General features: G+C 72.0%; 43 protein-coding genes, 4 pseudogenes and 2 riboswitches. Of the genes and pseudogenes, 19 read left to right on the forward strand and 28 right to left on the reverse strand.

Features of this window, described 5'->3' with window-relative positions:
* The first annotated feature begins 13 nt into the window (after positions 1–13).
* Positions 14–885: pseudogene (locus tag ABD946_RS03075) on the forward strand (3-deoxy-7-phosphoheptulonate synthase).
* Positions 886–1,026: 141 nt separating this feature from the next.
* On the forward strand, positions 1,027–1,263 hold the full coding sequence (locus tag ABD946_RS03080; protein ID WP_345279796.1) for a (2Fe-2S)-binding protein: 237 nt from the start codon (positions 1,027–1,029) through the stop codon (positions 1,261–1,263).
* Between the two features lie 4 nt (positions 1,264–1,267).
* Here the strand turns inward: ABD946_RS03080 and bfr are convergent, their stop codons facing one another.
* Complete coding sequence (bfr, locus tag ABD946_RS03085) at positions 1,268–1,747, reverse strand: bacterioferritin (protein WP_345279798.1); 480 nt, start codon at positions 1,745–1,747, stop codon at positions 1,268–1,270.
* Positions 1,748–1,932: 185 nt separating this feature from the next.
* On the opposite strand from bfr, the gene ABD946_RS03090 reads away from it, so the two are divergent.
* Positions 1,933–2,562: a sulfite oxidase-like oxidoreductase gene (locus ABD946_RS03090; RefSeq protein WP_345279799.1), complete on the forward strand. Its 630-nt coding sequence runs from the start codon at positions 1,933–1,935 to the stop codon at positions 2,560–2,562.
* A gap of 7 nt (positions 2,563–2,569) precedes the next feature.
* Here the strand turns inward: ABD946_RS03090 and pknB are convergent, their stop codons facing one another.
* The 6 genes from pknB to ABD946_RS03120 all read right to left on the reverse strand — a co-directional run bounded on the left by pknB (position 2,570) and on the right by ABD946_RS03120 (position 8,115).
* Positions 2,570–4,303: a Stk1 family PASTA domain-containing Ser/Thr kinase gene (gene pknB / locus ABD946_RS03095; protein ID WP_345279801.1), complete on the reverse strand. Its 1,734-nt coding sequence runs from the start codon at positions 4,301–4,303 to the stop codon at positions 2,570–2,572.
* 39 nt (positions 4,304–4,342) lie between these two features.
* Positions 4,343–4,768: a hypothetical protein gene (locus ABD946_RS03100; protein WP_345279803.1), complete on the reverse strand. Its 426-nt coding sequence runs from the start codon at positions 4,766–4,768 to the stop codon at positions 4,343–4,345.
* A gap of 100 nt (positions 4,769–4,868) precedes the next feature.
* Positions 4,869–5,810 carry an ROK family glucokinase gene (locus tag ABD946_RS03105; RefSeq protein WP_345279805.1) on the reverse strand — a complete coding sequence of 314 codons (942 nt, stop codon included), beginning with the start codon at positions 5,808–5,810 and terminating at the stop codon, positions 4,869–4,871.
* Between the two features lie 195 nt (positions 5,811–6,005).
* Positions 6,006–6,260 (reverse strand): DUF5304 family protein, encoded by a 255-nt coding sequence (locus ABD946_RS42395; RefSeq protein WP_380150209.1) that lies wholly within the window; start codon positions 6,258–6,260, stop codon positions 6,006–6,008.
* A gap of 34 nt (positions 6,261–6,294) precedes the next feature.
* Complete coding sequence (locus ABD946_RS03115) at positions 6,295–7,449, reverse strand: ArsA family ATPase (protein WP_345279807.1); 1,155 nt, start codon at positions 7,447–7,449, stop codon at positions 6,295–6,297.
* A gap of 234 nt (positions 7,450–7,683) precedes the next feature.
* Positions 7,684–8,115, reverse strand: a complete 432-nt coding sequence (locus ABD946_RS03120) for an SRPBCC family protein (RefSeq protein ID WP_345279809.1) — start codon at positions 8,113–8,115, stop codon at positions 7,684–7,686.
* A gap of 269 nt (positions 8,116–8,384) precedes the next feature.
* Here ABD946_RS03120 and ABD946_RS03125 point away from each other — a divergent pair, with 269 nt between their 5' ends.
* Positions 8,385–10,178, forward strand: coding sequence for an AMP-dependent synthetase/ligase (locus ABD946_RS03125; RefSeq protein ID WP_345279811.1), 1,794 nt, complete (start codon positions 8,385–8,387; stop codon positions 10,176–10,178).
* A 29-nt stretch (positions 10,179–10,207) separates the two neighbouring features.
* Here the strand turns inward: ABD946_RS03125 and ABD946_RS03130 are convergent.
* Positions 10,208–11,349, reverse strand: a pseudogene (locus tag ABD946_RS03130) (glycosyltransferase family 4 protein).
* A 365-nt stretch (positions 11,350–11,714) separates the two neighbouring features.
* On the opposite strand from ABD946_RS03130, the gene ABD946_RS03135 reads away from it, so the two are divergent.
* Positions 11,715–12,953, forward strand: coding sequence for a glycosyltransferase 87 family protein (locus ABD946_RS03135; protein WP_345279813.1), 1,239 nt, complete (start codon positions 11,715–11,717; stop codon positions 12,951–12,953).
* Between the two features lie 59 nt (positions 12,954–13,012).
* Here the strand turns inward: ABD946_RS03135 and ABD946_RS03140 are convergent, their stop codons facing one another.
* From ABD946_RS03140 to ABD946_RS03165, 6 genes and pseudogenes are all read right to left on the reverse strand, one after another.
* A complete protein-coding gene (locus ABD946_RS03140) occupies positions 13,013–14,143 on the reverse strand; it encodes a hypothetical protein (protein WP_345279815.1) in 1,131 nt (376 codons plus the stop codon).
* Positions 14,144–14,266: 123 nt separating this feature from the next.
* Entirely contained in the window at positions 14,267–15,322 is a 1,056-nt protein-coding gene (locus ABD946_RS03145; protein ID WP_345279817.1) for a C40 family peptidase, read from the reverse strand.
* Between the two features lie 217 nt (positions 15,323–15,539).
* Positions 15,540–16,583 carry a C40 family peptidase gene (locus tag ABD946_RS03150; RefSeq protein WP_345279819.1) on the reverse strand — a complete coding sequence of 348 codons (1,044 nt, stop codon included), beginning with the start codon at positions 16,581–16,583 and terminating at the stop codon, positions 15,540–15,542.
* 61 nt (positions 16,584–16,644) lie between these two features.
* A riboswitch (cyclic di-AMP (ydaO/yuaA leader) is annotated at positions 16,645–16,806 on the reverse strand.
* Positions 16,807–17,178: 372 nt separating this feature from the next.
* The gene (locus tag ABD946_RS03155) at positions 17,179–18,210 is read right to left on the reverse strand and encodes a C40 family peptidase (protein WP_345279821.1); all 1,032 of its coding nucleotides are present in this window, start codon (positions 18,208–18,210) and stop codon (positions 17,179–17,181) included.
* A gap of 195 nt (positions 18,211–18,405) precedes the next feature.
* Positions 18,406–19,744 (reverse strand): annotated as a pseudogene (locus ABD946_RS03160) (NYN domain-containing protein).
* A gap of 278 nt (positions 19,745–20,022) precedes the next feature.
* Positions 20,023–20,286 (reverse strand): hypothetical protein, encoded by a 264-nt coding sequence (locus ABD946_RS03165; RefSeq protein WP_345279823.1) that lies wholly within the window; start codon positions 20,284–20,286, stop codon positions 20,023–20,025.
* 194 nt (positions 20,287–20,480) lie between these two features.
* Between ABD946_RS03165 and ABD946_RS03170 the strand changes: the two genes are divergently transcribed.
* Together ABD946_RS03170 and ABD946_RS03175 are read left to right on the forward strand one after the other, a co-directional pair.
* Positions 20,481–21,278, forward strand: a complete 798-nt coding sequence (locus tag ABD946_RS03170; protein WP_345279825.1) for a rhomboid family intramembrane serine protease — start codon at positions 20,481–20,483, stop codon at positions 21,276–21,278.
* Positions 21,275–21,553: an Lrp/AsnC family transcriptional regulator gene (locus tag ABD946_RS03175; RefSeq protein WP_345279827.1), complete on the forward strand. Its 279-nt coding sequence runs from the start codon at positions 21,275–21,277 to the stop codon at positions 21,551–21,553. Before ABD946_RS03170 ends, ABD946_RS03175 begins: the two co-directional genes overlap by 4 nt.
* 152 nt (positions 21,554–21,705) lie before the next feature.
* Here the strand turns inward: ABD946_RS03175 and ABD946_RS03180 are convergent, their stop codons facing one another.
* The 3 genes from ABD946_RS03180 to ABD946_RS03190 form a co-directional block, all read right to left on the reverse strand.
* On the reverse strand, positions 21,706–23,067 hold the full coding sequence (locus tag ABD946_RS03180) for an aminotransferase class V-fold PLP-dependent enzyme (RefSeq protein ID WP_345279829.1): 1,362 nt from the start codon (positions 23,065–23,067) through the stop codon (positions 21,706–21,708).
* 53 nt (positions 23,068–23,120) lie between these two features.
* Positions 23,121–23,238: riboswitch (SAM riboswitch) on the reverse strand.
* A 112-nt stretch (positions 23,239–23,350) separates the two neighbouring features.
* Positions 23,351–24,382, reverse strand: a complete 1,032-nt coding sequence (trpD, locus tag ABD946_RS03185) for an anthranilate phosphoribosyltransferase (protein ID WP_345279831.1) — start codon at positions 24,380–24,382, stop codon at positions 23,351–23,353.
* Between the two features lie 183 nt (positions 24,383–24,565).
* Positions 24,566–24,985 carry a response regulator gene (locus ABD946_RS03190; RefSeq protein WP_345279832.1) on the reverse strand — a complete coding sequence of 140 codons (420 nt, stop codon included), beginning with the start codon at positions 24,983–24,985 and terminating at the stop codon, positions 24,566–24,568.
* 438 nt (positions 24,986–25,423) lie between these two features.
* Between ABD946_RS03190 and ctaE the strand changes: the two genes are divergently transcribed.
* From ctaE to ABD946_RS03215, 5 genes are all read left to right on the forward strand, one after another.
* The gene (gene ctaE, locus ABD946_RS03195) at positions 25,424–26,044 is read left to right on the forward strand and encodes an aa3-type cytochrome oxidase subunit III (protein ID WP_345279833.1); all 621 of its coding nucleotides are present in this window, start codon (positions 25,424–25,426) and stop codon (positions 26,042–26,044) included.
* A 144-nt stretch (positions 26,045–26,188) separates the two neighbouring features.
* Positions 26,189–26,998, forward strand: a complete 810-nt coding sequence (gene qcrC, locus ABD946_RS03200) for a cytochrome bc1 complex diheme cytochrome c subunit (RefSeq protein WP_345279834.1) — start codon at positions 26,189–26,191, stop codon at positions 26,996–26,998.
* Entirely contained in the window at positions 26,995–28,062 is a 1,068-nt protein-coding gene (gene qcrA / locus ABD946_RS03205) for a cytochrome bc1 complex Rieske iron-sulfur subunit (protein WP_345279835.1), read from the forward strand. Before qcrC ends, qcrA begins: the two co-directional genes overlap by 4 nt.
* Entirely contained in the window at positions 28,059–29,711 is a 1,653-nt protein-coding gene (gene qcrB, locus ABD946_RS03210) for a cytochrome bc1 complex cytochrome b subunit (protein WP_345279836.1), read from the forward strand. Before qcrA ends, qcrB begins: the two co-directional genes overlap by 4 nt.
* A 103-nt stretch (positions 29,712–29,814) precedes the next feature.
* Positions 29,815–30,177 carry a GntR family transcriptional regulator gene (locus ABD946_RS03215; RefSeq protein WP_345279837.1) on the forward strand — a complete coding sequence of 121 codons (363 nt, stop codon included), beginning with the start codon at positions 29,815–29,817 and terminating at the stop codon, positions 30,175–30,177.
* A 162-nt stretch (positions 30,178–30,339) separates the two neighbouring features.
* On the opposite strand, the gene ABD946_RS03220 is transcribed toward ABD946_RS03215, so the two are convergent.
* From ABD946_RS03220 to ctaC, 4 genes are all read right to left on the reverse strand, one after another.
* Positions 30,340–31,581, reverse strand: a complete 1,242-nt coding sequence (locus ABD946_RS03220) for a L,D-transpeptidase (RefSeq protein ID WP_345279838.1) — start codon at positions 31,579–31,581, stop codon at positions 30,340–30,342.
* 200 nt (positions 31,582–31,781) lie between these two features.
* Positions 31,782–32,180 (reverse strand): cytochrome c oxidase subunit 4, encoded by a 399-nt coding sequence (locus ABD946_RS03225; protein ID WP_345279839.1) that lies wholly within the window; start codon positions 32,178–32,180, stop codon positions 31,782–31,784.
* Entirely contained in the window at positions 32,180–33,961 is a 1,782-nt protein-coding gene (gene ctaD, locus ABD946_RS03230) for an aa3-type cytochrome oxidase subunit I (RefSeq protein ID WP_380150205.1), read from the reverse strand. The genes ABD946_RS03225 and ctaD overlap by 1 nt, the downstream gene beginning before the upstream one ends.
* Positions 33,958–34,812, reverse strand: coding sequence for an aa3-type cytochrome oxidase subunit II (ctaC, locus tag ABD946_RS03235; protein ID WP_345279841.1), 855 nt, complete (start codon positions 34,810–34,812; stop codon positions 33,958–33,960). The genes ctaD and ctaC overlap by 4 nt, the downstream gene beginning before the upstream one ends.
* A 444-nt stretch (positions 34,813–35,256) precedes the next feature.
* Here ctaC and ABD946_RS03240 point away from each other — a divergent pair, with 444 nt between their 5' ends.
* Positions 35,257–36,642, forward strand: a complete 1,386-nt coding sequence (locus tag ABD946_RS03240) for a cysteine desulfurase/sulfurtransferase TusA family protein (RefSeq protein ID WP_345279843.1) — start codon at positions 35,257–35,259, stop codon at positions 36,640–36,642.
* A 43-nt stretch (positions 36,643–36,685) separates the two neighbouring features.
* On the opposite strand, the gene ABD946_RS03245 is transcribed toward ABD946_RS03240, so the two are convergent.
* The gene (locus tag ABD946_RS03245; RefSeq protein ID WP_345279845.1) at positions 36,686–37,663 is read right to left on the reverse strand and encodes a carbohydrate kinase family protein; all 978 of its coding nucleotides are present in this window, start codon (positions 37,661–37,663) and stop codon (positions 36,686–36,688) included.
* 253 nt (positions 37,664–37,916) lie between these two features.
* Here ABD946_RS03245 and ABD946_RS03250 point away from each other — a divergent pair, with 253 nt between their 5' ends.
* Complete coding sequence (locus ABD946_RS03250) at positions 37,917–38,138, forward strand: hypothetical protein (RefSeq protein ID WP_345279847.1); 222 nt, start codon at positions 37,917–37,919, stop codon at positions 38,136–38,138.
* Positions 38,139–38,480: 342 nt separating this feature from the next.
* Positions 38,481–38,804 carry a hypothetical protein gene (locus ABD946_RS03255; RefSeq protein ID WP_345279849.1) on the forward strand — a complete coding sequence of 108 codons (324 nt, stop codon included), beginning with the start codon at positions 38,481–38,483 and terminating at the stop codon, positions 38,802–38,804.
* Between the two features lie 63 nt (positions 38,805–38,867).
* On the opposite strand, the gene erpA is transcribed toward ABD946_RS03255, so the two are convergent.
* Positions 38,868–39,221 (reverse strand): iron-sulfur cluster insertion protein ErpA, encoded by a 354-nt coding sequence (gene erpA / locus ABD946_RS03260; protein ID WP_345279850.1) that lies wholly within the window; start codon positions 39,219–39,221, stop codon positions 38,868–38,870.
* A gap of 208 nt (positions 39,222–39,429) precedes the next feature.
* Between erpA and ABD946_RS03265 the strand changes: the two genes are divergently transcribed.
* Positions 39,430–40,305, forward strand: coding sequence for a GNAT family N-acetyltransferase (locus tag ABD946_RS03265; RefSeq protein WP_345279852.1), 876 nt, complete (start codon positions 39,430–39,432; stop codon positions 40,303–40,305).
* A 32-nt stretch (positions 40,306–40,337) separates the two neighbouring features.
* Positions 40,338–40,970 (forward strand): (2Fe-2S)-binding protein, encoded by a 633-nt coding sequence (locus ABD946_RS03270; protein ID WP_345279854.1) that lies wholly within the window; start codon positions 40,338–40,340, stop codon positions 40,968–40,970.
* An 18-nt stretch (positions 40,971–40,988) separates the two neighbouring features.
* Here ABD946_RS03270 and ABD946_RS03275 read toward each other — a convergent pair whose 3' ends face one another.
* The 3 genes from ABD946_RS03275 to ABD946_RS03285 all read right to left on the reverse strand — a co-directional run bounded on the left by ABD946_RS03275 (position 40,989) and on the right by ABD946_RS03285 (position 44,430).
* Positions 40,989–42,350 carry a pyridoxal phosphate-dependent decarboxylase family protein gene (locus tag ABD946_RS03275; protein WP_345279856.1) on the reverse strand — a complete coding sequence of 454 codons (1,362 nt, stop codon included), beginning with the start codon at positions 42,348–42,350 and terminating at the stop codon, positions 40,989–40,991.
* A gap of 178 nt (positions 42,351–42,528) precedes the next feature.
* On the reverse strand, positions 42,529–42,993 hold the full coding sequence (locus tag ABD946_RS03280) for an Lrp/AsnC family transcriptional regulator (protein WP_345279858.1): 465 nt from the start codon (positions 42,991–42,993) through the stop codon (positions 42,529–42,531).
* An 87-nt stretch (positions 42,994–43,080) separates the two neighbouring features.
* Positions 43,081–44,430: a hypothetical protein gene (locus tag ABD946_RS03285; RefSeq protein ID WP_345279860.1), complete on the reverse strand. Its 1,350-nt coding sequence runs from the start codon at positions 44,428–44,430 to the stop codon at positions 43,081–43,083.
* A 195-nt stretch (positions 44,431–44,625) separates the two neighbouring features.
* On the opposite strand from ABD946_RS03285, the gene ABD946_RS03290 reads away from it, so the two are divergent.
* A complete protein-coding gene (locus ABD946_RS03290; RefSeq protein WP_345279862.1) occupies positions 44,626–44,967 on the forward strand; it encodes a DUF5713 family protein in 342 nt (113 codons plus the stop codon).
* A 37-nt stretch (positions 44,968–45,004) separates the two neighbouring features.
* Here ABD946_RS03290 and ABD946_RS03295 read toward each other — a convergent pair whose 3' ends face one another.
* Positions 45,005–45,931 (reverse strand): NADP-dependent oxidoreductase, encoded by a 927-nt coding sequence (locus ABD946_RS03295; protein WP_345279864.1) that lies wholly within the window; start codon positions 45,929–45,931, stop codon positions 45,005–45,007.
* 175 nt (positions 45,932–46,106) lie between these two features.
* On the opposite strand from ABD946_RS03295, the pseudogene nadA reads away from it, so the two are divergent.
* Positions 46,107–47,289 (forward strand): annotated as a pseudogene (gene nadA, locus ABD946_RS03300) (quinolinate synthase NadA).
* 65 nt (positions 47,290–47,354) lie between these two features.
* Here the strand turns inward: nadA and pspAA are convergent.
* Positions 47,355–47,588, reverse strand: a complete 234-nt coding sequence (gene pspAA, locus ABD946_RS03305; protein WP_345279872.1) for a PspA-associated protein PspAA — start codon at positions 47,586–47,588, stop codon at positions 47,355–47,357.
* Positions 47,589–47,595 lie beyond the last annotated feature (7 nt).

Raw genomic sequence — 47,595 nt, forward strand, 5'->3', positions numbered from 1 at the left:
GCGGCTCAAGCGGATGTACAACGCCTCCGCGGCGACGCTGAACCTGGTCCCGGCGCCTTCACCACCGGTGGGCTACGCCGACCTGCGCCAGGTGCACGCCTGGAACCAGGACTTCGTGCGCAACTCGCCCGCCGGCCAGCGGTACGAGCAGCTGGCCCGCGAGATCGACAACGCGCTGGCCTTCATGAACGCCTGCGGGGTCGCCCCCGAGGAGTTCAAGACGGTCGAGTTCTACTCCTCGCACGAGGCGCTGATCCTCGACTACGAGACGGCCATGACCCGGACCGACTCGCGCACCGGCGACCTGTACGACGTCTCCGGCCACATGGTCTGGATCGGCGAGCGCACCCGTCAGCTGGACCACGCGCACATCGAGTTCGCCGCCAAGGTCCGCAACCCGATCGGCGTGAAGCCTCGGCCCGACCACCACGGTCGCGAGGCGCTCACCCTGATCGAGCGGCTCGACCCGGAGCGCGAGCCCCGGCCGCCTGACCTTCATCACCCGGATGGGCGCGGGCAAGGTCCGCGAGCACCTGCCCACCCTGTCGAGAAGGTCACGGCTCCGGCGCCCAGCCGGTGTGGATCTGCGACCCGATGCACGGCAAACACCTTCGAGGCCTCCAGCGGCCACAAGACCCGCCGCTTCGACGACGTGCTCGACGAGGTCAAGGGCTTCTTCGAGGTGCACCGCGCCCTGGCACCCACCCGGGCGGCATCCACGTCGAGCTCACCGGTGACGACGTCACCGAGTGCGTCGGCGGTGGCGACGAGGTGCTGGTCGACGACCTGCACCAGCGCTACGAGACGGCCTGCGACCCGCGCCTGAACCGCAGCCAGTCGCTCGACCTGGCCTTCCTGGTCGCGGAGATGTACCGCAACCAGTAGGCCCTCGGTCCGGCCGATGTGACGAAGACCCCCTCCGCTTTCCGGGTTACGGAAGCGGAGGGGTCTTTTTCGTGCCCGGAATTATGGGTAAGGTAAGCCTTAGCTCATTGATCGGCCGCCCTAGTCCCTGGAGTCACCGCGATGTACGTGTGCATGTGTCATGCGGTCACCGAGGCGCAGGTCAAGCAGCAGATCGACGAGGGCGCCCAGACGCCCCGCCAGATAGCCCAGGGCTGCAAGGCCGGCACCGACTGCGGGTCCTGCGTGCGACGGATACAGGCCCTGCTCGGCGAGCACGGCGCACGCCCCTGCCCCACCGCGCGCCTGGCGGCCAAGCTCGGCCTGGCCGAGCCGGAGACCGCGGCGCACGCGGCCTGACCCCTCAGGACTCCGGCTGCTCGATCAGCTGGGCCAGGTAGAGCGGCTCGCCGAGCCGCTCCAGGAGCTCCAGCTGGGTGTCCAGGTAGTCGATGTGGTGCTCCTCGTCCGCGAGGATGGCCTCGAAGATGTTGGCCGAGGTCACGTCGTTCTTCGCCCACATGACCACGATGCCGCGCTTGAGGCGGTCGATCGCCTCCACCTCGACCTGCCGGTCGGCCTCGAACATCTCCTTGATGGTCTGGCCGATCCGGACGTGGAAGAGCCGCTGGTAGTTGGGCAGCCCGTCCAGGAAGAGGATCCGGTCGGTCAGTACCTCGGCGTGCTTCATCTCGTCGATGGACTCGTGCCGGGTGTACTTCGCGAGCTTGGTCCAGCCGAAGTTCTCCTGCATCTTCGCGTGCAGGAAGTACTGGTTGATCGCGGTCAGCTCGGCGGTGAGCTGCTCGTTGAGGAACTCGATGACCTCGGCGTCGCCCTTCATGGCGGTGCCCTCCTGTTGCTCTGTTCAGCTGTACGACTGACCGCATCGTGACACCCTTTTGCCGTGCATTTCCAGTAAGTTCACGCTTAGTGGCAGATGTGTCGAACTATCCGATTTGATGGTTTTCGAGAGCCGTCCGGAGGGGCGGGCGCGGCGGCCGTCCGGCGGTCTGTCACCATGGAGCCATGGGTCAGTCAGAACGCGAAGCAGATCCGCCGGCTGATCCGAGACTCCCCCCGGGCCAACGGCTCCAGCGCGGCTGGCCCGTCCTGCACTACGGCCCGGTCCCCCGCTTCAAGCCGATGACCTGGGACTTCCAGGTCTTCGGGGCCACCGCCTCGGCGGAGAAGCACAGTTGGGGCTTCGAGGAGTTCCAGTCCCTCCCCCGGGTGACGGTGCGCGGCGACTTCCACTGCGTCACCCGCTTCTCGATGCTCGACAACGAGTGGTGCGGCGTGTCCGCCTCGACCGTGCTCGACCTGGTGCCTCCGGCCGACCACGTCACCCACGTGATGGTCTGGGCCGAGTACGGCTACAGCGCCAACCTGAGCCTGGCCGACTTCGCGGACCCCTCCACCGTCTTCGCCACCCACCACGACGGCGAGCCGCTCACCGTGGAGCACGGCTTCCCGGTGCGGCTGGTGGTGCCCGGGCGGTACGCCTGGAAGGGCCCCAAGTGGGTCCGCGCGGTCGAGTACATGCGGGCCGACCGGCGCGGCTTCTGGGAGGAGCGCGGGTACCACAACCTGGCCGACCCCTGGGCGGAGAAGCGTTACTCCTACCAGGAGGAGCCCGGGGACGGGCCGCTGCGCTGAGCCGGCGTCAGCCCAGCGGGAAGGTCACCGTCACCAGGCCGTCCTGCTTCAGCGGCTGGCCCGCCGCGGGCGACTGACCGCTCGCCTTCGCCGTCCCGAAGACGTTGTAGCCCTTCACCTCCACCCGGTACCCGGCGGCCTTGAGGGTGCGCTCGGCGTCGGCCTGGCCCATCCCGGTCACGTCCGGCACCAGGTGCATCCCCTTGCTGACCGTCAGGGCGACCGGCGCGCCGACCGCCAGCCGGGTGCCGGGGGCCGGATCGGCCGAGACCACCGCGCCCTGGGGCACCGTGTCGCTGTACTGCTCGGTGACGGTGCCCGCGGACAGCCGGGCGTCGGCCAGCTGACGGGCCGCCTGCTCCTGCGGCTGGCCGACCAGCGGCGGCACCGCCACCCGCTCCGGCCCGCGGGAGACGGTCACCTTCACCGGATCGCTCTTGCGCGCCCGGGCACCCACGCCGGGGTCGGTGGCCAGCACCTTCCCCTCCGGGACGCTCTCGCTGTACTGCTGCACGTAGCTGCCCTGCAGTCCGGCCGCCTCCAGCGCCTGCTCGGCCTGCTCCTGACTCTGCGTCAGGATGCCCGGCACCGTGCCGTACAGCCCCTCGGAGAGCGCGTACGTGGTGCCGCCGACCAGCAGCAGCACGGCCGCCAGCACCGAACCCCAGACCAGCGGCTTGCGCGGCAGCCGCCGGCGGCGGGCCGGGCGGACGGGGGCGGGCTCGTCGTACGGGCGGATCCGGCCGAGCGTCATGGTCGGCGGGTCGAGCTCCAGCACGCTGGTCGGCTCGACCCGGTCGAGCACCGAGGTGGCCTCGGTGGTGGGGTGGAGCGGGCTGCGGCGGGCCGAGGCCGGGGGTTCGGCGTCCAGCTGAGCGGGCGTCAGGGCGCGGCGGGCGCGCTGCAGGGTGGCCAGCAGTTCGACCGCGTCCCAGGGGCGGCCCTGCGGGTCGCGCGCGGTGGCGGCGGCCACTATCGCGTCCAGGCCGGGGCCGGCTGCCGGGGCGGTGCGCGAGGGCGGCGGCACGTCCTCGTGCAGGTGACGGTAGATCACCTGCATCGGGTTCTCGCCGGTGTGCGGCTTGCTGCCGGTGAGCATCTCGTAGAGCAGGATGCCGGCCGCGTAGACGTCCACCCGCTGGTCGGTGGGGAGCCCGGGCCGCACCTGCTCGGGCGCCAGGTAGGAGACGGTGCCCAGCACGGTGCTCGCGCTGGTGGTCTCGGTGACCCCGTCGGAGCCGGTGAGCAGCCGGACCAGGCCGAAGTCGGCGACCTTGACCAGGCCGCCGTCGGTGATCAGCACGTTCTCCGGCTTGACGTCCCGGTGCACCAGCCCGGCCCGGTGGGCGGCGCCGAGGGCGGCGAGCACCGGCTCCAGCACGTCGAGGGCGGCCCGCACGCTGAGCGCGCCGCGGTCGCGGAGCAGGTCCCGCAGGGTGCGGCCGGGGACGTACTCCATGGCCAGGAAGACCGCGGCGCCGTCGGCCCCCTGGTCGAAGACGTTCACCACGTTGGGGTGGGCGAGCCGGGCGACGGCCTTGGCCTCGCGGATGAACCGGCCGGTGAACTCGGCGTCCGCGGCCAGCGAGGGGTGCATCACCTTGACCGCCACCGTCCGGTCCAGCCGGGTGTCGGTGGCCCGGTAGACGGTGGCCATCCCGCCGACCGCGATCCGCTGCTCGATCCGGTACCGGCCGTCGAGCAGGGTGCCGGTCAACCGGTCGGGCGGGGTGGTGTCCATCCGAGGAGTCTATGGCCCGCCCGGCGGCTCACCCGTCCCTCACCTGCCCTGCCAGGACGGGAGGTCGGCGGCGGCCATCACCGCGCCGTCCTTCCGGTAGAGCACCAGCATGGCGCCGCGCTCGCTCCCGCCGGTCCAGGACAGGTACGAACGGATGATCAGTTCGGTGCGGGAGGGCTGGGAATCCTCCCAGTCGGTGGCGAGGTAGCTGTTGGTGTGCCCGTCCTGCGGCACGTCCCGGGTGGCCCGGGTGATGTGCCCGAGCACGGCACCGCGCTGCTCCGGCGTGCCGTACCGCTCGACGTGCGCGGTGAACTCCGCCGCCACGTCCCGCCCCTCGGCCGGCATCCGGGCCGGGGCCGATCCGCCGCCCGGCGTGCTCCGCGGCGGTTCGGCGGTGCAGGCGGTGCAGACGGTGAGCAGCAGCAGGCCGGCGGCCGCGACGGCGGCGGTGGTGCGGGTCATGACGGTCCTCCCCCGATGGACTACGGGAAGGAGTCTAGGCGGTACGACGAAGGCCGGGATCCCTTGCGGGGTCCCGGCCTTGACGGTGCGTCGGGGACGCTCAGGTGCGGGCCAGGTCGGCGGCGCCGACGATGCCCGCGGCGGAGCCCATGGAGGCGAGCGCCACCTCGGCGCGGGGGCGGTGGACGCCGCCCGTCAGGTACTGCTGGAAGGCCTTGGCGACCGGGTCGAGCAGCAGGTCGCCGGAGTCGGAGACGCCGCCGCCGAGCACGAAGACGGCCGGGTCGAAGAGGGCGGCCAGATCGGCCATGCCGCGGCCCAGCCAGTCGGCCAGCTCGGCGTAGCACTCCAGGGCGAGCGGGTCGCCCTCGGCCGCGGCCTCGGTGATGTGGATGCCGCGGATGGTCTCGGCGACGCCGTCGTTGAGCTCCAGCATCCGGCGGCCGGCCACCGCGTCGGCGGCGGCCTTCTCCCGGCCGTAGCGGCGCAGCGCGCGGCCGGAGCCGTACTGCTCCCAGCAGCCGTGGCCGCCGCAGCCGCAGAGCAGGCCGTCCGGGACCATGTTGAGGTGGCCGATCTCGCCGGCCACGCCGAAGCGGCCGCGGTGCAGCCGGCCGTCGAGGACGATGCCGCCGCCGATGCCGGTGCCGACGGTGATCAGCACCATGTCGGAGTGCTCGGCCGCAGCCCCGAAACGGAACTCGGCCCAGGCCGCGCAGTTGGCGTCGTTCTCCACCACGGTCTCGAGGCCGGTGAGCTCCTCGACCCGGGTCTTGAGCGGCTCGTTCTCCCAGTCGATGTTGGGCGCGAAGATCACCGTGGCGCGCTCGCGGTCGACGAAGCCGGGGGCGCCGACGCCCACGCCGGCCACGTCCGGGTACTGCTCCTTGAGCTCGCGCACCGCCTGGGCGATGGCGTCCACCGCCCACTGGGGGTCGGCCGGGGTGGGGACCCTGGTCCGGGCGAGGATCTCGCCGTTCTCGTCGACCACGCCGGCCGCGATCTTCGTGCCGCCGACATCGACGCCGATGGTCAGAGCCATGTCTCCCTCAGCTATTCACTCGTTCCCGCTGAGCGGAACGGTACCCGCAGAAGGGGGCTCCCGTACACAGTGATTCATACATTATTCGAAGACAATTCCCACTCACGTGGCGATGAGCATTCAGGAGTCGTACGTTTTGCCCCATCCGGTGACGTTACGGAGCCGCGGCTTCACCGGCCAGGATTGGTTGGTTCACTACTTGTCCGACGCTCCGTCGAGGTCGATGTGCTCGGCCTCGGCGCGTCCGGGTGCCGACCAGCGGCGCTCGTGGCCGCTCACCGCCGCCCGGTACGCGGCCAGCAGTTCACCCCCGGCGGCGGCCAGGTGGCCGTAGACCTCGGGGTTCTGCTCGCGCCAGCGGCCCACCGTCTCCTGGGCCTTCTCCCCCACGGCGGCGGCGATCTTCCGGACCTCCTCCACCAGGTCGCTGTCCTGCTGCTCCTCGGCCATCGGGCCCTCCCTCAGTGATGGTTGGCGGCCGACACTACCCGCGCGGCCAGAGATCGTGGTCCGGGGCGAAGCGGACGGAGAGCACCCCGTCGGTGAGCGCGGCACCGCTGACGGTGCAGCGGCGCAGCGCCGAGGGCAGCTCCAGGATCCGGCGGTGGTCGCCGAGGCCCAGCACCAGCTCGTCGCCCCGCCGGACCAGGTCGAGCTCCGTCCGGTCGGCGCCGGGAAGCGTCAGGTGCCAGACCAGCAGACCGTCCTCGGCCAGCCGGTCCTCCACCCACCACGGGTGCTCGGCCACGGCGGGGGCCGCACCCTCGTAGAGCCGGGCGGCCACCGACTCCAGGGTGGGCTCGGGCTGACGGCTGATCAGCAGGGGGACGTCCAACTCCTCCGCCAACGCGGCCAGTTCGTCCCGCTCACGGGCGGCCCGGTCGGCCAGCCAGGGGTCGGCGGAGCCGAGCGCGGAGGCGGGCAGCGCACGGTGGGCGACCACCGCGTCCAGCCGCAGCCGGTGCAGGGCCAGGCCGGCCCGGGCCCGGCGCAGCTCCTGCGGGCGGGGCGAGGCCGCGTCCACCACCAGGCGGACGGTGGTGGACGGGGCCTCGATCACGGCGCGGGCCCCGGCCAGGGCGGCGGCGGCCCGGCCGCGGGCCTCGAACAGCCAGTCGGCGGGCATCGGCACCCCGGCGACGGCGGCCAGCAGCGGGCGCAGCGCCCGGGCGGCCTGGCGCTGCTCCGGCAGCAGCCGGGCCAGGTGACGGTCCAGCTGCTCCGGCAGGGCGAGGGCCGCGATCAGTTCGGCGGGGCGGGGCGCGGCCACCACCAGGACGGCGGCCTCGGCGCGGCGCAGCGCCCCGAGCAGGGCGAGCTGGGCGGTGCCGGGGAGGGCGGTGAGCTCCTCCCGGTCGAGCGGGGTCGCGCCGAGCAGGTCCAGGGCCGGGCCGAGCGCGTCCTGGATCCCGTGCACCGCGTCCCGGAAGGCGGCCTGCGGATCGGTCCGGGCGACCGTCAGGGCGTCGGCGTAGCGGGCGGGTTCGGCGGTGAGGCGCACCCCGAGCAGGGCGTCCATCGCCCGGTGCGGGTCGTCCGCCGCCAGCAGGTGGGTCCGCCGCCCGCGGCCGGCGTGGTGCAGCGCGGTCGCGGCGGCCACCAGCTCGGCGCCGTCACCACTGACCAGGATCGTCCGCATCGGGGTCCTCTCACACGGGAACGGGGGCGCCGGCGAAGGTGGTCACCCCGGGGCGCCGGCGAAAGTGGTCACCCCGGGGGCGCGAGGCTCTGCTGATCTGCGGCTCCGCCGCGGGGCGCGCAGGGGAACGGCACGCGCTGCAACTGGCTCTCGTGCCCCGATCTCGCTCTGGGCCGCCTTCCGGACTCGCGCAGTTCCCCGCGCCCCTGGCCGCCCTGCGGGCGGCAGGCGGCGTCAGCCTTCGACGCGCTTCTTGAGGCCGGCGAGGGCGCGGTCGATGATGACCTTCTCGGCCTTGCGCTTGATCATGCCGAGCATCGGGATCTTGACGTCCACCGCGAGCTGGTAGGTGACGGCGGTGCCCTTCCCGGCCGGGGCCAGGGTGTAGGAGCCGTCCAGGGAGCGGAGCATCTGGCTCTTGACCAGCGTCCAGCTGACCTCGCGGTCGCCGTCCCAGGTGTAGGCGAGCACGTGCTCGTCGCGGATCGCGCCGGCGTCCAGCACCAGGCGGACCTCGGCGGCGCGGCCGTCCTCGACGGTGGAGAGCACCTCCACCTCCTTGACCTCACCGGTCCAGGCGGGGTACGCGGCGAAGTCGGCGATCACGGCCATGACCTCGGCCGGGCTCGCGTCGATGGTGATGCTCGACCTGGTGTGTTCCGCCATGGCACGGCCTCCGCTGTCCTCATTCAGGTGTGCGCCCAGGGAAGGCTATCGCGCCACCGGGAGCCCACCGGCCGCCGGGGCGTCGCCGCAGGTCAAGGGCGCAGGGGCTACCGGCGGGTATCCCTACGCTGTCGTAAGGTGCGAGTCGGGCAGAAACGGAGTACCCGGACGATGTGACGCTTCGAACACCTCGGCGAACAAGTCTGGCCATTCGTCCTACCGGGCAGTAACGTCCTGCCGTCCCGCAGCGTCGCAGACGAGGAGCAGCCTTGCTCGAGTTCAGCAATCCGGCCCGCTACCAGGTACCCAGCGGGGGCAACCTCTCCGACCTGGTCCACCAGAACGCGGAGCGGCACCCGGGCGTCGCGGTCGTCAGCCGCAAGCTGGACGGGCAGTGGACCGACCTGACCGCCACTCAGTTCCTGGCCGAGGTGCACTCCGCCGCCAAGGGCCTGATCGCCGCCGGCGTCGCGCCGGGCGACCGGGTCGGCGTGATGTCGCGCACCCGCTACGAGTGGACCGTGCTGGACTTCGCGATCTGGTGCGCGGGCGCGATCACCGTGCCGGTGTACGAGACCTCCTCCGCCGAGCAGGTGGCCTGGATCCTGGGTGACTCCGGCGCGGTCGCCGTGGTGACCGAGACCGCCGCGCACGCGGCGCTGGTGGAGGGGCTGCGCGAGCGGCTGCCGGAGCTGAAGCACACCTGGCAGATCGAGGACGGCGCGCTGGCCGCGCTGGCCGAGGCGGGCAAGGGGGTCGCCGACACCACCGTGACCGAGCGCCGCTCGACCGCCACCGCCGACTCGATCGCCACCATCGTCTACACCTCGGGCACCACCGGCCGCCCGAAGGGCTGTCAGCTCACCCACGGCAACTTCCTGGCCGAGCTCGGCAACGTGACGGCCCGGATGGAGCCGCTGTTCCGCACCGGCGAGGCCTCGGTGCTGCTCTTCCTGCCGCTGGCCCACGTGCTCGGCCGGATCGCCGAGATCGCCGCCGCGATCGCCCCGATCAAGCTCGGCCACGTCTCCGACATCAAGGACGTCACCGCCGAACTGGCCTCCTTCCGGCCGACGTTGATCCTCGGCGTGCCCCGGGTGTTCGAGAAGGTCTACAACACCGCCCGGGCCAAGGCGCAGGCCGACGGCAAGGGCAAGATCTTCGACAAGGCCGCCGACACCGCCATCGCCTACAGCCGCGCGCTGGACCACGGCGGCGCCTCGCTGGGCCTCAAGGTCAAGCACGCGGTCTTCGACCGGCTGGTCTACCGCAAGCTGCGGGCCGCGCTCGGCGGCCGGGCCACCCACGCCATCTCCGGCGGCGCCCCGCTGGGCGAGCGCCTGGGCCACTTCTACCGGGGCGTCGGCTTCACCGTCCTGGAGGGCTACGGCCTCACCGAGACCTGCGCCGCCACCTCCTTCAACCCGCACGACAGGCCGAAGATCGGCACCGTCGGCCAGCCCCTGCCCGGCTCCTCGGCCCGGATCGCCGAGGACGGCGAGGTGCTGCTGAAGGGTCCTCAGGTCTTCACCGGCTACTGGAACAACCCCGAGGCCACCGCCGAGGCGCTGCGCGACGGCTGGTTCGCCACCGGCGACCTGGGCACCCTGGACGCCGACGGCTACCTGACCATCACCGGACGGAAGAAGGAGATCCTGGTCACCGCGGGCGGCAAGAACGTCGCCCCGGCCGTGATCGAGGACCGGATCCGGGCGCACGCCCTGGTCGGCGAGGTCATGGTGGTCGGCGACCGCAAGCCGTTCATCGCCTGTCTGGTCACCATCGACGAGGACTTCTTCCCGCGCTGGAAGGAGGCCCACGGCAAGCCGGCCGGCGCCACCGTGGCCGAGCTGCGGGACGACGCCGACCTGCTGGCCACCATCCAGTCCGCCGTGGACGACGGCAACCAGGCCGTCTCCCAGGCCGAGGCGGTCAAGAAGTTCCGCATCCTCGACACCGTCTTCTCCGAGGAGACCGGCCACCTGACGCCCTCGCTGAAGCTCAAGCGGAACGTGGTCATGAAGGACTTCGCCGACGAGGTCGAGGGCCTCTACCGGCGCTGACACCCCGCCAGGGGCGCTGCACAGCAGCGCTACTGCTGCGCGAGCAGCGAGGTGAGCCGGCCGGCCAGCAGGTCCCAGCGCCAGGAGCGCTCGACCCAGCGGCGGCCGGCCTCGCCCATGGTGGCGCGCAGCTGAGGGTCCTTCAGCAGCCTGACGATCCGTTCGGCGGCCGCCGCCGGGGAGCCGCCGGGCACCACGTAGCCGCTCTCGCCCTCCAGCACCGCGTCCGGGGCCCCGCCGGAGTCCCCCGCGACCACCGGCAGGCCGGTGGCGCTGGCCTCCAGGTAGACGATGCCCAGGCCCTCCACGTCCAGCCCGCCGCGCCGGGTGCGGCAGGGCATCGCGAAGACGTCCCCGGCCCCGTAGTGCGCGGGCAGTTCGGACCACGGCACGGCGCCGGTGAAGCGGACGGAGGCCGCGACCCCCGGTGCGCTCGGCGAGCTTCTCCAGCTCGCCCCGGTACGGGCCGTCGCCGACGATCAGCAGCACCGCGTCCGGCACGTCGCGCAGGATCTGCGGCAGTGCGGCGATCAACGTGTCCTGCCCCTTGCGCGGCACCAGCCGGGACACGCAGACCACCACCGGACGGTCCGTCAGGCCGAGCGCGGCCCGGACGGCGTCGCCGCCGGAGTCCGGCCGGAAGGTCCCCTCGTCCACGCCGGGCGGCAGCTGCACCATCCGGGCGGCGGCGGCCGGGCCGACCGCCGAGGCGATCCGGGAGCGGGTGTACTCGCCGAGGTAGGTGAGCACGTCGGTGCCCTCGCCGATCCGGCGCAGCAGCTGCCGGGAGGCGGGCAGCTGGGCCCAGGCGGCCTCGTGACCGTGCGTCATGCCGAGCAGCCGTCCGGCCCCCGGCCCGACGCAGCCGGGGGGCCATCAGGCCGAGCGGGGCGGCCGCGCCGAACCAGACCGAGTCGCAGCCCTCGGCCCGCAGGATCTCGGCGGCCCGCCGGGTGACCCGGGGCGTCGGCACCATCATCCTCGTCCGGTCCCGGATCACCGGGAACGGCTGCTCGGCGTCGAACCGGGCCACCTCGGTGCCGTCCCGCCAGGTCGACGCGTAGACCACCACGCTGCCCGGGGGCTGCCGGACGGCCATGTTGTGCACGAACGCCTGGATCCCGCCCGGGCGGGGCGGGAAGTCGTTGGTGACGATCAGGGTCTTCTGCATGTCACGGCTCGCTCGGTCGGGGGGTGCTCGGTGTACCGGTCGGTGGTCCGTACGATAGGTCAACACCCCGGTGCGCCGGGAACGCGACCGGCCGCGCATCCGTTGGCCGATCGGACCTGACGGAGTCTGCGCCCGGCGAGAAGGCCGCAGGCCGGGAGGGCGGACGGGGGCCGGGGTGGACGGGCGCGGTGCGCGCACGCGTGGACGAGGGAGTGCGGTGGAGTTGGTCCCGGCCGGGAGCACCGGTCTGAGCGCGGTCGAGCGCGCCCCCCGTACCCGCGAACGGTTCGCCGAGGCCGGCCGGAGGTGCGCTGTGGGCGCTGGCCGGCGGCTGGCTGGCCACCCGGACGCTGCTCGTCCTGATCGTGACCGGAGTGCTCCGGATCGCCGCCACCGACGTCACCGCCGACGTGTCGGTGATCTACCACGGCTGGTACCAGGTGCTGCAGACCGGCACCTTCCCGCTGGACGACGTCACCTGGCAGTACCCGCCCGGCGCCGCCCTGGTGATCCTGCTGCCGGGGCTGCTGCCCTGGTCCTACCTGGTGTCCTTCTGGGTGCTCTGCGCGGTCTTCGACGCCGTCACCATGGTGCTGCTGACGCGGGCCGGGACCAGGCGCGGCCGGAGCTTCTCCGGAGCCTGGGTCTGGGTGGCCGGGGTTCCGCTGCTGGGGCCGACGGTCTACTGCCGCTACGACATCCTGGTGACCGCCCTGGCGGTGGCCGGGCTGCTGGTGCTGCTGCGCCGCCCGGGCCTGGGCGGGGCGCTGCTCGGCCTCGGCGGGCTGGTGAAGGTCTGGCCGGTGCTGGCCCTGCTCGGCACCCCGAAGGGCCGCCGCACCCGGCGCTCCTGGACGGCGGCGATCGCCTCGTTCAGCGCGCTCGGCTTCCTGCTCACGGCGGGGATGAACGGTGCCTTCGAGTTCCTCAAGTTCCAGCGCGACCGGGGCATCGAGGTGGAGTCGCTCGGCGCGCTGCCGCTGCACTACGCCCGGATCTTCGGCGGCTGGCAGGGCGAGGTGAAGATGAACTACGGCTCGGTGGAGATGCTCGGGCCGTGGGTGCCGGTGATCACCAAGCTGGCGCTGGCCGCCTCGGTCGGCGGCTTCGGCTGGCTGCTGTTCTGGCGGCTGCGGGCCCGCCGCTGGACCTCGGCCACCACCTACGACGCGGCGCTCGCGGCGCTGCTGGTCTTCACCGTGACCAGCCGGGTGATCAGCCCGCAGTACATGGTCTGGATCGTCGGCGTCGCGGCCGTCTGCCTGACCGTGCGCGGCACCAGCCAGCGGCCGGTGGCGGTGCTGGTCCTGGTCACCACGCTGCTGACCATGCTGGAGTTCCCGATCCTGTTCGGCCAGGTCGTCGCCAGCGAGCCCTGGGGCGTGGCCGTCCTGACGGCGCGGAACCTGACGCTGCTGGCCGCCGCGGTGCTCTCCTGCCGTCGCCTCTGGCTCTCCACCAAGGTCCCGGGGCAGACCAGGACCCTGGTGCTGCCGCCGCGCGCCCTGGAGCCGGCCGCCCCCGCCGGCTACCCGGTGCGGCCCGGCATCGCCTACGAGCAGGACCTGCTGGACGACGTCGACAAGCCCGCCGTCCCGCGCTGACTGGTACTCGCCCGCTCGCCTCCGGGCGCGGCTCGGGGCGCCCTTCGGCTCGGGGCGTGTCAGTGCGCGAAGCGCTGGTGCAGGTCGTCGGCCCACAGGCGGGTGAACTCGTCCAGACCGAGGCCGAGGGTGGTGCGCAGCAGGCCGTCCAGCCACTCCTCGCGGGTGGTGGCCGGGCCCGCCGCGGCGTTCGCGCGGTAGAGGGCGACCAGCCGGCGCTCGCCGAAGCGGCGGACCATCAGGTCGCAGGCGGACCAGGCCAGTTCGTAGGCCAGCGCGATCCCGGTGGCCCCGGCCGTGAAGTCGGCGTCGGCGGGCAGCTTCGGGGAGAAGCCCCGGGCCGCGGCGGCCTTCGCCAGTTCGGGGGCGATCTGCTGCGGGGTGCGGTCGGTGCCCCGGTAGCCGGTGTGGTCGGCCACGCCCTCGGAGAGCCAGAGCGGGGTCCACGGCTTGGTGTCGGCGCGGGTGGCCACGTGGGTGATCTCGTGCGCGGTGACCACCCGGCGGCCCAGGTCGCTCAGGCCCGTGTAGGCCTGCGGGTTGATCAGGATCCGGTCGGCCGGGGTGCGCACCGGGGCCCCGGCCGCGGCGGTGGTGACGGCGGCTATCCCGGCGTACTGCCCGGCGGGGGTGCCGAGCAGCCGGTCGAACTGCTCGGTGGTGGCCGGGTGGCCGATCAGCAGCTTCCCGGGCCAGCCCGCGCCCCAGACCTCACCGACCAGCGGCACCGCCTGGTCGGCGGCGGCCGCCGTCCGGGCCAGCTCGGCCGGGGCGGCCTGGCCGAACACCAGGCAGTGCCGGCCCGGCGCCACCGAGACCGGGCCGAGGTCCCAGGGGGCGGCGGGGCCCTCGGGCTGCTCCTGCGTCAGCCGCCAGCCTCCGGTGCCCCGTTCGAAGGAGAGCCGGCGCCGCAGCACCGCCGGGTACTCGTCGTACTCCGCGACCCGCCAGCCGAGCTCGGCCGTGAGGGTCACGCCGGTGCCCGCCGGCTCCGTGAACTCGGTGATGCGGTAGGAGAGTTCGGCCAGCGGAAGATCGGCCAGCCGGCGCAGCGCGGCCTGCCCGGCCTCCCCCGCGGGCAGCGCGGCCGCGTCGTGCCGCAGCAGCGCGCGGGCGCGGTCGGCCAGCAGCGCCTCCAGCTCGGGCCGGACGGCGGGCACGGTGGCCGCCGCCGTCGGTCCGGAGAACACCGGGGGCGGCCGACCGGCCGCGGGGCGGGGAGAGCTGCACCAGCCCGGCGGCCGCGAGCAGCAGCGCGGCCCGGCGGGAGAGCGGCGGGGCGGAGCCGGACGCACTCCGGCCACCGGCTGCTGTCATACCCGGACGACTCCGGTGACGGGCATCGCGTTGACGCTCTCGTAGCGCACCCGGGCGCCGGGGTAGGGCGCGTGCACCACGACACCGCCGCCGGCGTACATGCCGACGTGGTGCATATCCCTGTAGAAGATCACCAGGTCTCCCGGGCGGGCGTCGGCCAGGCTGATCCGCTGGCCCGCGTTGGCTTGCTGCTGCGAGGTCCGCGGCAGGGTCACTCCGGCCTGCCGCCAGCTCCAGTACATCAGACCCGAGCAGTCGAAGGTGCGGGGGCCGGTGGAACCGTACACGTAGGGCGAGCCGATCTTGCTGGCGGCGGCGGCCAGCGCGGCGGCGGCCCGGCCGGAGGCGGCCGGGAGGTTGCCGAGGTCCACCCGCTCCCCGCCGCGGGCCGCGCGGCGCTCGGCGTCCCGGGCGTCGTCCGCCTGGAGCCGGGCCCGCTCGGTGGCGCCCAGACCGTTCAGCAGCCGCTGCGCCTTGGCCAGGCGCTGGCGGATCTCCTGCTTGCTCTCCGCCAGGGTGCGCCGCACCGACTCCAGCTCGGCCAGCTTGGCCGAGGTCTCGGCGCGGCGCTGGTCCAGCCGGCGCTGACGGTCGATCACCTGGCGCAGGGTGTCGTTCTGCCGTTCGCTGACCTGGTCCAGGGTGCGGGCCCGGTAGAGGTAGCCGGCCGGGTCGGAGTCCAGCATCAGCTGCACGGCCGGGTCGATGCCGCCCGCCCGGTACTGGGCGGCGGCCACCGAACCGAGGTCGGAGCGCAGCCGGTTGAGCTCCTCCTGGGCGGCGGCCACCTGGTCCTGGAGGGTGCCGGTCTCGGCCTGCAGGACGCGCTGCTGCTCCTGGGCGGCGTTGGCGCGCTCGGAGGCCTGCTCGGCCTCCTCGTAGATCTGGTCGACCTGGGCCTTGACGTCCTTGCGCGAGGTCGGCTCGGCCGGGGCGCCGGGCGCGGCGGCCGCGCCCCCGGCCGCCGCCACGCCGAGCACCGTGGTGGCGGCGGCGGTGAGCACCAGCGCGCGGGTCAGCCGGCGGGCGGCCGGCAGGGGGGAACGAGACACGGCGGCGGCTCCTGTGCGGCCGGGCCACCGCCGCCGACCAGGTGGGCGGGCGTCCTGACGGAGGTCCGGGGGCAGACGTTAGCGAGTCGCGGCGATCTAGTCCAAACCCCTACAGGGACGAATATTTGACCACTAATCGGACAGCTGATCCACCGTCGGGAAACGCCGCAGGCCCGGCACGGGGCCGGGCCTGCGGGCTGTAGGACGTTCGGGTGGGTCAGACCCGGACGATCGCGTTGATCGGCATCACCGTGGCGGACTCGTGCCGGACCAGGGTGCCGGTGCGCGGGGCGTGCACGATCTGGCCGCCGCCGACGTACAGGCCGACGTGGTGCCGGTCGCCGTAGTAGATGATCAGGTCGCCGGGCTTGGCGTCGGCGATGTTGGTGCCGATGTTGGTGCCGGCGCCGGCCTGCGACTGCGAGGTGCGCGGCAGCGAGATCCCGGCCTTCTTGAACGACCAGACCATCAGGCCGGAGCAGTCGAAGGAGTCCGGGCCGGTGTCGCCCCAGCCGTAGGGCTTGCCGATCTGCGCCTCGGCGGCGGCGACCACGGTCGCGGCGAAGGAGCCGGCCGGGAGGGAGCTCAGGTCGGTGCGGCTCTCCGAACGGGAGGCGCGCTCGTCACCGCCGGAGGACTGCGGCTTGGCCGCGGCGGCCTTGGCGCTCGCCTCGGCGGCGGCCTTCTGCTCGGCCTCGCGGATCTTCTGCTTCTCGGCCGCGTCCAGCGAGTCGTACAGGGCCTGGGCCTTCGCCAACTTGCCCTGGACGTCCTCCTTCTGGGCCTTCAGCTGCTGGCTGGTCTTCTCCAGGTCGGCCAGCTTGCCCTGGGTCTCGGCCTTCTGCTGGTCGAGCTTGTCCTGCTCGGTCTTCAGCTGCTTCAGCGCGTCGGCCTGCGAGACGCCGACCTGGTTGATCGCACCGGCCTGGCCGAGGAAGGCGTCCGGGCTGCTGGAGAGCATCAGCTGGACGGTCGGGGATATCCCACCGCTGCGGTACTGCTCGGCGGCGATCTCACCGAGGCTGGCCTGGAGGGCGTTCACCTGCTCCTGACCGCGCGCCACCTCGTCCTGGAGGTGGCCGACCTGGGTCTGCAGGGCCTGCTGCTTCTCGGTGTTCGCGTTGAACTGCTCGGTCGTGACCTCGGCCTGCTCGTTGAGCTGGTCGATCTGGCTCTTGACCTCGTCCTTGGAGGGCTGCGGGTCGGCGTGCGCTCCGGTCTGGCTGGAGAGGACCACGGCGGCGGCAGCGGCGGCCGTCATGATCGAGACGCGGGTACGACTGGCAGGCTTGGGACGACGATGGGACGCCACGAAGGCGGGCTCCTTCTTCCTACGTCCGCCTACCGGGTGAGCTGACGGGTTCGGGCTGGAAGGTAGCCCTACGACGTCTCACCCCCGCACCGTCTCGCGACGGACCGGCCGGCCTGACGCCGATTCACCCCGAGGAACGTGGTTCCCCGGCTCCGATCGGCAGCCACCCCCTCGGGGGTCCCCTGTCGGGCAGTCAACTCTCCCTGCCCCGCTGCGTCTCGAACTCGGCGGTAACCACCGCCGCCGCCCAGGCTGGACGATCGACAGTGCGGTGGTTCGACAATGACCCTAGTAACCCAACCGTGATCGGTTCAAATCCTTGTAAGAAAAAAGACGGAAGAAAGTCCAAGTGCATTTGTGATTGCGACCGACCGTGATCACGAATGCACGGTGAGCTGAGATTTCGCCCTCCGGAGACGACGGAGGGCCCGCCGGAGGTGTCCCACATCACAGCGGGATTCCGGCGGGCCCGGGCGTGTCACGGGGCGTCAGTTGCCCCGGCTCACACCAGATGTCCGTTATGCCGTGCTCGGCTGACCGGCCGTCAGACGCGGCGGATGGTCTTGATCGGCATCACGTTGGCGGGGGCCACCTTGACCACGTCACCGGTGCGCGGCGCGTGCACCATCATGCCGTTGCCGATGTACATGCCGACGTGGTGCGCGTCGCTGTGATAGATGATCAGGTCGCCCGGCTGGGCGTTGGCCACGTCGTTGCCCACGTTGGTGCCGACGCTGGCCTGCGACTGCGAGGTGCGCGGCAGCGAGACGCCGGCCTGCGCGTAGGCCCAGACCATCAGGCCGGAGCAGTCGAAGTTGTTCGGGCCGGTGGCGCCCCAGACGTACGCGCGGCCCTGCTTGCTGAGCGCGGCGTTCATCGCGACGCCCGCGTAGCCGGCGGCCGGCGGCAGGGTGCTCGGGTCGATCCGGGTGGCACCGCGGGAGGAGCGGTCGCCGCTGGTGATGGCGGCGCGGTCGGCGGCGCTCAGCTGGTTGAGGAGGTTCTTGGCCTCCTGCAGCTTGCGCTGGACCTCGTTCTTGGAGTCGTTCAGGGCCTTGGTGTTGCGGTCCAGCTCGGCCAGCACCGAGGCGGCCTCGGCCTTCTGCTGGTCCAGCCGGCGCTGCTGGTCCTGGAGCGAGCGCAGGGTCTGCGCCTGGGTCTGGTTGACCTGGTCGGCGCTGGAGGCCTTGCTCAGGTAGCCGTCCGGGTCGGAGGCGAGCATCAGCGCCACCGACGGGTCGACCCCGCCGTTGCGGTACTCGTCCGCCGCCACGGCGGCCAGGCCGGTCTGGAGCTGCGTCATCTGCTCCTGGCCGCGGGCCACCTGGTCCTGCAGCTGGTCGGCCTGCTTGCGCAGCTGGTCGGCCCGCTCCTTGGCGCCGTTGTAGCGCTCGGCGGCCTGCTCGCCCTCTTCGTAGAGCTTGTCGACCTGGGCCTTGACCTCGTCCTTGGTCGGCTTCGCGGGGGCCGCGTAGGCACCGGACTGGGCGGAGACGGCGACCGCGGTCGCAGCGGCGGCGGTGAGCACGATGACCCGTGCGCGGCTCGGCTGCTTGGGACGGCGGTGGGAAGCCAAGGTGACGAACTCCTTCAGCACTCCTGGACGCCCACCCGTTCGAGCGATAGTCCAGAAAATAGGTTTGACGCCTGACCCTAGTGAGTCAGGAGCCGTCGCGCCACTCCCCTACCGGGACGAACTTCCCTACGCACAGCGGCTTTCACGAGACGGACACAAACGCGCCACGCTCCCCTGACCGGACATCAGAAGAGTTCACGGCCTGGACAGCCGCCGGAGCAGCAGCATCGAGGAGACCGGGCGCGCACCCGCCTTCTTCACGCCGTCCGCCACCTCCTTGTCGGTGGAGACCACCACCACCGGCCGCCCCTGCGGCTCGGCCCGCACCAGCTGGCGGATCAGCTCGTCCGCCGTCTCGCCGGTCCGGCTGAACCGCACCCGCACCCCGCGCGGCGGCGCCATGATGACCGGAGCGTCCAGGTCCTGACCGTCGAACACGCAGGTCACCTCGGCCTGGGTGCGCTGGGCCAGCATCGCCAGCCCGCCCAGCAGCCGCATCCGCTGCTGCTCCAGCGGCAGCGTCGGGTACCCGGTCTTCGTCACGTTGTAGCCGTCTCACCACCAGGTGCACCTGAGGGATCGCCAGCAACTGGTCCAGCAGCGCCGGATCGTCCTCGGCCAGCGCCCGCCGGGCCACGTCGTGCGGCGAGGCCGAGCCCGGTACCACCGCGTCCACCAGATCGGCGGGATGGAGCTGCGTCACCGGCAGCGCCAGCTCCCGCTGGAGGCCCTGGGCCGACTGCAGCACCGTGTCCAGCAGCAGCCGCAGCCGCATGTCCTCGACGCTGCGGCCCTCCCGGACCGAACGGCGGCCGGTCTCCAGCGCGCCCTCCAGCTCGGTGATCCGGTGCCGCAGCCGCCGGGACTCCGCCTCGGCGGCGCTCAGCTCGGCGGACGCGGCGGCCCTGGCCTCCGCCAACTCGGCCTGCGCCTTGCGGGCCTCGGCCTGCGCCCGCCGGGTGTCGCTCTCCAGGCTCCGCACCTTCTTGCGCAGCGACTCCGCCTCGCGCCGCACCCCCTCGCCCTCGGCGCGCTGCCGGTCGAGGTCGGCCCGGGCGTGGGCCCTGGCCTCCGCCAGCTCCTCCTGGAGCTTCTCCACCAGCCGCTCGGCCTCGGCCGCCGCCCCCTCGGCGCCGGCCCGCTCGGCCAGCTCCCCGGCCTCCGCCACCAGCGCGGCCCAGCCGGCCGGGCGGACCAGGTAGGCGGCGGCGGCCACGTCCATCGGATCGGCCGCTCCCGGCACACTGCCCGACTCCAGCGCCTTCACCAGATCGGGCTGGCCCAGCCGCAGGCGTTCGGCTATCCGCTGCCGGAAGGCCGGGTCCGCCTCCAGCGCGGCGGCCAGCGCGGTGGCCGCGTACTTGGCCCGGCGGGCGGGGGTGAACTTGGCGTACTGCCGCAGCGAGGCCGGGAGTTCACCGGCGGGGAGGCCGCCGAGGGCGTCGGCGGCGATGCCCACCACGCGGTGGCGGACGCCCTCCGGGAGCGGACGGCCCAACTGCTCACCGTGGGGCTGCTCGGCGTCCTGCGGAATGGGGCCCTCGACGGTGGGGCCCGCGGTGGTGGGGGCCCCGGTGGTGGGGTCCTCGGACGCGGCGGCCGCAGGGGCCGGCCCCGCCGGGGGTCGCTGCCCCTGCGGTTCGGCTGTCCCCCTGGCTGCGTCCACCACGTCCTCGGCTCCGATCCTGCTGCGCGGGGTCCGCACGGCCGGTTGCCGCTGCCCTCAAACACACCGCTCTCTGCAATTGTCGCGGGTACCGTGCCCCGGCCCGACACGCGCCACACGCCGGGCGGGCCGGGGCACCCGCGATCTCAGGAGTCCTGCTGCTCCGCGGCGGCGTCCTCCGCCCCCGGACGGGCCACCAGCTCGACCTGGTCGACCGCGTTGCACCAGCGGCAGCGGACCGACTCGACGGTCTCGGCGAGCACCTCGGTCTCCTCCACCTTGGACTCACCGGCCAGGTCGAAGTGGAGGAACTCCACCGTCCGGGCGGAGCGGGTCACGTCGAAGCGGGTGAGGTTGCCGCAGAGCGTGCAACGCCAGCGGGTCTCGGCGGTGGGGAGCGCGATGGTCATGTGCCAAGTCCTCTCGTTGGTGCCGCGCGATCGGCGGTCACCCAGGGTCCGGGAGGCCAAGCCTATTGCCTGGCCGGGTGCCCGCGGACCGGGCGTCCGCGATCCGGTCCGACGGATTACGGCCCGCCCCGCGGGTCCCCCACATGCAGCAGGCCCGGGTGTGCCGGACCGGCCCCGGAGGAATGCCTGCACCCATGGCCACCCCCGTCCTGGTCCCGCCCGGCACCCGCGACCTCCGCCCGCCGGAACGGGTCCCCGTGGTCACCTGGACGCTGATCGGCCTGAGCCTGCTGGTCCTGCTGGTCTCCCCCAGCGCCGGCCTCAACCCCCGCTACGGCACCGGCCCGGCCCGGGTCTGCGCCGAGCAGCGCTACGAACAGCGCTGGGGGGCCGTCCCCGCCGAGCTGCTGGCGAACCGTCCGCTGACGCAGGACCGGCTCCGGCAGCTGCCGCCCGCGTCGGCGGACTGCCCGCCGCCGGTGCCCTCGCCGCACAAGCTGGTGCTGCTCTCGCCGCTGACCGGTCTGTTCGTGCACGCCGGGTGGGCGCACCTGCTGGGCAACCTGCTCTTCCTCTTCGTCTTCGGGCCGGGGGTGGAGCAGCGGTTCGGGCGGGTCAGGTTCCTGCTCGGCTACCTGATGGTGGGTCACCTCGCCACCTACGGCTGGGCGCTCGCGCAGACCGGCGGGCCCGAGTCGGTCCGCGCCCTGGTCGGGGCCTCCGGGGCGATCGCCGGAGTGCTCGGCGCCTACCTGCGGCTGTACCCGAGGGCGCGGGTCACCGCGCTGGTGCCGGTGCTGCTCTTCCTGCCGCTGCGGTTCCCGGCCTGGCTGGTGCTCGGGCTCTGGTTCCTGCTCCAGTGGCTCTCGGTCCGCCAGGGGGGCACCGGCGTGGCCTACGCGGTCCACGTCATCGGCTTCGCCGCCGGGTACCTGGGCACCTGGGCGGCCGTTACGCTGACCCGGAACCAACGGACAGGAGCTTCAGAGTGATCACCGCGATCGTGCTCATCAGGACCAGCGTCGACCGGATCCCCGAGATCGCCGAGGAGATCGCGGCCATCGAGGGCGTCAGCGAGGTCTACTCCGTGACCGGCGGCTACGACCTCGTCGCCATGGTCCGGGTCCGCCACCACGACGACCTCGCCGCCGTCATTCCGGCCAAGGTCAACAAGATCCCCGGCGTCCAGCACACCGAGACCCAGATCGCCTTCCGCACCTACTCCAAGCACGACCTCGAAGCGGCGTTCGCCCTCGGGCTCGACTGACGTACGGAGCCTCGGCAGGGCAAGCGCTCAGGGGCGCGAGGAACTGCGCGGGTACGGAAGGCGGCTCACCTGCAGCTGAGGGCACGTCAGCCAGTTGCAGGTGCTGCCGTTCCCCCGCGCGCAGTTCCCCGCGCCCCTGCGGGACGCTCCGCTCAGCTGCGACGGGAGTCGGCGACGCAGCGGCCGCCCTCGTTGCGGTAGTTCCAGGCCGCCCCGTCGGAGACGAGCGCCCGGACGGCGGCCAGGAAGCGGTCGAGGTGCTCGTCCGGGGTGCCGGCGCCGAAGGAGACCCGGATGGCGTTGAGGCTGCGCTCGCCCGGCAGCGACGGCTCGGGGGCGCCGCACTCGGAGGGCGCCGCCTCCTCCCCGCCGAGCAGGGTCCGCACCAGCGGGTGCGCACAGAACAGACCGTCGCGCACGCCGATGCCGTACTCGGCGGAGAGCGCGGCGGAGAAGTGCGAGCTGTTCCAGCCCTGCACCACGAAGGAGAGCACGCCGACCCGGGCGGCGTCCTCGCCGAACAGGCTGAGCACCCGGACCTCGGGGACCTCGGCCAGACCGGCCTTCAGACGGGCGATCAGCTCCTGCTCGCGGGCCTCCAGCGCGTCGAAGCCGGCCTCGGTGAGCGCCCGGCAGGCGGAGGCGACGGCGTAGGCGCCGATCACGTTCGGGGAGCCGGCCTCGTGGCGGGCCGGGCCGGTCTGCCACTCGACGGCGACGGAGCCGTCGAGCTCGCGGGCGACGGTGCGGCTGGCGCCGCCGCCGGCCAGGTAGGGCTCGGCGGCGTCCAGCCAGTCGGAGCGGCCCGCCAGGACGCCGGCGCCGAACGGGGCGTAGATCTTGTGGCCGGAGAAGGCGATCCAGTCGACGTCCAGCTCGCGGACCGAGACGCGGTGGTGCGGGGCCAGCTGGGCGGCGTCCAGGACGACCCGGGCGCCGTGGCGGTGGGCCACCTCGGTCAGTTCGGCGATCGGCCAGAGCTCGCCGGTGACGTTGGAGGCACCGGTGACGCAGAGCAGGCGGTGCTCGGCGGGGTTCTGAGCGAGCGCCAGGTCGAAGGCCTCGACCGCCTCGGCGTGCGAGCGGGGGGCGCGCAGGTAGGTGACCTTGAGGCCGTTGTGCGCCCAGGGCAGCAGCGAGGCGTGGTGCTCGGTCTCGAAGGCGAAGACCTCGGTGCCGGCCGGGACGGCGGCGGCCAGCAGGTTGAGCGAGTCGGTGGTGGCGCGGGTGAAGACGACCTGGTCGCCCTCGCGCAGGTCGAGGAACTCCTCGACGGTGCGGCGGCTCTGCTCGAACAGGTCGGTGGAGAGCTGGGAGAGGTAGCCGGCGCCGCGGTGCACCGAGCCGTAGTACGGGGCGTAGGCGGCGACGTCGTCCCAGACCCGCTGGAGGGCCGGGGAGCTCGCGGCGTAGTCGAGGGCGGCGTAGGTGACCTTCTCGCCGGAGGCCAGCGGCACCTGGACGTCGTGGCCGAGGACGGGGAGCGGGGCGCAGGTGGAGGTGGCGACGGACATGGGGGTGCACTCCTCTGAAGGTCCGGGACCTCGGGGTGCAGCTGTGCCGCCGACGTCCGCGCTTGCGCTGCGGACGGATCGCCGCAGTGCCCGGTCCTCACCCAGGGCACCCCGCCACGGACGGAGGGTTGCCGGACAGCAAGCTGGGGCTTGTCGCTGTCGCTCATGACCTGTCGTGAACTCTAGAGCGGCTTCCGAGGAGTGGTCAAACAGGCTTCCACTATCTGGACGCATCCGGGTACGAAGAAGGCCCGGACCGTGGTCCGGGCCTTCAACTCGACGCTCAGGAACGGGTGGTGGCCTCGGCCCAGTTCTTCAGCAGGGTCTCGGCGGCGCCCGAGTCGATGGCCTCGGCGGCCCGCGCCATCCCGGCCTTCAGCTGCTCCGGGAGCGGGGCGTCGGTGAGGTCCAGGGCGGTCAGCGCGGCGGCCGAGTTGAGCAGCACCGCGTCCCGGACCGGGCCGCGCTCGCCCGCCAGCAGGCGGCGGACCACGGCGGCGTTGAAGGCCGGGTCGCCGCCGCGCAGCGCCTCGATGCCGACCAGGTCGATGCCGACCTCGCGCGGGTCGAAGGTGGTCTCGGTGACCTGACCGTCCTTCACCGTCCAGACGTGCGAGGTGGTGGAGATGGTCAGCTCGTCCAGGCCGTCGTCGCCCCGGAAGACCAGCGCGCTGGCGCCGCGGCGGGCCAGCACCCCGGCGATCAGCCCGGCGAGGCGGGTGTCGAAGCAGCCGATCGCGTGGGCGGTCACCCGGGCCGGGTTGGTCAGCGGGCCGAGGATGTTGAAGGCGGTCGGCACCCCGAGGTCGCGGCGGGCCGGGGCCGCGTGCCGCATCGCGGGGTGGAACACCGGGGCCGGGCAGAAGGTCAGGCCGACCTCCTCGGCGATCTCGGCCACCCGGTGCGGCGGGACGTCCGGGCTGACGCCGAGCTGCTCCAGCACGTCGGTGGCGCCGCTGGCGGAGGAGGCGGCGCGGTTGCCGTGCTTCACCACCTTGGCCCCGGCGGCGGCAGCCACGATGGCCGACATGGTGGAGATGTTGACCGTCTTGGCGCGGTCGCCGCCGGTGCCGACGATGTCCACCGCCGGTCCGGGGACGGTGAGTTGGACGGCGTGGGCGTACATCGAGTCGACCAGGCCGGCGATCTCGTCCACCGTCTCGCCCTTGGCGCGGAGCGCCACCACGAAGCCCGCCACCTGGACGGGGGTGGCCTCGCCGCTCATGATCCGGTCCATCGCCCAGGCGGCGTCGGCCTGGGTGAGGTTCTCACCGGCGAGCAGTGCGCTCAACAGGTCGGGCCAGGTACGGGCCATGGCTAGCTCCAGTTCTCCGTCTTGACGTGGACTGGAGCCAGCCTAGCGAGGTGCGGCCCGCCGATGCGGTCTTGTTCTTCCCTGTGAGACGGCCGAACCGTGCGGGACGGACCGTCAGATCCGGAGTGCGGCACCGTGGGTGGCTGGGCGCGCAGTTCCCCGCGCCCCCGGACGCATCACCACCTACGCAGGAGTGCGCCTCGCCACGCGAGCTCGCAGCAGCGTGGCCGCGGACTCGGCGAAGGGGACCGGGTCGACCGGGTGGGAGATGGCGGCGTCGGCGCGGGACCAGGCGGCGAGCCAGGAGTCCTGCGGGCGGCCGATGAGGACGAGGACCGGCGGGCAGCCGTAGATCTCGTCCTTGATCTGGCGGGCGACGCCGAGGCCGCCGGCCGGGACGGCCTCGCCGTCGAGGACGCAGAGGTCGATGCCGCCCTTCTCCAGGGCGCGCAGGACGGCGGGCACCGTCGCGCACTCCAGCACCTCGACCTCGGGGAGGTCGGCGGCGGGGCGGCGGCCGAGGGCAAGGGTGACCTGCTCGCGGGTGTTGCGGTCGTCGCTGTAGACGAGCACGGTGAGCGTCTCGTCCGTCGTGTGCGCCATGGGCCCTGCTCCCGGTGCTCGTCCTCTTATATGGGTGGTGCGCGCGCGGAGGCTCGACCGGGCCCGGATGTGATCCGGACCACGTTCACTTCCGGATGCTACTCCGGCGCACCGCCCGTGGTGAGCCCCTCGCGCGATCTCGCCGGGACGAGCCCTCCCGGGACTCACCCGCTCGGGCGACGGACCGTCACCCGGTGGGCCGAGTCCACCCGGACGGCGGAGGGAGCGGGCGCCCCTAGCCGACGGACCGTCAGGAGGCCCGGAGCAACACGCGGGGCGAACGGGTGTCGGCACCTTCCGATGAACCATCAGAAAACGGACACCGGGCCGGTGGAGGGGGTCTCCGACGCCCCGTCGGCTGCCATCGGGGCATACCGCACGCACCGGACACTCCGAGGTGGACCCCCCGGCGTGAAGACGGAATAAGGGACCGACATAATGTCCGTCGTGGCGACAGCAACAGCAACAGAAACCGGACACGCGCACGGAGCGGTCAACAGGCCGAACCTCGTCAGCGTCGGAACCATCGTCTGGCTGAGCTCGGAGCTGATGTTCTTCGCGGCCCTGTTCGCGATGTACTTCACCCTCCGCTCGGTCAAGGGCGCAGAGTTCTGGACCGAGAAGGCTCACGCACTGAACGTGCCCTTCTCCTCGGTGAACACCACGATCCTGGTGCTCTCCTCCCTCACCTGCCAGCTCGGCGTCTTCGCCGCCGAGCGCGGTGACGTGAAGAAGCTCCGCTCGTGGTTCGTCATCACCTTCGTGATGGGCGCGATCTTCATCGGCGGTCAGATCTTCGAGTACACCGAGCTGGTCAAGAAGGACGGCCTCTCGCTGTCCTCGGACCCGTACGGCACGGTGTTCTACCTGACCACCGGCTTCCACGGCCTGCACGTGACGGGTGGTCTGATCGCGTTCCTGCTGGTCCTGGCACGGACGTACGCAGCCAAGCGGTTCACGCACGAGCAGGCCACCGCCGCGATCGTGGTGTCGTACTACTGGCACTTCGTCGACGTCGTGTGGATCGGCCTGTTCGCGACCATCTACCTGATCAAGTAACCAGCTAGATCAGGTCGCTGGCCGCCGGCCGGAGCCGACTGACCGCACCGACCGACCGCGCGCGGCCCCGCAGCACCCGAGCAGAACGGGCCGCGCGGGGCACGCCCATCCAGCCGACCAGATCCTGACCCCGGGGTTAAATCCGTGAAAAAGCTCTCAGCACGACGGCGCCACCCACTGGCGGCGCTGCTCGTCCTAATCTTCGCCCTGGCGGCCACCGGGGGACTGTACGCCGCGTTCGCGCCCGCAGAGAAGGCGCAGGCCGACAGCTCGGCGCAGTCGCTCGCGATCGATGAGGGCAAGAAGCTCTTCGCCGTCGGCTGCTCCTCCTGCCACGGCCTCAACGGCGAGGGCACCTCGGACGGTCCGAGCCTGGTCGGCGTCGGCACCGCCGCGGTCGACTTCCAGGTGGGCACCGGCCGCATGCCGGCCCAGCAGCCCGGCGCGCAGGTGCCGAAGAAGAAGGTCATCTACTCGCAGCCCGAGATCGACCAGATGGCCGCCTTCGTGGCCTCGCTCGGCCCCGGCCCGGTGGTTCCGCTCAAGGAGCAGTACACCTCCACCAACCCGGACGACGTCGCCAAGGGCGGCGAGCTGTTCCGGACCAACTGCGCCCAGTGCCACAACTTCGCCGGTCAGGGTGGTGCCCTGACCCGGGGCAAGTACGCCCCGTCGCTCGAGGGCGTGGAGGCCAAGCACATCTACGAGGCCATGCAGACCGGCCCGCAGAACATGCCTTCCTTCCCGGACAGCACCATGCCCGAGGAGCAGAAGAAGCAGATCGTGGCCTTCGTCCGCCACACCACCAACGACGAGCCCAACCCCGGCGGCCTGACCCTGGGCAGCCTCGGTCCGGTGACCGAGGGCCTGTTCGGCTGGATCTTCGGCCTCGGCTCGCTCATCGCGGTCGCGATCTGGGTCGCCGCCCACACCACCAAGGCCAAGAAGTCATGAGCCACGACATGTCCAAGGACAACCTGCCGGAGTCGCACGACTCCCACGGCACCGCGGTCGCCACGCACGGCGACCCGTTCGCCGACCCGGGCCTGCCGGCCCACGAGCCGCGTCGCACCGACATCGACGAGCGGGCCGCCAAGCGGGCCGAGCGCCAGGTCGCGATGCTGTTCATCCTGTCGATGCTGTCGACCATCGGGTTCATCGCGTCCTTCGTGATCTTCCCGATCGACAAGATCGTCTACATCTTCCCGATCGGTCACGTCAGCGCGCTGAACTTCGCGCTCGGCCTGACCCTCGGCGTGGCGCTCTTCTGCATCGGCGCGGGCGCGGTCCACTGGGCCCGCACCCTGATGTCGGACCACGAGATCCCGGCCGAGCGCCACCCGATCGAGGCCGACGACGAGGTCCGCGCCGACGTCATCGAGCAGTTCAAGACGGGTGCCGCCGAGTCCGGCTTCGGCCGTCGCAAGCTGCTGCGCAACACCCTGATCGGGTCGATGGCCCTGGTGCCGCTCTCCGGCGTGGTGCTGCTCCGCGACCTCGGGCCGCTGCCCGAGGACAAGCTGGAGCACACCGGCTGGAAGGAGGCCACCCAGGCCAAGCCGCTCCAGCTGATCAACATGAACACCAACGAGCCGATGAAGCCCGAGGACGTCATCGTCGGCTCGCTCACCTTCGCGAAGCCGGAAGGCCTCGAGGAGGACGCGCACGACTTCCAGGTCCAGATCGCCAAGGACGCGCTGATGCTCGTCCGGATCGCGCCCGGCGACCTCAAGGACGAGAAGTCCAAGGAGAAGGGCTTCGAGGGCATCCTCGCCTACTCGAAGATCTGCACCCACGTCGGCTGCCCGATCAGCCTCTACGAGCAGCAGACCCACCACGCGCTCTGCCCCTGCCACCAGTCGACCTTCGACCTGGCGGACGGCGCGCGCGTCATCTTCGGCCCGGCCGGCCACCCCCTGCCGCAGCTGAAGATCACCGTTGACGAAGCGGGCTACCTGGTCGCCACCGGCGACTTCGACGAGCCCGTCGGTCCGAGCTACTGGGAGCGCAGCCGATGAGCACGAGCAGCACCTCGGGTGCCGCCAAGCCGGCCAGCACCCGCGCCAAGCCCGCCAACAAGTACGAGGCGGCCGCGGACTGGGCCGACGGCCGGCTGGGCATCTACAGCCTGGCCAAGGCCAACCTGCGGAAGATCTTCCCGGACCACTGGTCCTTCATGCTGGGCGAGATCTGCCTCTACACCTTCATCATCATCATCCTGACGGGTGTCTACCTCACCCTGTTCTTCACCCCGAGCATGGGCGAGACCGTGTACCACGGCTCCTACGCCCCGCTCCAGGGGATCAGGATGTCGGAGGCCTACGCCTCGACCCTGGACATCTCCTTCGAGGTCCGCGGTGGTCTGCTGATCCGTCAGATCCACCACTGGGCCGCGCTGGTGTTCGTCGCCGCGATGATCGTGCACATGATGCGCGTCTTCTTCACCGGCGCGTTCCGCAAGCCGCGCGAGGTCAACTGGGTCTTCGGCTTCCTGCTGCTGTTCCTGGGCATGTTCGACGGGTTCATGGGCTACTCGCTCCCCGACGACCTGCTCTCGGGCACCGGCATCCGGTTCATGGAGGGCGCCGTCCTGGCGGTGCCGCTGGTCGGCACCTACCTCCAGATGTTCCTGTTCGGCGGCGAGTTCCCCGGCACCGACATCGTGCCACGGTTCTTCACCATCCACGTCCTGCTGCTGCCGGGCATCATGCTCGGCCTGCTGGTCGCGCACCTGATCCTGGTCTTCTACCACAAGCACACCCAGTGGGCGGGCCCGGGCAAGACCGAGCAGAACGTCGTCGGCATGCCGCTGATGCCGGTCTACATGGCCAAGGCCGGTGGCTTCTTCTTCCTGGTCTTCGGCATCATCGCCGCGGTCTCGGCGATCGCCACGATCAACCCGATCTGGGCGTACGGCCCGTACCGTCCGGACCAGGTGTCGACCGACGCCCAGCCCGACTGGTACATGGGCTTCTCCGAGGGCCTGATCCGCGTCATGCCGGGTTGGGAGATCGGCCTGTGGGGCCACACGCTGAACCTCGGCGTGTTCATCCCGCTGATGATCTTCCCGCTGGTCCTGGTCGCCATCGCGGTCTACCCGTTCATCGAGAGCTGGGTCACCGGCGACAAGCGCGAGCACCACATCCTGGACCGCCCGCGCAACGCTCCCGTCCGCACCGCCTTCGGCGCGGCCTGGATCAGCCTCTACCTGGTGCTGCTGATCGGTGGTGGCAACGACCTGTTCGCCACGCACTTCCACCTCTCGATCAACGACATCACGTACTTCGTCCGGGTGGGCTTCTTCGTCATCCCGGTGATCACGTTCATCGTCACCAAGCGCTGGTGCCTCGGCCTCCAGCGCCGCGACAAGGAGAAGGTGCTGCACGGTCGCGAGACCGGCATCATCAAGCGCCTGCCGCACGGCGAGTTCGTCGAGGTGCACGCGCAGCTGCCGCAGGCGGACCTGCACAAGTACACCGCCCACGAGCAGCCGCAGCCGATCGAGCTGCCGGCCGAGGTGGACGAGAACGGCGTCAAGCGCAAGGTCGGCGTCCTCGCCAAGACCCGCTCGAAGCTCTCCCGGGGCTTCTACGGCGAGGGCAGCCAGATCCCCAAGCCCACCGCCGAGGAGCACCACGAGATCACCAGCGGCCACGGCCACCACTGATCTCACCCGTAGCAACGCCACAGCCGATGGCCCCCGCCGCTCCCGCGGCGGGGGCCATCGGCCTTTCCGGCAGAATGGGGCCAACGAACCGTCAGGAGACCACGTGCAGCTGTCCGTCGACCACCAGTCGGCCACTCCCCCGTACGAGCAGGTACGGCTCCAGATCGCCGAACAGGCCCGCAGCGGGGCCCTGGCCGCCGGCCTGAGGCTCCCCACCGTCCGGGCCCTGGCCGAGGAGCTCGGCCTCGCCGCCAACACGGTGGCCCGGGCCTACCGCGAGCTGGAGGCCGACGGGGTGGTCGAGACCCACGGACGACGCGGCACCCTCATCGCCGCCACCGGCGACACCGCCCACAAGCTCGCCGCCGCCGCGGCCACCGACTACGCGCAGCGGGTCGCCCGCCTGGGCCTCACCAAGGCCGAGGCCCTCGCGGCGGTCAGCAACGCCCTCGACGTGGCGTACTGACGCCTTCCGGGCGCGTACGTGGCTACGCGGCCGGGGGCGCGAGGAACTGCGCGCGGGGGAATGGCAGCACCTGCAACTGGCTGACGTGCCCTCAGTTGCAGGTGAGCCGCTTCCGTACTCGCGCAGTTCCCCGCGCCCCCAGTCGCATCACCACTACCCGGATCAACCGATCTTCGGCGCTGCGCCGGCGATCTGCGTGGTGGCCGGGGCCGCCGTGGAGACGGGCTTGCCGAGGGCGGAGTGCTGGACGTACTGGTCCCAGGGGACGTTCCAGTCGCCGAAGCCGTTGCCGAAGGGCTCCATCTGGTCGCCGCGGCTGTTGACGACCTGGACGACGTCGCCGATGCGGGTCTGGTCGAAGAACCACTTGGCGTTGTCGGTGCTCATGCCGGTGCAGCCGTGGCTGACGTTCTCGCGGCCCTGGGAGCCGACCGACCACGGGGCGGCGTGCACGTACTCGCCGCTCCAGGTGACCCGGGTGGCCCACTTCACCTGGAGGTCGTAGGCCTCGCTGCTGCCCTCGCGGATGCCGATCGACTCGCCGTTCATCCGGACCTGGGCCTCCTGCCCGAGCACCACCTTGACGCCGTTCCGGGTGGAGAAGCCGGGCTTGCCGGTGGTGACCGGGATGGACCGCTCCTCGACGCCGTTGCGCTTGTAGGTCAGGTAGTGCGAGCCGGCGTCGACCGTGACCTCCACCCGGTCGCCCGTGCGCAGCGTCCTGGTGGCCGTCTCGCCGCCGTACAGGTCGCCGGCGATGTGCCGGCCCTGCCGGTCGAAGGCGAGGCTGACGGTGGCGTTGGCGGGCCAGTACTCCTTGGGGCGGAAGTGCAGGTTCCTGGAGTCGACCCAGTACCAGGCGCCGGTGACGGCGGGCTCGGAGACCACCGTGAGGCCCCGCTCGACCTCCTGGCGGGCCGCCGGGTCCTCGACCGCCTCGGAGAGCTTCACGGTGAGCGGCTGGCCGACGCCGTAGATCCCGCTGCCGGAGGAGTCGGGGCCGAGCTCGGCGGTGAGCAGGTGGGTGGCGGCGGCGGTGGTGAACTGCCGGGTGGTGCCGCCGCGGCCGCCCTTGCCGTCGTCGGCCAGCACCAGGACCCGGTACTTGCTGCCCGCCATCAGCGGGCCGGTCGAGCGCCAGCTGCGCTGATCGGCCGTCAGCTCACCGGGCAGCAGCCGCCCGTCGGCGCCGATCACCGTCACGTCGGTGAGCAGCCCGCCCTGTTCCGCGGAGACGGTGACGGCCTGTCCGGGGTCGGTCTCGCCGGTGGCGGAGAGCCGGACCATCGAGGTGACGTCCACCGGCTCGGCGGGCCCCACGGCCGTCTCGGCGGGCCCCGTCGAGGAGCATCCCGCCAGGAGGGCCAGGGCCGCTGCCGCCGCGAGTCCGTGCCTGGTCTTCACGGCTGCCTCCTGGTGGGTGATCCGACGACGTATCAGATCGTAGGAACAGCCGACCGCAGAGGGCACCTCCAACACCACCGGCGTGCGCCCGGGCGGGTGAACGCACCACCCGGTGAGCCGCTGCGGGGTGCGGGAACGCCGGACGGCCGGACACCCCGTCAGGGATGTCCGGCCGTCCGGTCGGTGCGGGTGCCGGAACCTTACTGGTTCTGGTTCTCGCCCCGGTAGAACTCGAAGACCCAGCCGTACAGGCCGACCAGGATGATCGGGATGGCCCAGTACAGCAGCCACCAGCCGAAGACCACGCCCATGAAGGCCAGGGCGCCGCCGATGGCCAGCGAGAGCGGCTGCCAGCTGTGCGGGGCGAAGAAGCCCAGCTCGCCGGAGTCGTCCGCGACCTCGGCCTCGGGGTTGTCGCCCGCGCCGGTGTCCACCCGCTTGGCGGTGAACGCCAGGTAGTAGCCGACCATGGCGCACAGGCCGAAGGCGAGGAACAGCGCGGTGGTGCCGGCCGGCTCCTTCGACCAGATGCCGTAGACCACGGCCATGATCAGGATGAAGACGGCGAAGCCGATGAAGATCTTGCCCTGTTCCTTCATCAGGCGTCCCCGTCCTTCTTCAGGCCCTTGCCCAGCTGCGGAGCGTCGTACTTCGCGGGCGTGACGCCCTCGAAGTGCTTGCCCGGCTCACCGTGGTACTCGAGGTAGTCGAGCGCGGCGATGTCGGGGTGGTGCAGGTCGAACGCCGGGGACTCGGACCGCACCCGGGGAAGGGTGAGGAAGTTGTGCCGCGGCGGCGGGCAGGAGGTCGCCCACTCGAGCGAACGGCCGTAGCCCCACGGGTCGTCGACCTCGATCTTCTCGCCGTACTTCGCGGTCTTCCAGACGTTGTAGAGGAACGGCAGGATCGACAGACCGAGCAGGAACGACGCGATGGTCGAGATGGTGTTCAGGGTGGTGAAGCCGTCCGCGGCCAGGTAGTCGGCGTAGCGGCGGGGCATGCCCTCCGCGCCGAGCCAGTGCTGGACCAGGAAGGTGCCGTGGAAGCCGATGAACAGCGTCCAGAAGGTGATCTTGCCCAGACGCTCGTCGAGCATCTTGCCGGTCATCTTCGGCCACCAGAAGTGGAAGCCGGCGAACATCGCGAACACCACGGTGCCGAACACCACGTAGTGGAAGTGCGCCACCACGAAGTAGGAGTCCGAGACGTGGAAGTCGATCGGCGGGGAGGCGAGCAGAACACCCGTCAGACCACCGAAGAGGAAGGTGACCAGGAAGCCGACCGTCCAGAGCATCGGGGTCTCGAAGCTCAGCGAGCCCTTCCACATGGTGCCGACCCAGTTGAAGAACTTCACACCGGTCGGGACCGCGATCAGGAAGGTCATGAACGAGAAGAACGGCAGGAGTACCTGTCCGGTCACGTACATGTGGTGCGCCCACACGGTGACCGAGAGGCCGGCGATCGCGATGGTGGCGGCGATCAGGCCCTGGTAACCGAACATCGGCTTGCGGCTGAAGACCGGGATGATCTCCGAGACGATGCCGAAGAACGGCAGCGCGATGATGTACACCTCGGGGTGGCCGAAGAACCAGAACAGGTGCTGCCAGAGGATGGCGCCACCGTTGGCCGGGTCGAAGACGTGGGCCCCGAACTTCCGGTCCGCCTCCAGGGCGAACAGCGCGGCCGCGAGGACCGGGAAGGCCAGCAGCACCAGCACGGCGGTCAGCAGGACGTTCCAGACGAAGATCGACATCCGGAACATCGTCATGCCGGGCGCGCGCATGCAGATGATGGTGGTGATGAAGTTGACCGAGCCGAGGATGGTGCCGAAGCCGGAGAAGGCCAGGCCCATGATCCACATGTCGGCGCCGATGCCGGGCGAGCGCACCGCGTCGGAGAGCGGCGAGTAGGCGAACCAGCCGAAGTCCGCGGCACCCTGCGGGGTGAGGAAGCCGGCCACCGCGATGATCGAGCCGAACAGGTAGAGCCAGTAGGCGAACATGTTCAGTCGCGGGAAGGCGACGTCGGGGGCGCCGATCTGGAGCGGCATGATCCAGTTCGCGAAGCCCGCGAAGAGCGGGGTGGCGAACATCAGCAGCATGATCGTGCCGTGCATGGTGAACGCCTGGTTGAACTGCTCGTTCGAGAGGATCTGGGTCCCCGGACGAGCGAGCTCGGCGCGCATGACGAGCGCCAGCACACCACCGATCAGGAAGAACGCGAACGACGTCGCCAGGTACAGCGTGCCGATCGTCTTGTGGTCGGTGGTGGTCATCCACTTGATGATGGTGGACCCGGGCTTGCGGGTCCGCTGGGCACCGGCCGTGACCGAAGCCCCGGCGGCCCCGCCCGCGGCTGCGGGCTCGTTGAGGATAGTCACTTCTCACTTCCCTGGCTGCTGAAGATGCCCGAGGGCACCGCGCCCTTCTGGCCCTTAGCGCGCAGCTCGGCCAGGTGCTTGTCGTACTCCGCCCGGTCGACGACCTTGACGTTGAACAGCATCCGGGAGTGGTCGTTGCCACAGAGCTCGGCGCACTTGCCGCGGAAGGTGCCGTACGAGGTCGGCGTGACCTCGAACTTGTTCACCACGCCCGGGACCACGTCCTGCTTCATCAGGAAGTCGACGGGCCAGAAGTCGTGGATGACGTCCCGCGAGGTGAGGCGGAACTGCACGGTCTCGTTGATCGGCAGGTAGAGCGTCGGAGGCTCGCCCGTGGTGCCGACCTCGTACGCGGCCTGGGTGTTGGCCGGGTCCGGGTTCTCGGTGTTCTCGTAGTTGAACGCCCAGCTCCACTGGAAGCCGACCACGTTGATCATGTGGTCCGGCTTGGCGGAGGTCTGGGTCAACCGGGCCTCGTCGCGGGCGACGAAGTAGAACAGGACCGAGACGATGACGAGGGGGACCGCGGTGTACAACGCCTCGATGGGCAGGTTGTACCGGGTCTGCGGGGGGATCTCCACCTTGCTGCGGCTGCGGCGGTGGAAGATCACGCTCCAGATGATCAGACCCCACATCAGTGCGCCGACCACCAGAGCCGCGATCCAGGAGCCCTGCCACATGCGGAGGACCAGCGGGCCCTCTGCGGTGACGGGGGTCGGAAGGCCAAGCCTGGGGAGGTCGTTGGCCGAGCAGCCGGTGGCGGTCGCGATGACGAGGCCCAGTGCCAGCGCCTGAGGCAGCTTCCGCCGCATCGTGCGCCGCGGCGAGCGGTCGGAGCCGTTGGGACTCACGTAGCGCCTTCCCGAAGTCTCGCCCGGGATCGCGTCGCCCCCGGGAGTCGCTGTGCGCCTCCCCGGCGACCCGGCCACGGGCACGGTTTGAATGCTTATGCGGGCCAAACGCTACTGCATCCTTATGCGGCACTCACGAGCAGCCCCCGCTAACGCGCCGTCCGGCTACCCGATCAGCCCTCAGAAGAGTGGAGTACCAGGTCAGAGCGGCCGATCAAGGCTCTCACACCCGGACTCCGGGCCCTCGGCGCCACGCTCAGGCGTACCGGGCAAACCGTCAGGAACCAGGCTGCGGAGCCCATCTGGAGGATCGAGCTCCGTACGCACGTCTGACACTCGGTCAACTGTCCGTCCACCGTACGGGTGAGGTGACCCGGCCGTCCGGACCCCTCCCGGCCGTCCCCGGGACGACCCCTCGGGGTCCGCTTCGGGTTAGATGGCGCCATGTACTTCGACGTGGCGTCCACGGCCCCGCTGCACCCCGTCGCCCGGCAGGCGCTGACCGCCGCACTGGAGGAGGGGTGGGCCGACCCGGCCCGGCTGTACCGCTCCGGGCGGCAGGCCCGGATGCTGCTGGACGCCGCGCGGGAGACGGTCGCCGAGGTGCTGGGGTGCCGGGCCGACGAGGTGTCCTTCACCGCCAGCGGCACCCAGGCCGTCCAGCTGGGCGTGCTGGGCGCGCTGACCGGCCGCCGCCGGACGGGCCGTCACCTGCTGCACTCGGCGGTCGAACACTCCAGCGTGCTGCACTCTGCCGAACGCTTCGAGGCCGAGGGCGGCGAGGTCACCGCCGCCCCGGTGGACCGGTACGGCCGGGTCTCCCCCGGGGCCTTCGCCGCCCTGGCCCGCCCGGACACCGCGCTCGCCGTGCTGCAGTCCGCCAACCACGAGACCGGCACCGTCCAGCCGGTGGAGGAGACGGCCGAACTGCTCGGCGAGGTCCCGCTGCTGGTGGACGCCGCCCAGTCGGCCGGCCGGGTGGCCCTGCCCGGCGGCTGGTCGCTGCTGGCCGCCAGCGCCCACAAGTGGGGCGGCCCCGCCGGGGCCGGCGTGCTCGCCGTCCGCAAGGGCGTCCGCTACGTCTCCCCGCTGCCCGCCGACGAGCGCGAGCGCGGCCGGGTGCCCGGCTACGTCAACGTCCCGGCGATCGTCGCGGCCGCCGCCTCGCTGCGCGCCGTCCGGGCGGAGGCCGAGGCCGAGAACGCCCGGCTGCACGCCCTGGTCGAGCGGATCCGCCGTCAGGTCCCGAGCCTGGTCCCCGAGGTGGAGGTGGTCGGCGACCCGGTGCACCGGCTGCCCCACATCGTCACCTTCTCCTGCCTCTACGTGGACGGCGAGGTGCTGCTGGGCGAGCTGGACCGGGCCGGCTTCGCGGTCTCCTCCGGCTCCTCCTGCACCTCCTCCACCCTGACGCCCAGCCACGTCCTGGCCGCGATGGGCGTCCTGACGGAGGGGAACGTCCGGGTCTCGCTCCCGTACGGCACCCCCGAGGCGGGGGTGGACCGTTTCCTGGAGCTGCTTCCCGGGCTGGTCGCCGGGGTCCGCGCCCCGCTCGGCCTCGACCTGCCGGCCCCGGCCGCGGCCACCTCGGAGGAGCTGGTCCTCGACATGCTGGGCAAGCGCTGCCCGCTGCCGGTGATCGAGCTGGCCAAGCGGATCGGCGAGGTGCCGGTCGGCGGCAGCGTCGTGGTGCTGGCCGACGACGAGGCGGCCCGCCTCGACGTCCCCGCCTGGTGCGAGATGCGCGGCCAGGCCTACCGGGGCACCGCCCCGGCCGAGCACTACGGGGTCGAGCGGGGCACCGCGTACCTGGTGGAGCGGACGGCCTGAAGGGGGCCCCGGCCTGCCGGGACCCCCTCCGGGTGACGGTGCGTCAGCGCGCGAGCTTCGCGCGGACCTCGGCCGCGGCCTCCTCGCCGTAGGCGAGGGCGAAGCGGTCCAGGAAGACGCCGTGCTTGAGCTCGTACTCCTGGGTCCCGACGGTCTCGATCACCAGGGTGGCCAGCATGCAGCCGAGCTGGGCCGAGCGCTCCAGGCCGAAGCCCCAGGACAGACCGGCCAGGAAGCCGGCCCGGAAGCCGTCGCCCACGCCGGTCGGGTCGGCCTTGCGCTCCTCGACCGGGCAGCCCACCGTGACGTCCGGCTCGCCGGCCCGCTGGATCCGCACGCCCTTGGAGCCGAGAGTGGTGATCCGGGTGCCGACCCGGCGCAGGATCTCCTCCGCGTCCCAGCCGGTCTTGGTCTCGATCAGCGCGGCCTCGTACTCGTTGGTGAACAGGTACGTGGCGCCGTCCACGATGGTGCGGATGTCGTCGCCGTCCAGACGGGCCAGCTGCTGCGAGGGGTCGGCCGCGAAGGCGTAGCCCCGGGTGCGGCACTCCTGGCTGTGGCGGACCATCGCGGCCGGGTCGTCGGCCCCGATCAGCACCAGGTCCAGGCCGCCGACCCGGTCGGCGATCGGCTTGAGCTCGATGCTGCGGGCCTCGGCCATCGCGCCGGTGTAGAAGGACGCGATCTGGTTGTGGTCCTGGTCGGTGGTGCACATGAAGCGCGCGGTGTGCCGGGTCTCGGAGATGTGCACCGAGTCGGTGTCCACGTTGTTGCGCTCCAGCCAGCTGCGGTACTCCTCGAAGTCCGCTCCGGCCGCCCCGACCAGCACCGGGCGCAGGCCCAGCACACCCATGCCGAAGGCGATGTTCGGCGCGACCCCGCCCCGGCGGATGTCCAGGGTGTCCACCAGGAACGAGAGCGACACCGTGTGCAGCTGCTCGGCGACCAGCTGGTCGGCGAAGCGGCCGGGGAAGGTGGTCAGGTGGTCGGTGGCGATCGAGCCGGCGACGGCGATGCGCACGGAGGACTCCTCAGGTGGCCGGCGACGGCCGGGTCAAGCGATGGAATTGACCCCCACACGTTACCGGGCCGTCGCCCGGGCGCCCACCACGCCTCCGGTTCCACCCGGGCGCGACACCCACGGGTACTACCGCGCGGTAAGCCTGGCCCGGCCCGGTCCGCCGATCTAGGGTCGAATCTGCCGGGGCCCGACCGCCCGGCCCTTCCCAGGCCCGCGACCCACCCTCGCGGCCCGCCGATCGGAGCCCGTACCGATGATGCCGAACCGGCCGACCACCCTGCGCGTGCCGTCCGCCCTCCGGGGTGACGCGGACCTCGAGTCCCTTGACGCACTGGTCAGTTCCTCCCGCCGGATGGGCCACTTCTGGCCCACCAGCACCCTTCAGCCCGAGCCCGCCCGCCCCACCCGCGGCGCCGTCTCGGTCCCGCCGGGCACCCGCCGGCTGGTGGCGGGGATGTCCGAGTACGGCAGCTGACCCGAGGCCGGTGGAACCGGTTTCCTCCCGGGCACGTCAAAGCCGCACAGCACGACGCTGCACCCTCGGGAGGAAGACGCACCATGGACCAGAAGACCCGGCTCCGCCGGACCGTCGCCGTCGCCGGCCTGCTGCTCGCGCTGGGCACCGCGACGGCCTGCGGCTCGGCCACCACCTCCGGTTCGACCGCGCCCGGCGACGTCCCGGCGGGCACCCCGTCGGCCACCGCCTCGGCCTCCGCCTCCGCGAGCCCGTCCAACCCCGAGCCCCGGCCCTCCACTCCCCCGCCGGTGAAGGTCTCGCCCACCCCCCACCCCCACCGCGACCACCCCCGGCATCGCGGTGGGCGAGCCCGACCCGAACGGCAAGGCGCCCGGGGTCTCGTACCGGGTGGACGGGCTCCGGCTGACCGTCACCTTCTACGGCGGGGTCTGCGAGAAGTACGGGCTGAAGCTGGACGAGTCCAAGCCCGGCACCGTGCAGGCCAAGGTCGTGGTCCGGGAGCCGCAGCCGGCCGGGCAGGCCTGCGCCGCGATCGCCAAGCTGCAGGAGGTCTCGGCCGACCTCAAGACGCAGCTGGAGGGCCGGACGGTCTTCGACCAGAACACCGGCCAGGAGCTGCCGCGCAACCAGGGCCCGGACGAGGTCGGCGGCCCCAAGCACTGAGCCGTCCCGGACACGGCGAAGGCCCCCCACCCGGAGCTCCGGGTGGGGGCCTTCGCGGTACGACTAGCTGAACGAGTCGCCGCAGGCGCAGGAGCCGGTGGCGTTCGGGTTGTCGATCGTGAAGCCCTGCTTCTCGATGGTGTCGACGAAGTCGACGGTGGCGCCGCCCAGGTAGGGGGCGCTCATGCGGTCGGTGACGACCTTGACGCCGTTGAAGTCCTTCACGACGTCGCCGTCGAGCGAACGCTCGTCGAAGAAGAGCTGGTAGCGCAGGCCGGAGCAGCCACCGGGCTGCACGGCGACGCGGAGCGCCAGGTCGTCGCGGCCCTCCTGGTCCAGCAGACCCTTGACCTTCTCCGCGGCGGAATCGGTGAGGAGCAGACCACTCTCGACGGTGGTCTCGTCCTGGACGCTCATCTGGTTACTCCCGGTATGTGACGACGAACTGCCGCCAGTGCCAACCAGCGGCCTCCCGGATTCATTTCCCCGGGCGGTGGTTCTCGAGTGCTGGAGGTGGTACGTGTCCACCCTCCACGCCCCATGCTCGCACACCGCCGGGGCCTGGTCACCGGCCGATCCTGACAAACCCCCCGCCCGGGGCACGCCGTCGCGGCAGGATGAGCGGGTGATCATTCGTCAGCTCCAGGACACCTCCGCCGACGCGGCGGCCGTCGAGGCGGTGAGCCGGGCCGCCTTCCGCGACCTGGCCGGCCGGGAGGACGGCTCACCGCCCGATCCGGACCGGCGCACCCGCGAGCTCGCCCGGACGGTGCACGCGATCCGCCACGACCAGCCCGGCTGCTGGGTCGCCGAGGAGGACGGCGAGACCCTCGGGGTGGCGCTGTCGCTGCGCCGCGAGGGCCTCTGGCTGCTCTCGCTCTTCGCCGTGCTGCCCAAGGCCCAGGGCCGGGGCATCGGCCGGCTGCTGCTGGAGCGGGCGGGCACGTACGGGCGGGGCTGCCTGCGCGGGATGCTCTACGCCTCGGCCTCCCCCGCCGCCGCCGCCCGGCGCTACCGGCGGGCCGGGTTCACCCTGCACCCGGCGATGCGGCTGACCGGGAGGGTGGACCGGGCCGGGCTGCTCGACCCGGGCGACATCCCGGTGCACCCGGGCAACCGCACCCACCTGCACCTGCTGGACTCGGTGGACCGCCGGGCCCGCGGCGCGGCCCACGGGGTGGACCACGGGTTCATGCTGGCCCACTACGACGAGCTGCTGATCGCCGACACCCTGGCCGGGAGCGGCTACTGCTACCGCGACGGCGGGACCGTGAAGCTGCTGGCCGCCACCTCCAAGCGGATCGGCACCCGCCTGCTGCGGGAGGCGCTGGCCCGCACCCCGGACGGCACCGAGGTGCTGGTCGAGGGGCTGACGGCGGAGCAGGAGTGGGCGGTGGACGTCGGGATGGAGCTGGGCCTGTCGCTCTCCACCGAGGGCTACCTGGCGGTGCGCGGGATGCGGCCGCCGGCCACCTACGTGCCGAACCCGGCGTTCCTGTGACCGGGGACGGGGGCCTGACGGGGGGTCAGGAGGTGCTGCGGAAGGTCGGCGCCGTCGGCGGGTTCTTCGCCGTCGCCACCGGGCCGAGGCCGCCGGAGGGGTTCCGGCCGGTGGCCGAGCTGCGCTCGGCGGCCTTCCTGCGCGAGCGGATCGCCGACGTGGCGCGGCGGATGCGGACCTCCGAGCTCCGGGTGGCGGCCTCGGCGGCGCAGCTGGGGGCGGCGGCCCGGCTCTGGTCGGTGGCGCTGGGCACGGCGGCCGTCGGCGGGGTGGTGCCGGACCTGGCGGGGGCGTACTGGCGGCTGGTGCCCGGCGGGATGCTGGAGCTCTGGGTGCCGGGGGTGCGGGAGCCGGGCCCGGCGGGGCTGGCTGCGGAGCTGTACCTGGAGGTGGTGGAGGGTCAGCTGCGCCCGTTCGGCGAGGCGGTGCGCCGGGTGGTCCCGGTGGCCGAGGGGCTGCTCTGGGGGAACGCGGCTTCGGCGCTGGCCGGGGCGGTGAAGGTGCTGGGGGCCGGTCGTGAGCTGGCGGCCGAACTGCAGGCCGTCGGCCCGCTGCGCGGTGCGCTGCGGGCCGACGGGAGACGCACGAGCTGCTGCCTGTACTACCGGGCGCCGGCGGGCGGCCTGTGCGGGGACTGCGTCTTCGACCGGCCGCCGGGGCGGTGAGCTGACGGCGGGTCGGGCTCAGGCCATGGTGGCGAGGATCTCCTCGACCATCTCCATGGTGGTGCCCGGGTGCAGGAAGGCGAAGCGGGCGACGGTCTCGCCGTCCCAGCCGGTCGGGGTGACGAAGCCGATCTGGTCGGCCAGCAGCTGCTGGGACCAGCGGTAGTAGTCCTCGTGGGTCCAGCCGGTGCGGCGGAAGCAGACCGAGGAGAGCTGGGGGTCCATCAGGAGCTCCAGGTGCTCGGTGCGCTCGATCAGGGCGGCGGTCTCCCGGGCCAGGGTGAGGCTGGCCTCGATCGCGTCGGTGTAGGCCTGGGTGCCGTGCACCGCGAGGGAGAACCAGAGCGGCAGGCCGCGGGCCCGGCGGGTCAGGTGGTAGGCGTAGTCGGTGGGGTTCCACTCGTCGCCCTCGGTGTGCAGCACGTCCAGGTAGGAGGCGTCCTGGGTGTGCACGGCGCGGGCCAGCTGCGGGTTGCGGTAGATCAGCGCGGCGCAGTCGAACGGGGCGAACAGCCACTTGTGCGGGTCCACCACGAAGGAGTCCGCGTGCTCGATGCCCTTGTAGCGCTCCCGGACGGAGGGGGCGAACAGGCCGGCGCCGCCGTACGCGCCGTCCACGTGGAACCACATGCCGCGCTCGCGGGTGACCTCGGACAGGCCCTGGAGGTCGTCGACGATGCCCTCGTTGGTGGTGCCCGCGGTGCCGACCACCGCGATCACGGTCTCGGGGTTCGGGTCGGCGGCCAGCGCGGCGCGCAGCGCCTCGCCGGTGAAGCGGCGGTCTACGGTGGGGACCTTGAAGGCCTCGACGCCGATGATGTTGAAGGTGTTCTTCACCGAGGAGTGCACCTGGTCGGCGACCGCGACGCGCAGCTTGACGCCCTCGCCGAGGCGGCGGCGGGCGGTGTCGCGGGCGACCACCAGGGCGGAGAGGTTGCCCGCCGAGCCGCCGGAGACGAAGGTGCCGCCAGCCGTCTCGGGCATCCCGGCCCGGTCCGCTATCAGGCGCAGCACCTGGTTCTCGGCGGCGATGGCGCCGGCCGCCTCCAGCCAGGAGATGCCCTGGAGCGAGGCGCAGGAGACCACCATGTCGAAGAGCAGCGCGGCCTTGGTGGGGGCGCACGGGATGAAGGAGAGGTAGCGCGGGCTGTCGGCGGAGATCACCGCGCGGGACAGCTCGTGGTCGTAGAGCTTCAGCACGTCGGCCGGGTTGTTGCCGCTCGGGTTGAGCAGGCCGGCCAGCTGGGCCTTGAGGTGCTCGCCGTCGCCGGGGTGGTCGAGCGGCACCGGGTCGTACTGCAGCCGCTCGCGCATGTAGTCGAACACCAGGTCCACCAGCTCGTTGTCGGGCCGGTGCATGCGGTCGGGGGCTGCGGACATGGTGGTGCCTCTCGCTGCGGTGAGGGTCGGGGGAGGCCCGGGGCGCGTGGGGTTGCCGGACATGATCAGCGTAGGCAGCGGTGTGCGCCCGGCGCGCGTCGGAACGCGGCGGTCCGGGCCGGAATCGAGCGTGTTCGCGGGGGGCGACGCAGGATTCCTGCGTCATCCGGGGGACGTGCTAGCCGATGAGCCGGGAGAGGACCACCGAGCTGCGGGAGCGCTGGACGCCGGGCTCCTTGCGGATGCGCTCGATCACGGCCTCCAGGTGCCGGGTGTCGGAGGCCCGCAGGTGGACCAGGGCGTCCGGGTCGCCGGTCACCGTCCAGGCGGCGACCACCTCGGGGAACTGCCGCAGGCTGGCCAGGATCTCCTCGGGGGCGGTGCGCTCCCGGCAGTAGACCTCGACGAAGGCCTCGGTCTGCCAGCCGAGCACGTCCGGGTCGACCACCACGGTGAAGCCGCGGACCACGCCGCGGGCCCGGAGCCGGTCGATCCGGCGGCGGACGGCGGTGGCGGAGAGGTTCGCCAGCAGGCCGATCTCGGCGTAGGAGGCGCGGCCGTCCCGGCTCAGGTGGGTGAGCAGCAGCCGGTCGGTGTCGTCCAGGGAGGCCCCGCCGGGATCTGACGGTCTGTTGGTGCTCATCGGTACGGGGCTCCTGGGAAGAAACGAAACGCCGAACCATTCTGCACCGAGGGACGCGCCCGGTGCCGGGCGCGCCCCCGTGGCGGGTTACTGGCCCTTGACGTCGGGGATCCGGACGGCGCCGGCCGAGCAGTCCCGGAACTCGTACCAGGGCGCCGTGCCGGTCCAGCGCAGCAGGCCTCCGGTGGCTCCGGTGCCGCCGGTGGCGGCGTTCGCGTCGGAGAAGCGGCAGCCGTCGTAGAGCAGCTTGCCGGTGGTGGTGGCGCTCGTGGTGGTGACCTGGTGGGAGCCCATCAGGGCGCAGTCCTGGTACCGGATCATCGGGGCGCGGTTCGGGGTGACCGCGTCGAAGCGGTAGACGTGCGTCGCCACGGCCGTGGTGGCCCAGCCCTGGAAGGAGAGCGCGGTGTCGTCGCAGGAGACGAAGGTGATGTTGCCCTTGTACCAGGCCGAGTCGATCACCTTGTGCTTGTCGCTGCGGAGCTCGAAGCGGATGCCCTGGACGTACAGGCGGTTGACCGAGTCGGCCCGGCCGGTGGTGCCGCCGAGCTTGAAGAAGGTCCCGTAGGCCTCGGTGTCGGTGAGGATGTACGAGCCACCGGTGAAGTTCATCGAGCCGCCGCGCTCGTTGCGGACGAAGACGCCGGACTTGAACTCGACCTTGCAGTCCCGGAACCACATGTTGAGGAACTGGTCCTGCTGGCTCGCGACGGGGGTGGCGCCCATCACCAGGAAGGCGTCGGCGTAGCTGCCGGCCACCTGGCAGTGGTCCCAGCCCATCTCGCTGTTGAGGTCGGACTGCGGGCTGGTCTTGTCGCCCGCCGCCCGGTCCGGCGCGCCGTCCAGGACGATCCCGGCCTTCCAGTCGCCACGCCACTCGACGTCGGTGTACCAGGTGTCCTGCACGCCGCCGGCGTCCGAGGAGTAGGCGTAGTTGAAGGTGGAGGTGGCGTCGCGGCTGTCGAAGGTGAGGCCGCTGATCCGGATGTTCTTGTACCGGTCCCGGTTGGTCCAGAAGGTGGTGTTCCGGACGGTCGGCGCGTAGGTGATCCGGCTCAGCCGCTTGCCGTGGCCGACGATCGCGATGCCGTCCACGATCCCGCCGTTGCCCGGGCCCGCGATGCCGGGCAGCAGCGCGTCCGGCTGGGTGATCAGGTAGTTGCCCGGCGGGATCAGCAGCACCTTCTTCGGGATGGCGCCGGAGACCGGGTCGGGCTGGAAGGACGCCAGCAGCTCGGTGGCCGCGTCCTTGAACGCCTGGTCGCTGGGCGTCTGCCCGGTCGGGTCGGCGTTCTTGGCCAGCACGTCGACCACGTAGGTACCGGCAGCGGCCTCGGCGGTCCCGGCGCCGAGCGCCAGCGCCCCGACGGCACCCGCCCCGGTCAGGCCGGCCAGCAGTGAGCGGCGGCCGAGCGTGCCTCGTTCGTTCGCGGACATGCGTACTCCCCCGTGAGGTTCCAGTGGATCTTCCTCGATCCGACCAAGATCCTCATTGATGACGGGGATTATCACAAGGGAGATGTGACGACGGGTCAGCTCGGGCGATTCCGCCGGACGGGTGCCCGGGGCCGGCCCGTCAGTGGCGACGGGCATGATCGGCGGATCGGTTCGTCGAGGAGATCGGGTGGGCACGTGGCGATTGCGAACCAGCGGGTGGCGGGGCACGCCTTCCTGTCGCAGATGTTCGAGGATCCGTACTTCCCCGATCACCTCGTCGACCGGGGCAAGGCGATCCTGCTGAGGCTGTGCGAGCGGATCGAGGCCGAGCGGCCGGCGGACCTGGCGGGCCTGTACGCGCTGACCCACGCCTCGACCGAGGAGTTCAACCTGCTGGAGGTGGAGCTCGAGGCGGCCGGGAGCGAGATCGAGACGGTCGCGCGCGAGTGGATCGGCGACGAGTTCTGGTTCGTCGCGTCGGCGTACGGGTTCACGGAGGCGGACGGGGAGGAGCTGATCGCCACCCGGAACTGGTGAGCCGCACTCCGTCCGTCCGCTCTCCGTCCGGCGGCGGTCAGTCGACCAGGAGGACGATCTTGCCGCGGGTGCGGCCCTCGGCGTTCAGGGCCTGGGCGCTGGCGGCCTGGGCGAGGGGGAAGGTGGAGGCGATCGGGACGCGGAGCCTCCCCTCGTCGGCGAGACGGGCGAGGTCGGCGAGGCCCTCGGCGTCGGGGCGGACCCAGACGTAGTGGCCACCGAGGGCCTTGACGCCGTAGTCGGTGACGGAGGCGATCCGGGAGCCGTCCGGGACGAGGCCGGCCGAGACCGCCACCGCGTCGCCGCCGATCAGGTCGACCGCGGCGTCCACCCCGTCGGGGGCGAGGGCGCGGACCCGGTCGGCCAGCCCCTCCCCGTACGTGACGGGCTCCGCGCCGAGGGAGCGCAGGAAGTCGTGGTTGCGCTCGCTGGCGGTGCCGATCACCCGCAGGCCGAGCGCCTTGGCGATCTGCACCGCGAAGACCCCGACGCCCCCGGCGGCGGCGTGCACCAGCACGGTCTGGCCCGCCGTCACCCCGAGGGCCCGGACCAGGCACTGGTGGGCCGTCAGCCCGGCCAGCGGCAGGCCGCCCGCCTCGGCCCAGCTCAGCGAGGCCGGCTTGCGGGCCAGCGTCCGCACCGGGGCGGAGACCAGCTCGGCGTACGTGCCGTGCTGCACCGCGTCCTTGCGGACGTAGCCGAAGACCTCGTCCCCGGGGGCGAACTCGGTGACCCCGCCGCCGACCGCCTGGACCACCCCGGCCGCGTCCCAGCCCATGACCAGCGGGAAGTGCGCGTCGGTGACGCCGTCCAGGTAGCCTTCCCGGATCTTCCAGTCCACCGGGTTGACCCCGGCGGCCTTCACCCGGACCAGCACCGAGTCCGGGCCGATCTTGGGGTCGGGGAGCTCGGTGTACTCGACGACCTCCGGGCCGCCGTAACGCCTGATCGCGATTGCCTTCATGGCTGTCCAGCCAACCCGACGCGACGGTCTACACGACGCAACGGCACGCGGTTCTCGTCACATCGACACTTCGGCCATCGTCAGAGTGACGCTAACGGGTTATCATAGATAGCGTCAGATAGACGATAACGGCCAAGGCACCACAGAGTTCCGCCGCACAGGAGGGCACCCGCCCGTGACCACCACCACCGAGACCTACGGCGTCGACCCCACTCCGACGCCGCTCGCACTGCTGCTGCTCGGGCCGCGAGGCCGACCCGAACAGCGAGCGCGGCGTCGAGTGCCCCGGCGACCTCCCGCCCGCCTCCGACCCGGACCTGGTGGCCCGGGCCCGCGCCGCCAAGGCCGCGCTCGGCGACCGGGTGTTCATCCTCGGCCACCACTACCAGCGCGACGAGGTCATCGAGTTCGCCGACGTCACCGGCGACTCGTTCAAGCTCGCCCGGGACGCCGCCAACAAGCCGGAGGCGGAGTACATCGTCTTCTGCGGCGTGCACTTCATGGCCGAGTCCGCCGACATCCTCACCAGCAGCGCCCAGCAGGTGATCCTCCCCGACCTGGCGGCCGGCTGCTCGATGGCCGACATGGCCACCGCCGAGCAGGTCGCCGAGTGCTGGGACGTGCTCACCGAGGCGGGCATCGCCGACGTGACCGTCCCGGTCTCGTACATGAACTCCTCCGCCGACATCAAGGCCTTCACCGGCAAGCACGGCGGCACCATCTGCACCTCCTCCAACGCCGAGCGCGCCCTGAACTGGGCGTACGAGCAGGGCGAGAAGGTGCTCTTCCTGCCGGACCAGCACCTGGGCCGCAACACCGCCGTCCGCGACCTGGGCTTCTCGCTGGACGACTGCGTGCTCTACAACCCGCACAAGCCGAACGGCGGCCTGACCGTCGAGCAGCTGCGGAACGCCAAGATGATCCTCTGGCGCGGCCACTGCTCGGTGCACGGCCGCTTCTCGCTGGACTCGGTCAACGACGTGCGCGAGCGCATCCCCGGCGTCAACGTCCTGGTGCACCCCGAGTGCAAGCACGAGGTGGTCGCGGCGGCCGACATGGTCGGCTCGACCGAGTACATCATCAAGGCGCTGGACGCGGCCGAGCCCGGCTCCAAGTGGGCCATCGGCACCGAGCTCAACCTAGTCCGCCGCCTCGCCAAGGCGCACCCGGACAAGGAGGTCGTCTTCCTCGACCGGGCGGTCTGCTTCTGCTCCACCATGAACCGGATCGACCTCCCGCACCTGGTCTGGGCGCTGGAGTCGCTGGTCGACGGCCGGGTGCCGAACGTGATCACCGTGGACCCGGAGACCGAGAAGTACGCCAAGGCCGCGCTGGACCGGATGCTCGCCCTGCCGTAACGATTCGCCGCAGCACGCACGAAGGGCGGGCCCCCGAGGGGGCCCGCCCTTTCACGTGCCGGGTACTACTCCGGGATGCCGGGGATCAGGCCGTCGCCCTCGGCGCGGAGCAGCTCGCGCACCTCGTCCAGGGAAGCCTCCGGGTCCGGCAGGATCAGGTCGGAGGGCTCCAGCGAGTCGTCCGGCAGCGGCGTGCCGAACTCCTTGACGGCGCTGAGCAGGCTGCCGAGCGCGGCCCGGAAGTGCTGCTCGTCGCCCGACTCCAGCGCGGCGAGGAGCTCCTCGTCGAGCTCGTTCAGCCGGTTC

The sequence above is a fragment of the Kitasatospora albolonga genome (assembly GCF_039535905.1).
GTDB lineage: Bacteria > Actinomycetota > Actinomycetes > Streptomycetales > Streptomycetaceae > Kitasatospora > Kitasatospora albolonga.

What these genes read in the sequence shown, in the direction of transcription:
- ABD946_RS03090 (WP_345279799.1), top strand. Translation starts at nt 1,933, where the DNA reads ATGGGTCAGTCAGAACGCGAAGCAGATCCGCCGGCTGATCCGAGACTC.
- bfr (WP_345279798.1), bottom strand. Translation starts at nt 1,747, where the DNA reads ATGAAGGGCGACGCCGAGGTCATCGAGTTCCTCAACGAGCAGCTCACC.
- ABD946_RS03150 (WP_345279819.1), bottom strand. Translation starts at nt 16,583, where the DNA reads ATGACGGCCGCCGCTGCCGCCGCCGTGGTCCTCTCCAGCCAGACCGGA.
- ABD946_RS03240 (WP_345279843.1), top strand. Translation starts at nt 35,257, where the DNA reads ATGTACTTCGACGTGGCGTCCACGGCCCCGCTGCACCCCGTCGCCCGG.
- erpA (WP_345279850.1), bottom strand. Translation starts at nt 39,221, where the DNA reads ATGAGCGTCCAGGACGAGACCACCGTCGAGAGTGGTCTGCTCCTCACC.
- ABD946_RS03190 (WP_345279832.1), bottom strand. Translation starts at nt 24,985, where the DNA reads ATGGCGCACACGACGGACGAGACGCTCACCGTGCTCGTCTACAGCGAC.
- ABD946_RS03225 (WP_345279839.1), bottom strand. Translation starts at nt 32,180, where the DNA reads ATGAAGGAACAGGGCAAGATCTTCATCGGCTTCGCCGTCTTCATCCTG.
- ABD946_RS03180 (WP_345279829.1), bottom strand. Translation starts at nt 23,067, where the DNA reads ATGTCCGTCGCCACCTCCACCTGCGCCCCGCTCCCCGTCCTCGGCCAC.
- ABD946_RS03170 (WP_345279825.1), top strand. Translation starts at nt 20,481, where the DNA reads ATGGCCACCCCCGTCCTGGTCCCGCCCGGCACCCGCGACCTCCGCCCG.
- trpD (WP_345279831.1), bottom strand. Translation starts at nt 24,382, where the DNA reads ATGGCCCGTACCTGGCCCGACCTGTTGAGCGCACTGCTCGCCGGTGAG.
- ABD946_RS03120 (WP_345279809.1), bottom strand. Translation starts at nt 8,115, where the DNA reads ATGGCGGAACACACCAGGTCGAGCATCACCATCGACGCGAGCCCGGCC.
- ABD946_RS03080 (WP_345279796.1), top strand. Translation starts at nt 1,027, where the DNA reads ATGTACGTGTGCATGTGTCATGCGGTCACCGAGGCGCAGGTCAAGCAG.
- ABD946_RS03275 (WP_345279856.1), bottom strand. Translation starts at nt 42,350, where the DNA reads ATGTCCGCAGCCCCCGACCGCATGCACCGGCCCGACAACGAGCTGGTG.
- ABD946_RS03285 (WP_345279860.1), bottom strand. Translation starts at nt 44,430, where the DNA reads ATGTCCGCGAACGAACGAGGCACGCTCGGCCGCCGCTCACTGCTGGCC.
- ABD946_RS03295 (WP_345279864.1), bottom strand. Translation starts at nt 45,931, where the DNA reads ATGAAGGCAATCGCGATCAGGCGTTACGGCGGCCCGGAGGTCGTCGAG.
- ABD946_RS03115 (WP_345279807.1), bottom strand. Translation starts at nt 7,449, where the DNA reads ATGCGGACGATCCTGGTCAGTGGTGACGGCGCCGAGCTGGTGGCCGCC.
- qcrA (WP_345279835.1), top strand. Translation starts at nt 26,995, where the DNA reads ATGAGCCACGACATGTCCAAGGACAACCTGCCGGAGTCGCACGACTCC.
- qcrB (WP_345279836.1), top strand. Translation starts at nt 28,059, where the DNA reads ATGAGCACGAGCAGCACCTCGGGTGCCGCCAAGCCGGCCAGCACCCGC.
- ABD946_RS03100 (WP_345279803.1), bottom strand. Translation starts at nt 4,768, where the DNA reads ATGACCCGCACCACCGCCGCCGTCGCGGCCGCCGGCCTGCTGCTGCTC.
- ABD946_RS03165 (WP_345279823.1), bottom strand. Translation starts at nt 20,286, where the DNA reads ATGACCATCGCGCTCCCCACCGCCGAGACCCGCTGGCGTTGCACGCTC.
- ABD946_RS03105 (WP_345279805.1), bottom strand. Translation starts at nt 5,810, where the DNA reads ATGGCTCTGACCATCGGCGTCGATGTCGGCGGCACGAAGATCGCGGCC.
- ctaE (WP_345279833.1), top strand. Translation starts at nt 25,424, where the DNA reads ATGTCCGTCGTGGCGACAGCAACAGCAACAGAAACCGGACACGCGCAC.
- pknB (WP_345279801.1), bottom strand. Translation starts at nt 4,303, where the DNA reads ATGGACACCACCCCGCCCGACCGGTTGACCGGCACCCTGCTCGACGGC.
- ABD946_RS03250 (WP_345279847.1), top strand. Translation starts at nt 37,917, where the DNA reads ATGATGCCGAACCGGCCGACCACCCTGCGCGTGCCGTCCGCCCTCCGG.
- ABD946_RS42395 (WP_380150209.1), bottom strand. Translation starts at nt 6,260, where the DNA reads ATGGCCGAGGAGCAGCAGGACAGCGACCTGGTGGAGGAGGTCCGGAAG.
- ABD946_RS03280 (WP_345279858.1), bottom strand. Translation starts at nt 42,993, where the DNA reads ATGAGCACCAACAGACCGTCAGATCCCGGCGGGGCCTCCCTGGACGAC.